Source organism: Streptomyces rubellus (assembly GCF_036323805.1).
Taxonomy (GTDB): Bacteria; Actinomycetota; Actinomycetes; order Streptomycetales; family Streptomycetaceae; genus Streptomyces.
Genome location: NZ_JAZDCX010000007.1, coordinates 111732 through 166482 on the forward strand (window position 1 = coordinate 111732; position 54751 = coordinate 166482).

The following is a 54751-nucleotide window of genomic DNA, read 5'->3' on the forward strand; positions in this document are numbered from 1 at the left end:
CGTGGCGGTGATCGGGGTGGTGTACGCGGTCACGGCCGGCTTCACCATCGCCGACCAGTGGGAGAACTACGCCGAGGCCAGGCAGGACGTCACCGAGGAGGCGTTCACCGTCGCCTCCGTCGCCGAGGGCGCCGCGGTGGCCGGGACCGGGGAGCGGCGTGAGATCACGGCGGCGGCGGTGGCGTACGGCCGCGCGGTGGTCGAGTGGTGGCCGGACGACCCCGGCGAGGCCGGGGACACCGCCCGCGAGGACCGGGCGGTGGAACGGCTGCACATGGCGGTGCGGTCGGTGCGCCCGGACACCGCGGCGGAGCGGGCGTACGTGGCCGAGGCCACCGGGCAGCTGATGCGGGTGGCCGTGCTGCGCGGCCACCGCCACCACGAGGCCGGTACCGCCCACCTGGAGGCGCCCATGTGGGTGGCGGTGGTGGTGGTCAGCGCGGTGACCCTGCTGTTCAGCCTGCTGTTCGGGCTGGAGCGGCCGTGGCTGCACTACGTCATGGTCGCGGGGGTGGCCCTGGTCGTCGCGGTCAACCTCTTCCTGGTGCTGCTGCTGGAGTACCCCCTCGTCGGGACGCTGGCCGTCACCTCCGAGAGCTTCCGCGAGCTGGCCCGGGAGCCGGCCCTCGGAGGCTGACCGGCTGCGGGCCGCGGGCCGACGGTCACCGGGCCGCCCGCGTCACGCCGCCGTCCGGCCGCGGCCCTCGTACGACAGCGCCCGGTCCAGGCACATCGCGGCGCTGACCAGCCCGAGGTGGGTGAAGGCCTGCGGGTAGTTGCCCAGGTTGCGGCCGGTGCCGTCCATCTCCTCGGCGTACAGCCCCAGATGGTTGGCGTAGGTGTGCATCTTCTCGAAGAACAGCTCGGCCTTCTCCGTCTGCCCGGCCATGGCCAGGCACTGGATGAACCAGTAGGAGCACATGCAGAAGGTGCCCTCGGTGCCGTTCAGCCCGTCCGAGGCCCCCTCGCCCGTGCGGTACCGGTAGACCAGGGAGTCCTCCACCAGGGTCTCCTCGATCGCGCGCAGCGTGGCCGTCCAGTGCGGGTCGACGGGGGAGACGAAGCCCACGATCGGCATCAGCAGACTCGCGGCGTCGAGGGTGAAGCTGCCCCGGTGCTGGACGAACGCCTTGCGCCTGTCGTTCCAGAACGCCCGGTGGATCTCGGTGTGGATCTCGTCGCGGACGTCCAGCCACTTCTCCAGCGGGGCCGGCAGCGAACGCCGCTGCGCGATGCGCAGCCCGCGGTCCAGGGCCACCCAGCACATCAGCCGCGCGTACAGGAACTCCTGACGCCCGCCCCGGGTCTCCCAGATGCCCTCGTCCGGCAGGCGCCAGTTGGCCGCGACCCACTCCAGCGAGTCGCGCAGATGGCCCCACAGCTGGTGGGACACCGGTTCCACCCGCTCGTCGTACAGGTCCGCCAGCATCAGGAACTCGCCGTAGATGTCGAGTTGGAGCTGGTTCCAGGCGCCGTTGCCGACCCGTACCGGGCTGGAGCCGCGGTAGCCCTCCAGATAGGACAGGATCTCCTCGTCGAGTTCGTGCCGGCCGTCGATGCCGTACATGATCTGCAGCCGGCCCGGCTCCTCGCTCTCCCGGTAGCGCTGCTCCACCCACCGCACGAATCCCCTGGCCTCCTCGTGGAAGCCCAGTCCCACCAGGGCGGCGGCGGTCAGCGAGCCGTCCCGGATCCAGGTGTAGCGGTAGTCCCAGTTGCGTTCGCCGCCGACCAGCTCCGGCAGCCCGAAGGTCGCCGCCGCGGCGATGGAGCCGTGCCGCACCGAGGTCAGCAGCTTCATCGCCAGCGCCGACCGCAGCACCTCCTCGCGCCAGCGCCCCGTGTAGGTGGAGGACCGCACCCAGTCGCGCCAGAACGCGCAGGTGTGCCGGAAGGCGCGCTCGGCCCACCGCGGGCCGGCCGCCGGGGTCGCGGTGCCCGGCGGCACGGCCTCCAGGACGAAGTCCGCCGTCTGGTCCGGCCCCAGCTCGAACTCGGCGACGACGTCGCCCGCGCCGCCCGTGCCGCTCGCGGCACCGCTCTCGATCCGGGTCGCCACGGGGGTCTGCAGCCGCAGCGCCGACTCCTCCCGGCCCTCGGGGACGAAGAACACCTCGCCCGGGCGCTGTTCGATCCGGTGCTCGATCCGCGCGTAGTCGAACCGCGGCCCGCAGCGCAGCGCGAAGCGGAAGCGGCCGCGTACGCCCTTCACCCGGCGGACGACCGCGTGGGTGTGCCGCATGGTGCCCACCGGCATGAAGTCCACCACCTCGCCGACCCCGTCGGGGGAGAGGAAGCGGGTCAGCAGGACGTTGGTGTCGGGCAGGTAGAGCTGCTTGAGCCGGGCGCCCTCGGTGGCCGGGCCGATGCGGAAACTGCCCCCGCGGGAGGAGTCCAGCAGCGCGCCGAACACGGTCGGCGAGTCGAAGTCCGGCAGGCACAGGTAGTCCAGTGAACCGTCGAGGGCCACCAGGGCCACGGTGTGCAGGTCCCCGATCAGCCCGTAGTCCTCGATCGGGCGGTATGCCATGGAGGTCTCCTTCGCTCCGGGCTCTGCGGGCTCCGCGGGTTCCGCGGGCCGTTCCGGGGAGGTCCGCGCGGGCCTTCGGAACGGCGGGTGCTCACAGGCCAGTGAGGGTGTGCAGGTACTCGCGGGCCTTCTTGGCGTAGGTCAGCGGGTGGGCCTTGGCCGGGTCCTGCTCGGCCTCGACGACCAGCCAGCCCCGGTATCCGGCGTCGGCCAGGGTGCGCAGGACGGGCCCGAAGTCGAGCATCCCGTCGCCCGGCACGGTGAAGATCCCGGCCAGCACGGCGTCGCGGAAACTGGGGTCCAGGCGCCGGCAGTCCTCCAGGACGTCGTGGCGCAGGTCCTTCAGATGGACGTGCCGGATCCGGTCGGCGTGGTCGCGGACCAGTTCCAGCGGATCGTCCCCGGACCAGGCGAGGTGGCCGGTGTCCAGCAGCAGGTGCACCAGTTCCGGGTCGGTGCCCGCGAGCAGCCGGTCCACCTCGGCCCGGGTCTGCACCCCGGTGCCCATGTGGTGGTGGTAGCACAGCAGCATGTCCTGGCCGGCCGCCATCCGGCCGAGCGTGTCCAGCCCCGTCAGCAGCCGGTGCCAGGCGTTGTCGTCGAAGACCGGTTTGTTGGCGACCAGGGCCACCTGCTGCTGGTGGACGGCCCCGGCGAGCTCCGCGACGACGACCCGGTCGCCGCCGGCCGCCTTGATGAAGTCCAGCTGCCGCCGGAAGGCGGCCACCGTGCGGTCCCACATGCCCTCGGCGGTGAAGTAGGTGCTGGACCAGGGCTCGGACACCCGCAGGCCCCGCAGCTCCAGCGCCTGCCGCAGGGTGCGCGGATCGGTGGGGTACTTGTGGCCGACGCTGCACCCCTCGAAGCCGGCGAGCGCCATCTCGCTGACGCACTGCTCGAAGGGGATGTCGTCGCCGACGGTGGGGAAGTCGTCGTTGGTCCAGCAGGTGGGCGTGATGCCGAAGGAGACCGCGTCCCGGTCGAACAGCGCGCCGTTCCGCCCGCGTACGGGGGCCGGGGAGGCCGGGGAGGCCGAGGTGGTCATGGCGGTCACCACACTCCGGGAGGCGCGTCGCCGAACTCCAGACCGTGCCGGGGGGCGATCCGGTGGGCGTCCGCCAGGTCGGTCTCCCCGGTGGGGGCGCTCCGGTTGTGCTCCGCCACCGCCTCACCGGCCTCGGTCAGGTACTTCTCGAAGCCCGCCGGGGCGAAGAGCAGCAGGATCCTGGCGTCGGTGTCCCCGGAGTTGCGGAAGGCGTGCAGGGTGCCCAGGGGCATGTTGACGAAGTCCCCGGGGCCGACGGGGAACTTCCGGTCCCGGTCCAGGACCTCCATCTCGCCCTCCAGCACGTAGAAGAACTCGTTCTCCCGGTGGTGTATGTGCGGCGGCGGTCCGGCGTGCGGGAGGATGACGGTCTCCACCACGGTGAGGGTGTCGCCGGTGTCCTCGCCGGTGGCCTTGAAGGTGTCCAGATCGCTGTAGACCCAGTAGGCGGGACCACCGCCGGCGGGCACGTGGGAGACCCGGACGTGCTGCTCGCTGTCCATCTCGTGCAGGCTCATGGCGTTCTCTCCTTCGGGGAGTCAGTGGTGCGAGGGGAATGCCTGGGACATCTCCTCGACCGTCACGATGAGGATCGGCCGGATCACCCCGCGCAGCAGATGGCCGCCGCGCGCGGTGCCGTCGGGGCAGCCCAGGACGACATGGCCGTGGACGTTGGGGCCGTCCTCCTGGGGGGTGATGTCCCCGATGAGGCTGAGCACCTCGGCCTGGTCGTACGGGAACGGGATGTGGTCGAAGCCCTTGGTCCCGATGTTGTAGAAGCCGATCTCGACCCCGTGGAAGCCGCCGATGGCGGCGAACGAGGCGGGGCCCAGCCCCTCGTGGCGGGCGAAGTCCGCCAGCCCCCGGACGACCTCCTCGCCCGGGTCGAAGACGACGGTGTAGTCCCGCTGCGGGCCGCTGTTCTGCAGGGTGGTGTGCATGACCGGTTGTCCTTGTCGGTGGGGACGGACGCGCCGGACGGACGGCGCCTTCCGGGGAGCTAGACGGCCCGGTGCCGGCCGGCCGTACGCAGCCCGCCGCCGGAGCGCCGCCGGTCCCCGTCACCGTCGGCGGACACCAGCTGCCGTCCGATGAACTCCCGGGCGTGGCGGGCGAGATCGGCCGAGTCGGTCCACAGGTCGCGCCAGATGCACAGGGCGTCGGTGAGTTCGGGGGCGAGGATCGCGGACGAGAACGACTCGAAGGTGATCGGCCCGGAGTACCCGATGCGGCCGAGCGCCCCGAAGAAGCCGTCGAAGTCCACGCTGCCGGTGCCGAGGTAGCCCCGGTGGCTCTCGCCGATGTGCACGTAGCCGAGCCGGTCCCCGCAGGTCAGCACCGGCTCGGCCATGCCGTCCTCCTCGATGTTCATGTGGTACGTGTCGAGGTGCACGGCACAGGTGCCCGGCCGGTCGATCTCGTCGAGGATCTCCAGGGCCTGCCGGGCGGTGTTGAGCAGGTTGGTCTCGTAGCGGTTGCACAGCTCCAGACCGATGCGCACCCCGCGTCCGGCGGCGTGGTCGGCGACCTGCCGCAGGGTCTCCACGCAGTTGGCGCGGCCCTGCGGGGTGGGCGCGTGGTCGTAGCGCCCGAGCTTGCTGTAGACGGTGCCGCACAGATGGTCGCCGCCGACCGCGGCGACGGTGTCGACCCCGCCGATCAGCCGCCGCAACCCGGCGGCGACGGTCGCCGGGTCGTGGCTGGTGATGTCGTTCGCGTCGGTGAGGAAGAGGTTGCCGGTCATGGCCAGCCCGTTGTCGGACAGGAGCTCCCGGGTCGCGGCGGTGTCGATGCGCCAGTCGTCGAGCAGCGGGATCTCGATCCGGTCGTAGCCGCGGGCCGCCGCGGACTCGATGGCGTAGCGGGCCGTCTCCCGGTTCCAGTCGCCGACCCAGACCAGGGCGTGGATGCCGATGGAGTTGTTCATGGCGGGAGTGCTCCCTCGGTGGGAACCGTGCGCCGGCCCGAGGGCCGCGCACAACGGACCGCCGCCGGGTACCGGAGGGCCGTCCGGGTAATCCGGAAGGGTGCGCTTTCACCCGATATGACCACCCGGGTTGCGGGAGGCGGCCGGACGGCGTATACCGGCCGCCCCCTTCGCGGGCAGGGGTCAGGCAGGGTCAGTCCTCCTTCGGCCTCGGGCCCGTCTGCTGGATCACCTCGAAGGTCCACACGGTGGAGTCGGTGGCCGCCGGGCCGGGCCGCCGCCCGCCCTCCGGACCGTCCGTACGGGGGGCGTTCCCGCCCTGGTGGGCGGACTTCATCGGCCCCTCCATCCACGCCTGGAAAGCCGCCTCGTCGCGCCAGCGGGTGTAGACCAGGTAGCGGTCGGTGCCCTCCAGCGGGCGGAGGAGTTCGAACCACTCGAAGCCGTCCGAGGACTCCACCACCCCGGCCCGGGAGGCGAACCGCTTCTCCAGGACTTCCCGCTGGTCGGCCGGGACGGTGAGGGCGTTGATCTTCACGATGCTCATGCCTCCATCCTGCCCTTCGCCGTCCGGTGCGGCCCGCGCGGCCCGACGCTCAGGTGACCATGGGGTGTCCCGCGTCTGACGTGACGGGGGTGCGTCATGGATGATGGGCCCGTCCGTGGCCCGCGCCGGCGTCCGCGCGCACGGACCTTCCGACCGGAGAGCGGGACCCCGGAGGCCAGGAGCACAGAACACAGGGACACCTGAGGACGGGGAACCGGAAAAACGAAAATGGGGGCAGTGGGGCGTGATTGACACTGACAGGCGCGCTGTGGCGGGGGTGCCGCGCCGGGGATCGTACGGCGGTACGGCACTGGTGGCGCTGTGGCTGCTGGCGCTGGCGCTGGCCGCGCGCCAGGCGGTCGCGGTGCTGGCCCGGCCACCGGAGGAGCGCTTCGCCGATCTCGCCGCGTGGACGGGCGAGCGGGGCGTCCTGGAGGTCAGCGGTCCGCTCTACGAGGGCGGGACGTTCACCGGGACGCCGTTCGCCGGGCTGGCGCTCAGACCCCTGACGAACGCCGCCGAGCAGGTGCTCGGCGTCGCGTGGACCCTCGGCACCCTGCTGCTCGTCGCCGCCCTCGGCGTGGTGGCGGTACGCGCCCTGCCCTGGGTGACCGGCCGGACCGCGCGGCTGGCCGCCGCGCCGGTGGCCATCAGCCTGCTGGTGCTGTCGGTGCCGGTGCGCAACACCTTCCATCTGGGCCAGACCAGCATCATCCCGGTGCTGCTGGCGCTCTGCGGCCTGCTGTACGCCGCCCGCACCCCGCGCGGCGCGGGCGCCGCCGTGGGCCTGGCCGCGGCGATCCAGCCCACCGTGCTGCTGTTCGCCCCGCTGCTGTGGCTGACCGGACGGCGCCGGGCGGCGGCCGTCGCCGGCGGGGTCTTCGCCGGGTGCACGGTGCTGGCCTGGGCCGCCATGCCGTCCGACTCCTGGACGTACTGGGTGCACCATGTCGCGGGGGCCGGGCTCGGCGCACCGGCCGACGGGCTCGCCAACCAGTCCCTGCACGGCCTGCTGCTGCGGCTCGGGCTGCGGGGCCCGCTGGAGATCGCGCTGTTCGCCGCCCTGGCCGCGGTGGTGGCGGTGGTGGCGCTGCGCCGGGCCGCCCGTTACGCGCTGGACGGCCAGCTCCTGCTGGCCGCCGCCCTCACCGGCTGCGCCGCGGTCGCCGTCTCGCCGGCCGCCTGGCAGCACCAGCAGCTGTGGATCCTGCTGGCCGCGGCCGGCCGGGTGGGCCGCCGCTCGGGCGACCGCCTGGTGTGGCCGGTCTTCCTGGTGCTGGTGATGACGCTCGACCCCGCCGCGCTGGTCCCCAACCTGCCCTTCCTCACCCCGTTCGGCGAGAACGCCCCGCTGCTCGCCGCCCTGCTGGCGGCCTGCGTCCTGCCGTTCGTCTCCCGCACCTCACCGCTGTGGGACCGCCCCGAGTACTCCGGACCGTTCAGCCGTCCCAACCTGATGCTGGAGCTGCTGCTCATCCGGGTCGGCTACTGGCTGTACTCCCTCGTCCGCTCCCTGGCGCCGGACGGGCGCGAGCTGGCCGAGTCGCACGGCCGGCAGATCCTCGCGATCGAGGAGGCCCTCCGGCTGGACGTCGAGCACTGGCTGAACCACGCCGTGGTGAAGGTGGGCTGGCTGGAGCAGAGCATGAACCTCTACTACACCAGCCTGCACTTCCTGGTGCCGATCTCCCTGCTCGCCGTGCTGTACGTACGCCGCCCGGTCACCTACCGCTGGGCCCGGACGTCCCTGTCGTTCGCCACCCTGCTGGGGCTGGTCGGCTTCTGGCTCTACCCGCTGGCGCCGCCGCGGCTGATGCCGGGCCTGGGCTACATCGACACCGCGCACGGCCCTCAGGACTTCGACGATCCCGACTTCGGCGTGCTGACCGGCATATCCAACCAGTACGCGGCGATGCCCTCGCTGCACGTCGGCTGGTCGCTGTGGTGCGCGGTGGTCGTCGTCCGCCTCACCCCCAACAGATGGCTGCGAGCGCTCGGCGTGCTCTACCCGGTGCTGACCACCCTGGTGGTGATGGGCACCGCCAACCACTACCTGCTGGACGCGGTGGGTGGTGCGGCGGTGGTCGCCGCGGGCCTGGGCATCGCGGCCCTGTGGCAGCGGCACGGTCCGGTCCGGCGGGCGGCGGCGGAGCCGGCGGCCGGACCGGCGGAACGCACGGACCGGCCGGAACCGGCGGGGCGGACGGTGCCGGCCGGCCGGACGGAGTCCCGGGAGGCCGGAGAGACCGGGGAGACGGCGGAACCGGTGGGCGCGGTGGCGGCCGGGCCGTCTCCGGAGGAGACCGCGGCGCCCCGGCCCTGACCCGGCCCGGCGCCACCGGGGGCACGCACGAGGGCCGCGGCCCGTCTCACCGGCGGGCCGCGGCCCTCGTGCCGTACGGAATGCGGAAGGCACCGGCCTCCGCGCCGCCGCACGGCCGTCTCACAGCCGCGTCAGCCGCTCGGCGGCGTCGCGGTACCGCCGCAGGGCGTTGCGCAGGTCCTCCGTCTCCGCCGTGGCCTCGTTGTCGCGCCAGGGGGCGCGCAGACCGTGGTGGCGCTCGGCGACGAGCGCGCTGATACGGCGGGAGAGCTCCTCGAACAGGGCGTCCGCCTCCTCGACCGAGCGCCGCGGCTCGTCGACGAAGCCGTTCACGGCCTGGTGCATGCGCCGGAGGAACTCCTCGCGCTCGGCGGGCGGCAGGAGTGCGGTGTCGTCCGGCCCGGAGCCGGAGTGCCCCGCGCCGTCGGCCCGGTGCTCCGTCCGGTGCTCGGTCCGGCGGTCCACCGGGTGGTGGGTCCGGTCGGTGCCGTCGGTGTGGTGGACGCGATGGGTACGGTCGGTGGTGGTCATGCCTTGCCCTTCGACGTGTCGTGGCGGTGCAGCATCCGGGAGGCGTGCAGCTTCTCGGTCAGCCGGCCGGAGCGCCGCGGCTCGCCGTCGTGGTGCCCCCGGCCGCCGGTCCCACCGGTTCCGTCGTGCCGGTCACGGCCGTCGTGGCCGTCGTGCCGGTCGCGGTGCCGGCCGCCGTCGTGCTCCTCCCGGCCGCGGCCGGTCCCGCCGTCGGCGGACTGCTGCGCCATCAGGTCCTCGTACAGGGCGCGGGCGTGCACCAGCGCCTCGCGCTGCCGCTCGGTGTCGGCCTGGCCCTCGCGTCCCAGCACGGCCACCGCGTGCATCTCGCGGTAGCCCTGGACGCGCTTGGGGTGGTGCACCGAGAGGGCGGAGACCTGCTCGTCGTACCCGTCGCCCGGGAAGCCGCGCGCCTCGGCCAGCCGGCTCAGCAGCCGGTCCGCCTCGGCGACCGCCTCGGCGGGCGCGTCGACGAACCGCTCCTGCACCGCGGCCCACTGGGCGGCGTACTGCTCGCGCTCCTGCGGCGTCAGCGGCTGCACGCGCAGGTCGCCGTGCCGCTCCAGCCGCTCCCGCAGCTCCTTCTCGGCGGCCTTGGTGTCGCCGTTGTGCTGGGCGACGGTCCGCTCGTACTCGGGGCCGAAGCGCCGCCGCACCGAGTGCGGCCCCTTGCGCCTGCTGCCCAGATACAGGGCGAGTACGAGGACGGCGACCGCCGCCACGATCAAAGTGATGATCCAACCTGTGGACATGGCTCGCCTTCCACGGGTGTCCCCTTGTACGGGCTGTCATCTGTCCGGATTGCCGTCCCTGTTCCCGGCAAACGAAGCGCTGGTGAAGGACACCGGGGCGTCGAACGCCGCCCGCCGGGTGGCCCGTCGCAGCGCCCGCAGCACCGCGGGGCCCAGGGTGAGGGTGAGCACCACCGTCAGCAGCGCGCGGGAGAGGTCCCAGCCCATCGAGGTGGCCAGCACGTAGGCGGCGAACCGCGCCAGGTTCTCCCCGACCGGATCGCCGGGCACGAAGGAGACCCCGGTGCCCAGCCCGGCGATGTACGGCCAGCCCTGGAGGTTCATCACCGTGCCGTACAGCACCGAGGCGGCGGCCCCGTACCCGGCCAGCATCACCGACTCGCCGCGGCCGCGCAGCCGGTGAGGGCCCGGCAGCAGGCCCGCGCCCATCGCCACCCAGCCCATCGACAGCATCTGGAACGGCAGCCACGGTCCGACCCCGCCGGTCAGCAGCGCGGAGGCGAACATCGACACGGCGCCCAGCACGAAACCGAACCCCGGTCCCAGGACCCGTCCGGAGAGGACCATCAGGAAGAACATCGGCTCAAGCCCCGCCGTACCGGCCCCCAGTGGCCGCAGCGCGGCACCCGCGGCGGCCAGCACCCCCAGCATCGCGACGGCCTTGGCGCCCAGCCCGGTGCCGGTGCCGTCGTCGCTGTCGGAGACGGCCGCCACCACCACGCCCAGCAGCAGCGGCAGCAGGGCCGCGAACAGCCAGGGCGCGTCGCGGGAGTGGGCCAGCCCGGAGGCGGAGTCGGCCAGCAGCGGCCACCCGAAGGCGGCGACGCCGACGGCCGACACGAGCAGGAGGGTCACGGCGGAACGCGGCCCGAGCCGTACGGCCCGCACCCGGCGGCCGGAGGCCCGGCCGGGGCGGCTCATCGGCGTGCCTCCGTCTTCCGCGATCCTTCCGGCCCTCCCAGGGCCGTCCGCACCTGTCCGACCGTGAGCCAGCGCTGCGGGGCGAGGATCTTGGCGGTCTGCGGGGCGAAGGCGGGGGAGGAGGTGACGACCTCGGCCGCCGGGCCGTCCGCCACCACCTCGCCGTCGGCCAGGACGACCACCCGGTCGGCGAGTTCGGCGGCCAGCTCGACGTCATGGGTGGCCAGCACGACGGCGTGGCCGTCCGCCGCCAGGGCGCGCAGCATCCCGGTCAGCCGCTCCTTGGCCGCGTAGTCCAGGCCGCGGGTCGGCTCGTCCAGGAGCAGCAGCGGCGGAGCGGCGGCCAGGACGACGGCCAGGGCGAGGGCGAGCCGCTGGCCCTCCGACAGGTCGCGCGGGTGCGCGGTGCCGGGCACGTCCGGCAGCAGGGCGGACACCAGGGCGCGGCAGGTGCCCGGTTCGGCGCCCGCGTCCCGGTCGGCGCCCGCGCACTCGGCGGCGACGGTGTCCGCGTACAGCAGGTCGCGCGGGTCCTGCGGGACGAGCCCGGCGTGGCGCAGCAGCTCGGAGGGCTTGGTGCGGTGCGGTGTCACCCCGCCCCCGGAGTCCCCGGAGCCGTCCGAGCCCCCGGAGCCGCCACTCAGCCGCACCCGGCCGCGGGCCGGTTCGTACAGCCCCACCAGGGCGCCCAGCAGGGTCGACTTGCCCGCGCCGTTGCGGCCCATCAGCGCGACCGTCTCGCCCGGCCGCACCGTCAGGTCCACCTTCCGCAGCGCCGGCACCCGGCCCCGGTGCACGGCGAGCGAGGAGACCTCGGCCAGCGGCCCGCCCCGCGCGGCGGCCGTGCCGGACACCGCGGGGGCGGCGGCACCGGGCGGGGCGAGCGGCGCCAGCCGCTCCCGCAGCCCGGCCGCCCGCCGGCGCGCGTCCCGCACCGACAGCGGCAGCGGGGACCAGCCGGCCAGCCGCCCCAGGGCGACGACCGGCGGGTGGACCGGGGAGAGCGCCATCACCTCGGCCGGCTCGCCGAGCACGGGCGCGGCGCCCGCCCCCGGCAGCAGCAGCACCCGGTCCGCGTACTGCACCACGCGCTCCAGCCGGTGCTCGGCCAGCAGCACGGTGGTGCCCAGGTCGTGGACCAGCCGCTGGAGCACGGCCAGCACCTCCTCGGCGGCGGCCGGGTCGAGCGCGGAGGTCGGCTCGTCCAGCACCAGCACCCCGGGATGGGCGGTGAGCACCGAGCCGATGGCGACCCGCTGCGTCTGCCCGCCGGAGAGGGTGGCGACGGGGCGGTCGCGCAGTTCGGCCAGCCCCAGCAGGTCCAGGGTCTCCTCGACCCGGCGGCGCATGGTGTCGGGGGGCAGGCCCAGGCACTCCATGCCGTAGGCGAGTTCGTCCTCGACGGTGTCGGTGACGAAGTGGGACCGCGGGTCCTGCCCGACCGTGCCGACCACGTCGGCCAGTTCACGCGGCCGGTGCTCCCGGGTGTCGCGCCCGGCCACGGTCACCCGGCCGTGCAGGGTGCCGCCGGTGAAGTGCGGCACCAGCCCGGAGACGGTCCCCAGCAAGGTGGACTTGCCGCTGCCGGACGGGCCGACGAGCAGCACCAGTTCGCCCTCCTCGACGGTGAGGTCCACCCCGTGCAGGGCGGGCGCGGCGGCGTCCTCGTAGGTGACGGAGACCTGGTCGAAACGGATCATGCGCAACTCGCCTCCTCCGCCCGCGGCGGCTTCCCGCTGCGACGGGGACCGGCCGCGGCGCCGGTGTCGGTTCGGGACTCGGTGTCGGCGGTGCCGGTACGGCCGCCGGACGCCCTGCCGGACGCGCCGGCGGGCGTGCTGCCGGAGGGCCCCGGCGGCACGGGCGCCACGAGGGCCGGGAGCAGCCCGGCCAGCACGGCGGCCGCGGGCCACAGCGGCAGCTCCGGCGCGGTCAGCGGGACCACCGGCGGGTGCAGCGCCGCCGGATCGGCGGCGCCCGCCCAGACCATGGCCGCGGCGACCACCGCGCCGGAGCCGGACACCAGCCAGGCGCGCGTCCCCCAGCGGTCGGGCCGGTACCGGCTGCGCACCGAGCGGCGTCCGCCCAGCCACAGTCCGCCGAGCGCGGCGGCCAGCCCGCCGAGCAGCACCGGCAGTCCGTACGCCCCGCCTTCGGCGGCCAGCAGCCCGTACACACCGGCGCACACGCCCAGCAGCCCCCCGACGGTGAGGACGGCGGTGGTGCGGCGCACGGCGGCCGGCACCCGCGCGGTACGGCCGTAGCCGCGCGCGTCCATCGCGGCGGCCAGCGCCACCGACCGCTCCAGCGCGCCCTCCAGCACCGGCAGGCCGATGCGCAGCAGCGCGCCGATCCCCCTGTCGTCCCGGCCGCGCAGCCGCCGGGCGGCGCGCAGCCGCCGGACGTCGGCGATCAGCTGGGGGGCGAACGTCATCGCCACCACCACCGCCATCCCCGCCTCGTACAGCGCGGCGGGCAGCGACTTCAGCAGCCGGGCGGGGCTGGCCAGGGCGTTGGCGGCGCCCAGGCACACCAGCAGGGTGGCCAGCCGCAGGGCGTCGTACAGGGCGAACGCCAGGCCCTCGGCCGTCACCCGGCCACCGATCCGCACCCCCTGTGCCCAGTCGGGCAGCGGCACCTCGGGGAGGGCGAACAGCACGGTGCTGCCGGGGATCGGGGAGCCCAGGACGGTGGCGAACACCAGCCGGACGGCCAGCACCAGTAGCGCGAGCTTGAGGAAGGCGTGGTAGCCGCGTGCCCAGGGGGCGTCGGTGCGGCGGGCGGCGACGACGTATCCGGTGACGGCGACCAGCAGCGCCAGCAGCAGCGGGTTGGTGGTCCGGGAGGCGGCCGCGGCCAGCCCGAGCGCCCACAGCCACCACGCGCCCGCGTGCAGGGCGCCCGCCCGGTCCGCCCGGGGGGCGCGCAGGGCGGTGCACACGGCGGAGAACACAGTGGTGGACGTGGCACCGAGCGCGGCGGTGCGGCGTACGGGAGCCGGGCGGCCGGTCATGACCGGCGCCGGCGGGCCTGCCAGACGGCGGCGGCACCGAGGACGGCCACCGCGGCGGCACCCGCGGCCAGCCCCGCGGCGGGACCGCCGGAGTCCTCGCCACCCCCGGCGGCCTCCTGCCCGCCGGCGCCCTCCCCGCCCTTGACCGGCGCGTCGTTTGCGACCTGCTCGCCGCAGCCCGTCCGCGGATAGCCCGCGATGGCGCACAGCAGCGACCCCGAGTCGTACCGCAGCGGCCTCAGCACGGCGGCCAGCGCGTCGGCGGCGGTGCCGTCCGCGGGGACGCGCGCGCAGGCGGTACGGCCCTTCGGCGGGGTCTCGCCCGAGGGGGCGTCGGCCGGGGTGCCGAAGTCGACGCTCAGCGCGATCCGCTTGGTGCCCGGCGCGGGGTCGGCGCGCCCGCAGATCGCCGCGAAGGAGGACTCGCCGCGTGGCCGGTCGACGTCGGCGGAGTCCTCGCCGACGGCGAACCGGAAGCCCAGTACCTCGCCGTCGACGGGCCGGAGCGTGCCCGGGCCCTGGGTGGCGTACGTCCACTGCCGTCCGTCGTGCTCCCAGAAGGACCAGTAGCGGTACCCCGCGGCGTGCGCGGGCGCCGCGCCGGCCGCCGCCAGGACGGCGGCGAGCAGCGCGCACAGCAGGACGGCGCCGGGCAGTGTGCGGCGCGGCGCGGTCACTTCGACCGCCTCCGGTTGCGTGCGCTCACCAGCAGCGCCACGACGGCGACCAGGACCGCGAAACCCGCCGCCGCGGCGACCGGGACGCCGCTGCCGTCCCCGTCCCCGCCGTCACCCCTCGTGCCCTTCCCGTCGTCCTTCCCGCCGCCCTCGGCCGCGCCGTCCTCCGCCGGGGCCGGACCGGTGGCGTTCAGGAGCTCGACCAGGTCGGTGCCGCCGAAGTCGCGCGGGTCGCCGCCGGTGGCATGGGCGGCCAGCACCAACTGGCCCAGGGCGGCCGGGCTGTCGCCGAACTTGTCCCACCGCGGGGCGTTCTCCGCCAGCCAGGCCAGGGACTTCTCCGCCGTGTCGTGGCGGCCGGCCGCGGCCAGGGCGAGTACGGCGTCGGCGGTGTTGCCGTAGTCCGGCTGCTCCTCGGCACCGGGCATGGCGGACAGCAGATGGCCGCCGTTCCGTGTCAGCACCCTCTCCAGATAGGCGGCGCCGCCCGCGGCGGCCTCGGCCGGGGTGGGCGTGCCGTCCGCACCGTCCGCGCCGCAGTCCGGAGGCTCGGCACCGGCCCCGCTCCCGTCGCCGTCCGGCTCGACGGTCAGGTCCCCGCCCAGCGCGGCCAGGACGGCGGCGGCGGTGGCGTCGTCGTTGGCGTACAGCCGGCCGTCCTCGGGCTGGAAGGCGAAGGCGCCGCGCTCGTCCGGCTCCGCCTCCTCGCAGCCGAGCCGGAAGCCCAGCAGGGCGTCGTAGGGCGAGTTGCGCTCCCCGGCCGAGAGCACCTTCGCCGGATCCTCGTCCGCCGCCACCAGGGCACCGATCACCACCGAGACGGAGTTGGCGTCGCTGGCGCCGCCGGGGTTGTAGCCCCAGCCGCCGTCGTCGTTCTGGACCAGCCGCAGCCACTCCACCGCCCTGGTCACCCGCTCCTCGTGGCCGCCGAGCGCGGCCAGCGCCTGCACGGCGACGGCCGTGGCGTTGGTGTCGGCGGTGGTCCCGGCCGTGCACGGCTCGGCGGGGTCGGGACGGTAGGAGGCGAAGGAACCGTCCTCGCACTGCTGCCCGGCCAGCCACTCCACCGCCTTCGCGGCAGGCTTCACCCCGGCCGTGTCCTGGGCCAGCAGGGCGACGGACTGGCGCCACACACCGTCGTACTGCGGGTCGCCCTTCCCGTACAGCGCGGCCGGCGGGTCCGGCTGCGCCGGGGCCGACGCGGACGGCGACTCGTCGGCGGCTGCTGCCGGGACCCCGGCGGCCGCCACGCAGAGCGCGGCGGGGACGGCCAGGGCCGCGGCGGTGCGGCGCAGGGACAGTGGCATGGCGGTGTGGTGCCTTTCTCGTGGGCGACAGGCCGGACGCAACCGGGCACGGAAGCCGGCCGCGCTCGCCGCACGGGGCACACCGGGCTCGGCTCCGCATTCCTCGACGGTGCCGGACCGGGGCCGCCGCCTCCACCCCGTGGCGGATGCGTCCGGCGGCTCCGGGAGCCTGCTCGTGCCCGGGCGGGTGCTCCGGCTCGTACGGCGGGACGGGATGTCCGCCGTGCTCACGGTTGCGGGTCAGCGCCGGATTCGCACCGGCTTCCCCCGTTCGGGCACATGACGTTCGTCGGGTCACTCTAACGGGCGGCCGCCCGGTTCCCCGGCGGCTGGGAGCGGGATCACACCCGGAACGCGCCCGGTCGCGTCCCGGGCCGGGGGCCGGGTGGCCTGTCCGCGAGGGCGCGTCCGCGGATGTCCGGACCGGTGGCCGGAAGGCGGCCGAAATGCGGATCGGCGCGCACAACGCCGCTTCCGTTCCCTTCTGTCCGGCGGTCCGGGCGGCGAATTCCCGGAAATTCACAGGTGGTTCATTGACGTCCGCGGTGCCGGTGCGGCACCCTCCGACGCCGGGTCCGACCGGTGTGCGGACGGCCGTGCCGCGGAGGTGTATGCGCAGGTGGCGGCGGACGGACAGGAAATGAGTCGGTTTTCGGCCAGAGTTTTCCGGTCCTGGTGCGGAATTCCTGTGGCAGGTGAGTGAAAACAAGCGGAAACTCCCCGCGCTTTCTTGACGTGATCATGTCTCGCGGATAGAAGTTCCTGCCGACCACGGGCGTGAGCGAGCAGCCACTGCTCACCCCCACGCACATGCCCACCGGAGGAAGAATGCCCAGACGTCCCACGGCCCGGCGGCGCCCGGGAGCGCCCGCCCTCGCCGCGCTGGCCACCGCGGCGCTGCTCGCCGCGGCACCCCCGGCGGGCGCCGCTCCGGCGGATCCCGCCGACCCGGCCCCGCGCGCCCCGGTGGGCCGGGCCTTCGACCGCGCCGCCGAGGAGTACCAGGTCCCACGGGACCTGCTGGTCGCGGTCGGCTACGGGGAGACCCGTCTCGACGGCCACCGCGGCGAGCCCAGCCACGCGAACGGCTACGGGGTGATGCACCTGACCGACAACCCCGCGCACCGCACCCTGGCGGAGGCCGCCGCACTGACCGGCGAACCCGAGGCCGAACTGCGCGAGGACACCGCGGCCAACGTCCGCGGCGCCGCCGCCGTACTGCGCTCCTACGCCGACGAACTGGACCTGGACGTCGCCGAACGCCGCGACGCGGACGCCTGGTACCCGGCGGTGGCCCGCTACGGCGGCGCCTCCGATCCCGGCACGGCCCGGCTGTACGCCGACACCGTCTACGAGTTCCTCTCCGCGGGCTTCAGCGCGCTCACCCCGGAGGGCGAACGGGTCACCGTGGGGCCGCGGGAGACCGAGCCCGAGCGGGGCCGCTACGCGGCGGTCCGCTCGGCCGCCGACCCCGCGCCCCCCGGCGCCCGCCCGGCGGACACCCCGCGCGCCTCGCGCACCCCGAACACCCCCGACACCACCGCCCTCCTCAGCGCCGACTACCCGCCCGCGCGCTGGGCGGCGGCCCACCCGGACAACTACGCCGCCGGCCGCTCGGCGCCGATCACCCATGTGGTCGTCCACGTCACCCAGGGCACGTACGCCGGGACCATCTCCTGGTTCCAGGACCCCGCGGCGGAGGTCAGCGCCCACTACGTGGTCCGCTCCTCCGACGGCGAGGTCACCCAGACGGTCCGCGACCGCGACACCGCCTGGCACGCCCGGTCGGGCAACCCCTACTCCATCGGCATCGAGCACGAGGGCTACGTCGACGACCCGGCGTGGTTCACCGACGCGATGTACCGCTCCTCGGCCGCGCTCACCCGCCATCTGACGGACCGTTACGACATCCCCCGGGACCGGACCCACATCGTCGGCCACCACGAGGTGCCCGGCAACACCCACACCGACCCCGGGCCCAACTGGGACTGGAACCGCTACATGCGGCTGGTCCGCGACGACGGCGCCGCCGCCCCCGTCCGGCTGAGCTTCCGCTCCTACGACACCCTGCGGTCCGGCTCCACCGGCGAACAGGTGCGGGCCGCCCAGCAGCTCCTGAACGACCACGGCTTCGACGCGGGAGAGGTGGACGGCGTCTTCGGCCCCGTCACCGCCGCCGCCGTGCGTGCCTTCCAGGACAACCGCGGGCTGGCCGCCGACGGCGTCGTCGGCTCCCGCACCTGGACGGCCCTGCTGTCGGCCGGTACCACGCCCGCCCTGCGGCAGGGTGCCTCCGGCCCGGCCGTCGAGCGGCTCCAGCGCGCGCTGACCGCCGCCCTCGGCCGCACCGTGGACATCGACGGCGCCTTCGGGCCGCTCACCGAGGCAGCCGTCCGCGACTACCAGCGCGGCCGCGGGCTGGTCACCGACGGCGTCGTCGGCTCCCGCACCTGGGAAGCCCTGCAAACGGGCAGGTGACCCCGCCTGTGCCCCGGCCGGCCCGCACCGCCGCACGGCGGTGCGGGCCGGCGCCGTTCCGGCGGCCCCGGCGTCGGCTCCCTTCTCCCCGACCCCGGTTACCCGTGAGTTCTTCACAGCCGACTCGTGACAGCTGTGACTGTTCCGCCCCCCGGCCCCGTGGAAGAGTCGGAACCAGTCGCCGCCGGTGCAGCCGGACGGACCGACCGGACCAGCCGACCGGACGAGACGGACGAAGGGGATGAGATGAGCAAGGGGTACGCCGTCTTCTGCGACGCGGACCGTCAGTTCTACGACGCCCCTCACCGCATCTCCGACGACAGCGGCCGCACCGGCGGCTACGAGGCCGCCCGCCGCCCCGTCCCCGCCGGCTGGCAGAGCCACCGCTCCGGTGACTGGCTGGCCTTCCGCCCGCTGGACGCGAAGCTCCCCTACCAGGGCTGGAAGATCCACGTCTCCGCCTGCCTGGACAACGCCGGGCGGATCGCGGAGAAGGTCTGGGACTACTGCGTGCCCCGCGGCATCGCCTTCAAGTTCGTGCCCAGCCGCTACCTGCTGCACAACCGCAACGCCAAGTACGCCGAGCGGGCCGGCAGCGGGAAGTTCGTCACGGTCTACCCGGCCGACGACGAGCAGTGCCGCACCATCGCCGAGGACCTGGCCGAGCTGCTGGCCGGCGAGCCCGGCCCGTACATCCTCAGCGACCTGCGCTGGGGGAACGGCCCGGTGTACCTGCGCTACGGCAGCTTCACCGAGCGGCACTGCTACGACGCGGACGGCGAGCTGCGGCCCGCCGTCGAGGACGCCGAGGGCCGGCTGGTGCCCGACCGCCGGGAGCCGTCCTTCCACGTACCGGGCTGGATCACCCTGCCCGACTTCCTCAAGCCGCATCTGGCGGCGCGCAACGCCACGAAGATCGGTTCCATCCCGTACCGCATCGAGAAGGCCCTGCACTTCTCCAACGGCGGCGGCGTCTACGTCGGCACCGACACCCGCACCGGCGAGAAGGTCGTCCTCAAGGAGGGCCGCCCGCACGCCGGCCTGGCCGCCGACGGAGCCGACGCGGTGACCCGGCTGCGGCGCGAGAAGGAGGTCCTGGAGCAGCTCTCCGGACTTCCCTGCACCCCCGAGGTGCGCGACTGGTTCAGCCTGGGCGACCACTGGTTCCTGGTGCTCCAGTACATCGAGGGCAAGCCGCTCAACGGCTTCTTCGCCCGCCGCCACCCGCTGATCGAGGCCGATCCGGGACCCGAGCGGCTCGCCGAGTACACCGGCTGGGCGCTGCGTGTGCACCGGCTGGTGGAGGAGGCCGTCGAGGCCATCCACGGGCGCGGCATCGTCTTCAACGACCTGCACCTGTTCAACATCATGGTCGCCGAGGACGAGTCCTCGGTGGTGCTGCTGGACTTCGAGGCCGCCGCCCACATCGACGAGGGCCGCCGCCAGACCGTCGCCAACCCCGGCTTCGTCGCCCCGGCCGACCGCAGGGGCTTCGACGTCGACCGCTACGCGCTGGCCTGTCTGCGCATCGCCCTCTTCCTCCCGCTCACCAGCCTGTTCGCGGTGGACCGGGGCAAGGCCGCGCATCTGGCCCGGATCGCGGCCCGGGAGTTCCCGGTACCGCGCGAGTTCCTCGACGAGGCCGTCGAGGAGATAACCCGGGGGTGGCCGGGCCCGGAGTCCGTCGCGACCGGTCCGGGCGGTACGGCCGGGGAAGCGGTCCAGGAGGGGACGGCGGGCGCCGCCGGGGGCGGCCCCGGGAAGGGCTATCTGCCCGTGCACCCCGCCGACTGGCCGCGCAGCCGCGACTCGATGGTCCGCGCCGTGCTCGCCTCGGCCACCCCCGAGCGCACCGACCGGCTGTTCCCCGGCGACATCGCCCAGTTCGCCCCCGGCGGCGGCGTCTGCCTCGCCCACGGCGCGGCCGGCGTGCTCTACACACTGTCCGAGACCGGTGCCGAGCGGCCCGCGGAGGCCGAGGAGTGGCTGCTGCGGCAGACCGAGCAGCCGGCCTCCGGCACCCCGCTGGGCTTCTACGACGGGCTGTCCGGCGTCGCCTGGGCCCTGGAGCGGTTCGGGCACCCCGACCGCGCCCTGAAACTCGCCGAGACGGTCGTCGGCCAGCCCTGGGCCGACATCGCCCCCGACCTGCACAGCGGCCTGGCCGGCATCGGCCTGGCCCTGGACTCCCTGGCCGCCGCCACCGGCGAGAGCGCCCTGCACGACGCGGCCCTGCGCTGCGCCCGGCTCGTCGCCGACAAGGCCGAACGGAGCGGACCGCGGAAACTGCCCGTCACCAAGGGCTCCCCCCGCGCCGGACTGCTGTACGGCTCGGCCGGCCAGGCCCTGCTCTTCCTGCGGCTGTACGAGCGCACCGGAGACAGCGCACTGCTGGACCTCGCCGCCGACGCGCTCCGCCGCGACCTGGACTGCTGCGTCACGGGCATCGGCGGCGGACTCCAGGTGGACGAGGGCTGGCGCACCATGCCCTACCTGGGCGCCGGCAGCGTCGGCATCGGCATGGTGCTGGACGACTACGCCGCCCACCGCACCGACGAGCGGTTCGAACAGGCGCGGCGCGACATCGTCAGGGCCGCCCAGGCGAAGTTCTACGCCCAGCCCGCCCTGTTCCGCGGCGCGGCCGGCATGGTCCTGCACCTGGCCCGCACCACGGTCGGGGGCCCCGGCACCCAGGACGCCGACCTGCGCCGCCAGATCGACTCGATGACCTGGGGGGCCGTTCCCTACCGAGGACAACTGGCCTTCCCCGGCGAGCAGATGATGCGTCTGTCGATGGACCTGGCGACCGGGACCGCCGGATGCCTGCTCGCCCTGGGCGCCGCGCTGCACGACACGCCCGCGCGGCTGCCCTTCCTCCCGCCGCTTCGGCGGCCCCAGAGCCGGCCCTCCGCGAGGGGGGCCGTGAAAGAAAATCCCGTCCCCACGGAATGAAAGGAAAGAAAAATGAACCTTCTCGACCTGCAGACCATGGAGACCCCCGCCGAGGACGAGTTCACCGGTGGCGGCAGCCGCGCCAGCCTGCTGCTGTGCGGCGACAGCTCCCTGAGCGTCACCACCTGCGACTGACCTCTCGGGGCACGCGGTGACGACACCGCGACCGTGAGACGGTAGCGCGCGGTCCCGGGCGGTCACAACGCCCGGGGCCGCGTCGCCGTATCCGGAGGTTACCCCCTGCCCGGCCCCCCGTACCCTGCGGGCGCGGCAGCACCGCGCCGCTTCCGGAGGCGAGGACCCACCGCCCATGGCAACCCAGCCCACCGACCGCGGAACCGGCGGCGCGCCGGAGCGGCCCCCGCACAGCGGCCCGCCCGAGGACCGGCCCGGGAGCCCGCCGGCACACACCGGCCGGGACGCCGACCGCCTCCTGCTGGGCGCGCTCCGCCACAGCGCTGGCCGCACCACGGCGATCTTCCTGCTGAGCTGTGCCTCCGCGGCGGCGGCCATCGCCCTGCCCGCCGTACTCGGCCGCACCCTCGACCTGGCGCTGGACTCCGGCGGCGACCCGGACCGGGCCGCCGCTCTGCCCCGCTGGCTGGCGCTGTGCGCGCTGCTGGTCGCCGCCGAGGTGCTGTGCGACGCGGCGACCGCCTACCTCACCGGGGTCACCGGCGCCCGCTCCACCGCCTGGCTGCGCCGCCGCGGCCTGGGCCATCTGCTGTCCGTGGGCCCCCACCGGGCGGCCCGCTTCACCCCCGGCGACCTGGTGACCCGGCTGGCGGGCAACGCCGCCGAGGCCGGCCACGCCCCCGCCACCGCCGCCGGCGCGTTCGCCGCCCTGGTCACCCCGCTCGGCGCCCTGGTGGCCCTGCTGCTCATCGACCCCTGGCTGGCCGCGGCCTTCTGCGCGGGCGTGCCCCTGCTGGTCCTGCTGCTGCGCGCCTTCGCCCGCAGCTCCTCCGAGAGCGTCTCGCGCTACCAGCGCGTCCAGGGCCGGATCGCGGCCCGGCTGGTCGAGGCGCTCGCGGGCGCCCGTACGGTGGCCGCGGCCGGCACCGCCGGGCGCGAACGCGCCCGCGTCCTGGCTCCGCTGCCCGAACTGAGCGGCCAGGGACGGCGGATGTGGCAGGTGTACGGACGGGCCGTCGTCGGCAGCGGCGTACTGGTGCCCCTGCTGACGGCCGCCGTCCTGGCGGTGGGCGGCGTCCGGCTGGCCGCCGGGGCGGTGAGCGTCGGCGAACTGCTGGCCGCGTCCCGCTACGCGTCCCTGGCCGCCGGGATCGGCGGCATCACCACCCAGCTCAGCGCCCTGGTGCGCAGCCGCGCCGCCGCCCGCCGCGCCACCGAACTGCTGGCGGTGCCCCCGGTGGAGCACGGCGGCCGGTCGTTGCCGCCGGACGGCACCGGACGGCTGGAACTGCGCGGCGTCACCGCCGTGCGCGGCGGGCGGACGGTGCTGCGGGACGTGGACCTGACCGTCCCGGGCGGCACCACACTGGCCGTGGTGGGCGCCTCCGGGTCGGGCAAGTCCACCCTGGCCGCGCTCGCCGGGCGGCTGGCCGATCCCGACGAGGGCGAGGTGCTGCTGGACGGGGTCCCGCTGACCGGCCTCGACCCCGGGGTGCTGCGCCGGGAGGTCGGCTACGCCTTCGAGCGGCCCGCGCTGTTCGGCGCGACCGTCGGCGAGGCCATCGGCTTCGGCCCGCGCGAGGTGGACGACCGCGCCGTGGCACGGGCCGCGAAGGCGGCCAGCGCGGACGTCTTCGTGAGCCGGCTGCCCGCCGGATACGGCACCGCGCTGGCGGAAGCGCCGCTGTCGGGCGGCGAGTTCCAGCGCCTCGGCCTGGCCCGGGCGTTCGCCCACGCGGGCCGGCTGCTGATCCTGGACGACGCCACCTCCAGCCTGGACAGCGTCACCGAGCTCCAGGTCGGCCGGGCGCTGACCCGCGAGGTGCGGGCGGGCACCCGGCTGCTCGTCGCGCACCGGGTCTCCTCCGCGGCCCGCGCCGATCTGGTGGCCTGGCTGGCGGACGGCCGGGTGCGGGCCGTGGGCCCGCACGAGGCGCTGTGGGAGATCCCCGAGTACCGGGCGGTGTTCGCCGCCGGGGAGTTCGCCGCCGCGGACGCGGACTCGGACGGCGGACCGGAACCGGACACCCCTGATACGGCGGACACGGCTGATACGGCGGACACCGCGTCCGGCACGGTGGCGGCCGGGGAGGGAGCCCGGTGAGCCGCACCGAACCGGGCCCGGCCCGCCGGCTGACCCCGCACGCGGTCCGTTTCCTGCGCGGCAGGAAACGGGTGCTGGCGCTGCTGGGCGCCTGGTCGCTGCTGGAGTCCGCGCAGACCTTCCTGTTCGGCTACGGGGTGGCCCAGTCCCTGGACCGCGGCTTCCTGGCCGGCCGGACCGGCACCGGGCTGCTCTGGCTGGCCGTGGCCGCCGTGGCGACCTTCGCCGGCGGGCTGGCCACCCGGGGGGTCTTCCGCGCCCTGGCCGACCTCGTCGAACCGCTGCGGGACGGGCTGCTGCGCCGGGTGGTGACCCGCGCCCTGCGCGAGGCGGCGGCGGACCCGGCCCGGGCGGACAGCTCGGCCGTCTCCCGCCTCACCCACCAGACCGAACTGGCCCGGGACAGCTTCGCGGGACTGGTGCTGGTGCTGCGCTCCTTCGTCTTCACCGCCGCCGGGGCGCTGGCCGGACTGGCCTCCCTCGCCCCGCTGCTGCTGGTGGTCGTGGTGCCGCCGCTGGTGCTGGGCCTGCTGCTGTTCACCGCCACCCTGGTGCCGATGGCGGCCCGGCAGCGGGACTTCCTCACCGCCGACGAGGCGCTGGCCACCCGGTACGGGGCCGTCGCCGCCGGACTGCGGGACGTGGTGGCGTGCGGCGCCGAGCGGCGTACGGCCGCGGAGGCGGACGGGCTGGTCGACACCGAGGTCGGCGCCGCCCGCTCGCTCGCCCGCTGGGCCGCGGCCCGCACCCTGGCGCTGGGGGTGGCCGGGCAGCTGCCGGTCGTCCTGCTGCTGGTCGCCTCCCCGTGGCTGCTGGACCGGGGAGTCACGGCGGGCGCGCTGCTGGGCGCGCTGACCTATCTGACCCAGTCGCTGCTGCCCGCCCTGCACACCCTGATGAGCGCCCTGGGCACCGCGGGCACCCGGCTGCTGGTGATCCTGGACCGGCTGGTCGGTCCCGGAGACGCCGGAGACGCCGGAGACGCCGCAGAGCCCGCGGCCGGGAAGGCGCCCCCGCCCGCGCCCGTTCCCGCCGCCCGCCGGGAGTCCGGCTCCCGGGTGGAGCTGCGCTCGGTCACCTTCGCCTACGGCCCCGGCGCCCAGCCGGTGCTCCGCGATGTCGACCTGGTGGTCGAGCCCGGCGAGCACCTGGTGGTCGTGGGTCCCAGCGGCATCGGCAAGTCCACGCTGGCCGCCCTCGTCGCGGGCCTGCTCGCGCCGGACGGGGGCGAGGTGCTGGTGGACGGCGAGCCGGCCCGGCGGCTGCGCGGTCTGGAGGCCGGGGAGCTGGCGCGGCGGCGGGTGCTGATACCGCAGCAGGCGTACGTCTTCACGGGCACCCTCCGCGACAACCTGTGCTACCTGTGCCCGCCGGAGCCGGAGGTGTCCGGGGAGGCCGTGGCCGCCTCGGTGGCCGCGGTCGGGCTCGGACCGCTGGTGGACCGGCTGGGCGGACTGGACGCGGTGATCGACCCGGCGGCGCTCTCCCAGGGGGAGCGGCAGCTCGTCGCCCTCGGCCGGGCCCATCTGTCGCCGGCCCCGCTGGTGCTGCTGGACGAGGCCACCTGCCATCTGGACCCGGTGGCCGAGGCCCGGGCCGAGCGGGCGTTCGCCGCCAGGCCCGGCACCGTGGTGGTGATCGCCCACCGGATCAGCTCGGCGCACCGGGCCGACCGGGTGCTGGTGATGGACGGCGCCCGGGCCACCGCCGGGAGTCACCGGGAACTGCTGGCGGGCTCCGCCCTCTACCGCGACCTCGTCGGCCGGTGGCACGCCGGACGCGACGCCGGACGTGACGGTGGCCGCGGCTGTGGGCGGGACCTGCCGGAAGGCCGTGCCCGGTCCGGGCCGCCGCCCGCGGTCCCGCTGTCCGGCGGCGGTGCCGCACCGGTCTGATGCCGCGCCCGCGCCGCCGGACCTCCGCGTGGTGGGTGTCCCCCGCTACACCCAGCCCGCGCCCTGGGAGATCCTTATGGCGTCGACGCGGTTGCGCGCCCCGGTCTTCCGCGTGATGGCGGACATGTAGTTGCGTATGGTCCCGCACGACAGGTGCAGCCGGCCGGCTATCTCGGAGACCGTCGCGCCTCTGGCGGCCAGGGACAGCACGCTCAACTCCCGTGCGGTGAGCGGCATGTCCGCCGCGCGCAGCAGATCATGGGCCAGGGATTCGTCCACATAGCGGCGGCTGGCGGCCACATTCCGGATGCCCTCCACTAATTTCCGCGGAGTGGCGTCCTTGTTCACGAAACCGAGGGCATGGGCGTCATAGGCGCGGCGCAGCACCCCGGGTCTTCCCGGGGTGGCCAGAACCAATAGGCCGCAATCTGCCTTTGGCATATGCCGACACAGCTCGGCGAGGCTGCCCCCCTCCGGTCCCTCCGGGCCCTCCGGGCCGTCCAGGTCGACGACGCACACGTCCGCCCGCAGGGACCGGAGTCGACCGGGGGCGTTCGACCAGGGGATGTCCCTGACCTCCATGTCGGGTGCCTTGTTGAGTAACGCTGCCAGGCCGGATCTCAACAGGCTGAAGTGGTGCACCAGCAGTACCTGAATCACGGTCGGCTCCTCCAGTGCCCTGTCCGGGCGACGTTTGTCGAACACCCGTCAACAGATACCTGCAACGGTCCCCTGATAACGCAGACTTTCGGCCAGTACCGGCGAGTATTCGAGAGCACTGGAAGCTGTTCGGGGGCGTACATCCGGCCTGTGCGAATTATCGGCGTGCGCCGCCGCGCACCGTTATGTCGATCAACCGGCACGCCGTTTCGATATCACTGCGTACCTGTTCGCCCGAGGCCCGCCCGGAAAGCCAGCCGATCAGTGCCGAGTGCCAGGTGTGCTCGATCACCCGGACCGCCGGAAGCCGTTCCGCCCCGGACTCCTCCGGGCCGCCCCGCGTTCCCAGGGCGTCCAGGATGATGGCCGTGGTGAGCCGGGAGACCGCGTCGACCTCCGCCCCGGCCGAACGGTCCGCGAACGTGAACGCGCGCACCATGGCCTCCGCCAGTCGCGGCTCCCGCTGAAGGGCGCGGAAGGCGCGCAGCAGCGTGCCGGCGACCCGGGCCGAGGGCTCCGGTTCCCGCGGCGGGTGCCGGTGCAGCGTCCGGTGGAGCCGCTCCAACTGGTCGTGCATGGTGGCGACCAGCAGATGGATCTTGGAGGGGAAGTGGCGGTAGAGCGTGCCGAGGGCGACGCCGGACGCCTCGGCGACCTCCCGCATCTGCACCGCCTCGAAGCCGCCGCGCCGGGCCAGGGCCGCGGTGGCGTCCAGGATGCGGCGGCGGCGCGCCTCCTGGCGCTCGGTGCGCCGCGGGGTGGCGGGGGAGTGCGCGAGGGGGCGTGCCGCCGGCCGTTCTGCCATCTTCCCGTCCGTCCTGCCTGCCGGGGGCCCGTCCGTCCCCTCCGGCCGCACGGGCCGGGCGCGGGGCGGTGCCGTGGTGGGAATCACCCGGGCCGCCCGGCCCAGACTCCCTACCGGCCGGTAATCTTGCGGGTCGGGGCCGTACGGGCCGCCGGACCGGGTGCGACCGGAATGCGAACGGGACGCGGCCGGGCCATCCTTGAAACTTGTTCCAGATTAACGCGAGCGGTTACGCTCCCGCGGAAGTTCGCCGCGAGATCTTCGCAGAAGGGGGCCGTGAGTGACGGCAGAGGCCACCAGGGACGCCGCGCCCGGTCCCCTGGCGGGCACGGCCGCCGACGGCGGCCGACCGCTGCGGATCGCACTGCTCACCTACAAGGGGAACCCGTTCTGCGGCGGCCAGGGCGTCTACGTACGGCACCTGTCGCGGGAACTGGCCCGGCTCGGCCACCGCGTCGAGGTGGTCGGCGCCCAGCCCTACCCCGTCCTCGACGCCCCCGGGGCGGACGGTGCGGAGGACTGGGCGGGAGAGGCCGCCCTCACCAGGCTCCCCAGCCTCGACCTCTACCGCCAGCCCGACCCCTTCCGCACCCCGCGGCTGGGGGAGTACCGCGACTGGATCGACGTGCTGGAGGTCGCCACCATGCGGACCGGCGGCTTCCCCGAGCCGCTGACCTTCTCGCTGCGCGCCCGCCGCCTGCTGGCCGCCCGGCGCGGCGACTTCGACGTCGTCCACGACAACCAGACCCTCGGCTACGGGCTGCTGGGCCTGGAACGGCTCGGCCTCCCCCTGGTCACCACCGTCCACCACCCCATCACCGTGGACCGGCGGCTGGAGCTGGCCGCCGCCGCGGACTGGCGGAAACGGGCCTCGGTGCGCCGCTGGTACGGCTTCACCCGGATGCAGAAGCGGGTCGCCCGGCGGCTGCCGCGGATCCTGACCGTCTCCGGCTCCTCCCGCCGGGAGATCACCGAGCACCTCGGAGTGCGTCCCGAGCGCGTCCACGTCGTGCACATCGGCGCCGACACCCGGCTGTTCTCCCCCGACCCGGCCGTCCCGGAGATCCCCGGCCGCATCGTCACCACCTCCAGCGCGGACGTCCCCCTCAAGGGGCTGGTCCACCTGGTGGAGGCACTGGCCAAGGTCCGCACCGAGCACCCGGACGCGCATCTGGTCGTGGTGGGCGGACGGCCCGGGAAGGGCCCGGTGGCCGACGCCCTGGAGCGCTACGGGCTCGGCGGCGCGGTCGAGTTCGTCAAGGGCATAAGCGACCGCGAGCTGGCCGACCTGGTGCGCGGCGCCCAGGTCGCCTGCGTCCCCTCCCTCTACGAGGGCTTCTCGCTGCCCGCCGCCGAGGCCATGGCCACCGGCACCCCGCTGGTCGCCACCACCGGGGGCGCCATCCCCGAGGTCGCCGGCCCCGACGGCGAGACCTGTCTGGCCGTGCCCCCGGCCGACGCCGGGGCGCTGGCCGCCGCGCTGGGGCGCCTGCTGGGCGACACGGCCCTGCGGGCGCGGCTGGGCGCGGCCGGACGGGAGCGGGTGCTGCGCCGCTTCACCTGGGAGCAGGCCGCCCGCGGCACGGTGGAGCACTACCGCACCGCGATCGAGAGGGCGGCCGGGCGGGCCGGACACGACGAGAACGGGAGCGCGGCGGCCCGCCGCGCTCCCGCCGTCGGCTAGCGCCGTGACCGGCAAGGCGCGCCGGGAGGCCCTCGCCGTCCGGCCGGGACCGCCCCGCCGGACGACGGGGGACCGGACGGACGGCCGCCCCCGCGCCCGGAAACGTCCCGGGCCGCCGGACCCGGGGGAAGGCCGCGGGCCGGCGGACCCTCCCGGCCACGGCACCGGTTCCCTCCCGCACATCACCGAGGAAGGCAGACCAGTTCAGTGCTGACCGTGGACTTCTCCCGCTTCCCGCTCGCCCCCGGCGACCGGGTCCTGGACCTGGGGTGCGGCGCCGGCCGCCACGCCTTCGAGTGCTACCGGCGCGGCGCGCGCGTGGTCGCGCTGGACCGCAACGGCGAGGAGATCCGCGAGGTCGCCAAGTGGTTCGCCGCCATGCGGGAGGCCGGTGAGGCGCCGGCGGGCGCCGAGGCCACCGCGCTGGAGGGCGACGCCCTCGCGCTGCCCTTCGAGGACGACAGCTTCGACGCGGTGATCGTCTCCGAGGTGATGGAGCACATCCCCGACGACAAGGGCGTCCTGGCCGAGCTGGTGCGGGTGCTGCGCCCCGGCGGCCGGATCGCGGTGACCGTGCCGCGCTACGGCCCGGAGAAGGTCTGCTGGACGCTGTCCGACGCGTACCACGAGGTCGAGGGCGGCCACATCCGCATCTACCGCGCCGACGAACTGCTGGCGAGGATCCGCGAGGTGGGCCTGGAACCGTACGGGACACACCACGCCCACGCCCTGCACTCCCCGTACTGGTGGCTCAAGTGCGCCTTCGGGGTGAACCGGGACGGGGACGAGGCCGCGTTGCCGGTGCGCGCGTACCACAAGCTGCTGGTCTGGGACATCATGAGGAAACCCCTGGTCACCCGGCTCGCCGAACGGGCGCTCGATCCCGTCATGGGCAAGAGCTTCGTGGCGTACGCCACCAAGCCGCACCTGCCGGCCGCTCCGGTCCCCGGCGGGCGGGCCGCCCCGGAGACCGGTACGGAGCGGGCGTGACGAGCCCGGACCGCACCGAGCGGCTCGTCCTGCCGGGCGTGCTCACCGCCGAGCAGGCCGCGCGGACCGTCGCGGGCATCGCCGCCGTCCAGCGCCCCGACGGCGCGATCCCGTGGTTCCGCGGCCACCACCTCGACCCCTGGGACCACGTCGAGGCCGCCATGGCGCTGGACACGGCCGGCGAACACGGACGCGCCGAGGCCGCCTACCGCTGGCTGGCCGAGCACCAGAACCCGGACGGCTCCTGGTACGCCGCCTACGCCGACGGCGATGCCGCGCGTCCCACCGACCCGGGCCGGGAGAGCAACTTCTGCGCGTACGTCGCCGTCGGGGTGTGGCACCACTACCTCGCCACGGGCGACGAGGCCTTCGTGGAGCGGATGTGGCCGGTGGTCGTCGCGGCGATCGGCTTCGTCCTGGACCTCCAGCAGCCCGGCGGCCAGATCGGCTGGAAGCGGGACGCCGACGGCACCGCCTCCCCCGACGCCCTGCTGACCGGCTGCTCCTCCGTCCACCAGGCGCTGCGCTGCGCGCTGGCCCTGGCCGGGCACCGCGAGGAGCCGCAGCCCGCCTGGGAGCTGGCGCTGGGCCGGCTGGGCCACGCGGTACGCCGCCATCCCGAGCGCTTCCTGGACAAGAGCCGCTACTCGATGGACTGGTACTACCCGGTCCTCGGCGGAGTGCTGACCGGGCCCGAGGCCAAGGAGCGGATCGAGTCCGGCTGGGACCGCTTCGTCGTCCCCGGCCTGGGGGTGCGCTGCGTACTGCCCAACCCCTGGGTGACCGGCGGCGAGAGCGCCGAACTCGCCCTCGCCCTGTGGGTGATGGGCGAGTCCGACCGGGCGCTGGAGATCCTGCGGTGGATGCAGCACCTGCGCAACGCGGACGGCATGTACTGGACCGGCTACGTCTTCGCGGACGACGCCTTCTGGCCCGAGGAGCTGACCGCCTGGACGGCGGGCTCGCTGCTGCTGGCCGTCGCCGCGCTGGGCGGCGACGAGGCCACGGTGGCGGTCTTCGGCGGGGAGCGGCTGCCGGTGGGACTCGAGCCGGACTGCTGCTGAACCGCGTCCCGCTTTCCCCACGGCAGGCCGGAGCGGCGCCCGGTGACCGCCCGTCAGTAGCGGCGGACCCGGGCTGCCAGCAGATGACCGATGAACAGGTAGACCACGGCCGCGATGCCGTAGTTGATCAGCACCTGGAACCAGCCGGGCTCCAGGTCGAACAGGTCGTACGACCAGCCCGCCAGCCAGCGGGCGGCGTCGTGGACGAACACGACCAGGTCGTTGCCCGGGTTGGCGTCCAGCACGTAGAGCAGGATCCAGAGGCCGATGATGGCCGCCATGATGTCCGCGACGACCCGGATCACCAAGGCGGCCGTACTGCCTCCGCTGCGTCGGACAGTAGTGGCCATGTGCTCCGGATTGCCGCTCCGTACGCGCGCAAACCCGATCCGTCCGGGACGGGGGCCTGTTGGGACGCCCGAGCTGAGACGGTGCGGGAGGTGCCCCCGGTGCGGCGGCCCTTCCGCCCGGATCCCCCGCCGCGCCGGTCGTCGCGGCACCCCGGCCCGGACCACGCGAGACGCCCGGCCGGGTCTCCCCGGCCGGGCGTCTCGCGAGCCCCTGGCCACAGCAGGCTGATCACCCGTGCTGCGACGCCCCCTGGAATCCGCCGAGTCGGGCGGGACCGGCGGAGCGCTGCCGCGGCGGGACCGGCCGGTCAGCCGCGCTGGATGCCCGAGGTGTCCTGCAGGACGCCGCGGCGGCCGTCCTGGGTCTGGGCGACCAGCGCCTGGCCGCGCTGTTCCACCGCCAGGTACCAGGTGCCCGGCGCCAGTTCGGCGATCTGGCTGTGCGAACCGTCCTCGCTGTACAGCGGCCGGGCCACCGGCACGGCGAACCAGAAGGGCTGGAAGCCCGGGTCGGCCGGGGCGCCGGCCGCCGGACCGGGAGCCGGCTGCTGCTGCTGTGCGGGCTGGCCGCCGTACGGCTGGTGACCGACCGGCTGTCCCTGCTGACCGGGCTGCATCGGCTGGCCGGGCTGCGGACCGCCGGGATAGCCGTAGCCGCCCGGCTGGGGACCGCCCGGGTAGCCGTAGCCGCCCGGCTGCGGACCCGTGCCGTAGGGGTTCGGGGCCTGCGGGGAGGGCGCCGGCAGCAGCGGGGCCTTCAGCGCGGGGACGGTGTTGCCCAGGATGGCGAACGCCGCCATGAGCAGCCCCCCGATGAGCGTCAGCCAGGCGCCGACCCCCAGTTCCAGGTTCCGGTTGAGGTTCGCGTCCTCCGGGTCCGGCAGGACGGTGGAGAACATCGACCACAGTGCCGCCCAGCCCGTGAACACGGCCAGCGCGGTGCCCCACTGTTCGAGGCCGAGCCCGGCCACCTTGCGGTCGCCGGGCAGCACCCGTCCGGCGACGAGCAGCCCGGCGGCGATCAGCGCGGCGAGGGTCACGGTCGGCAGCAGCGGAAAGAGCGCCGGCTCCCAGCTGTTGACCGTGCAGTTCTCGGAGCAGTTCTCCGAGGCCTTGAAGAAGGCGAAGAACGAGGCGATGAACAGCAGCACCGCTGCTCCGATTACCGCACCATCGCTTCGGGTGAGCGAGCGGATGTTCACGTGAGGTCCTTAGTCGGTCTCGTCATGGTCTGGTCAGCACGGGGGCGGGCCCTATCGTACGGAAGGACGCCCGGCCGGGTCCGGCGGGTCCGCGTTGTCCGTTCCGGCGTGCGGGCGGCTCCCCGAGCCGCGCAGGAAGGCCGTGACACCGTCGGCCAGGCCCTCGGCCGCGCGCTGCCGCCAGGACGGGTCGGTCACCAGCCGGGAGTCGCGCGGATCGCGCATGTTGCCGCACTCCAGGAACACCTTGGGCACCCGGGAGAGGTTGAGGCCGCCCAGGTCGCCGCGGGTGACCAGACCGGTCTCGGCCACGGCGGGCCCCAGATAGCCGGCGGGGCCGGTGCCGGTGGCCGCCGCGAAGGCGTCGACCAGTTCCTCGCCCAGCAGCCGGGACGGGCCGGTGATCCCCGTGGTGTCGGCGTCGCCCTTCTGCACCCGGGCCGGGACGATGACATGGAAGCCCCGGTTGCCGTCCCCGGAACCGTCGGCGTGCACGGAGACCGCGGCGTCGGCGTCCACGGCGTTGCCCCGCGCGGCGCGTTCGTCGATGCACGGCCCGTACGGGCGGTCACCGTCGTGGGTGAGCACCACCCTGGCGCCCCGCTCCGCCAGGATGTCCCGGGCCCGGCGCGAGACGTCGAGGGTGAAGGCCGCCTCCGCGTAACCGGAGTCGGTGGCCGTGCCGGTGGTGTCGCACTCCTTGCGGCCCGTGCCGATGTCCACCCGGCGGGCGATCTCGCGGGTGTGCTCGCGGTTGCCGGGATTGTGCCCGGGATCGATCACCACCACCGTGCCCCGCAACGCCCCGCCGTTCCCGCCGTTCCCGTCCGGCTCCCCTGATTCCGAGGGGCGGGCCGTGGGCGCCGTCGGCGGTGAGGCCTCCGCGGTGCCCGGGGCGGGTGCGCCGGGCACCCGCGCGGAGCCCTCCTGCTGTTCCTGCCGTACCGACCGCCACGCCGACCAGCCCGCCAGACAGACGGTCAGTACGAGTGCCAGGACTGCCAGGACGGCAAGAACGGTGAACGGGCGGCGGCCGGGGGACATGACCGGAGATCGTAGCGGTGCGGACGGGCCGGTGCCGTCAGATGCCCGGGCCCGTACGCCGCAGGACGCGCAGCGAACGGAACGCGGAGACCTCGGTGAAGGCGCCCGACTCCAGCGCGCGGCGGTAGACGCGGTACGGCGCCTGCCCGCCGTCGGCCGGATCCGGGAACACGTCGTGGATCACCAGCAGTCCGCCCTCGGCCAGCCGCGGGGCCCAGCCCTCGTAGTCGGCCCGCGCGTGCTCGTCGGTGTGACCGCCGTCGACGAAGACCAGCCCCAGCCGCCCGCCCCACAGCGCGGCGATCCGCGGCGAGCGGCCGACCAGCGCCACCACGTGCTCCTCCAGCCCGGCGGCGTGCAGGGCGCGGCGGAAGAAGGGGAGAGTGTCCATCAGGCCGACGTGCGGGTCGACCAGTTCGGGATCGTGGTAATCCCAGCCCGGCTGCTGCTCCTCGCTGCCCCGGTGGTGGTCGACGGTCAGCACGGTCACGTCCCCGTCCGCCCGGCGGGCGGCGTCGGCCAGCAGGATGGTGGAGCGCCCGCAGTAGGTGCCGATCTCCAGCAGCGGCAGCCCCAGGCGCGCAGCCTCGACGGCGGCGGCGTACAGCGCCAGCCCCTCGTCGGCGGGCATGAACCCCTTCGCGGCCTCGAAGGCGGCGAGGACCCCGGGTGCCGGCCGCGCGGCGCTCTCCATCGGTGGTCCCTTCCCTCGACCGGCCCGGGGGCGGCCTGGTCCGGCCCGGTGCCGGGGCCCATGCTGCCCTACGCCCCGCCGGCGGGGGCGGCGGGGGCGGCGGAGCCGCCGGGCACCCGGGGCGTGTCCGAAAAGCCATCGCCCGGGGCGGCCCGGCACCCGCGGGCCGCCATACTGTTCATCCGGCTACCGGCCGGCGCGTCGGACAGGGGCCTTCTGACGCCCGGGGACACCGGCCGGAGCGCGTTCTCACCGTCCGCCACCGTGCACCGCGGCAGCCAAGGAGCGAGCCTCCCATGCCCATCGACCCAGCCAAGGCCCTCGCAGCCGACCCCGTCACGACCGAGCTCGTCTGGGACCACCGGGACGTACAGCTCTACCACCTGGGGATCGGCGCGGGCGTGCCCGCCACGGATCCGCTCGAACTGCGCTACACCCTGGAGCGCGGACTGCGCGTCCTGCCCGGTTTCGCCACCGTCGCGGGCGGCCGGCCCGCCCTGCTGGACGGGCTGTACGCGCCCGGCGTCGACGTCGAGCCGGCCGCCGTCTCGCACCGCGAGCAGTCCCTGACCCTGCACCGGCCGGTCCCGGTGAACGGCAGGGCGGTGCGGACCTCGCGGATCACCGCCGTCCACGACCGGGACGAGGACGCCGTCGTCGTGCTGAGGTCCGAGGTCGCCGACGGCGACGGACCGATGTGGAGCTGCACCGCCGGGCTGCTGGTGCGGGGCGGGGGCGGTCTCGACGGCGGCCGGGGCGCGGGCCGCATCAGACGGCCCGGGCGCGGCCCGGCGCGCGCGCCGGAGCGGGAGCCGGACCTGGAACTCGTCCGGCCGGTCCAGGAGAACCAGGCCCTGCTGTACCGCCTGTGCGGCGACCACAACCCGCCGCACACCGACCCCGAGTACGTCCGGGACGCGGGCCACGGCCGGCCGCCCCTGCACGCCCTGTGCGTCTACGGGATGGCGCTGAAGGCGGCCGTGGACGCCGCGCTGGGCGGGGAGGTGGAGCGGGTGCTCGGCTGCCGGGCGCGTTTCGCCGGGGCCGTCTTCCCCGGCGAGACCCTGCGCGTACGGCTGTGGCGGGGCGAGGGGCGGCTGACGGCGGCGGTCACCGCCGTCGAGCGGGACGACGCCCCGGTGCTGGCCGACACCGTCGTCCACCACGCGTAGGACCGCGACCGGAGCGGGTCCACCGGCTCGCGGCCCGCCCCGGTGCCCGGCGGCCCGGGCAGCCGGAGGCCCCGGGCGCCGGAGGAGGCGACGACACCCGGGGCCGGGGACGGACGGATCGGCGGTCAGCCTTCCGGGCCGTCCCGCTCCGGCGACGCGGGGCGGCGGTGGCGGCCCTGGGCGGGCACCCTCATCTCCTCCTCGACGGCGGCCCGGCCCCGGTGTCTGCCCCGGGACTCGGCGTCGTCGGTGCTCGTCTCGGTGCTCGTCTCGGTCTCGGTCTGGGACATCGCGAACTACTCCGTGGACAAGGTGGACACGTGACTCTTCCTCCGTACCCGACCGAATCGTAGTAGTTCTACGATCTTCGTTCCCCGTCGACCCGCTCCAACACCCTTTCCAGCGGAGCCTGTTGGAGCGGCACCGGGGTGTACGGCGCCGGCCGGGCGGTGAGCGGGTCGGCCGTTTCCGCCACGGCGGGCGACAGCCGCGGCGCGGCCCCCGCCCCGCCCCCTCCTTTCTCCGCCGTCCGCTCCGCCGCCTCGTGCCCGGCCCCGGCGGGCGGTCCCGGCCGCGGAACGAACGCGAGCCCCGGACCGGAGGGCCGCTCCCCGGACTCCGGGCGGGGCGGCGCGATCCGGGCCAGCCCGCACGGCACGTGGGGGGTGGCGTACGGCAGCCGCAACTCGCCGTCCGCCGTCCACAGCCCCGCCCCGCGCAGCCAGCCGCGCGGGGCGGGCAGATGCCGCAGCCGCCGCTGCGAGGGCCGCCACACGGCCACCCATGTCCCGTTCGGCCCGTCCACCCGCAGCGCCACCGCGCAGTCCTCCGGCACCAGCGCCTGGCCGGGCTGGAGGGCGAAGGGCGTCAGCGAGACCCCCTGCGGGCGCAGCGCCCGGGGGAAGCGCACCGGCCGGTGGCTGCCGAGCACCCCCCAGCCCAGCAGCGTCTCGCCCGGTGCGTCGGACCGCACCAGCACCAGCCCGCTGTCGGGATCGGCCAGCAGCAGCCGGTCGTCGCTGTCCTCGGTGATCCGCAGCAGCGGGGACACCTCGCCGCCGCGCCCCAGATCGACGGTGACGGTCTTGGTGCGGCCGTCGGCGCCGGTGCGGTCCAGGGCGAGCAGCCGCCCCTCGCGGTCCAGCCAGCCACCGCCCGAGCAGCGGCCGGACACCATGGCGACCCGCTCCGGGCCGCCGTCCCCGCCGTGCACCCGCCACACCGCCGTGGTGTCCCCGCCGGGGTGGGCGGGGGAGAGGGCGTAGACGGCCGCCCCGCCCGGGACGGGCGGCAGCAGCGTCAGCCGCTCGCACTCCACCTCGCCGAGAGGGACCTCGCCGGTGTCCGGGCCGGTGGGGTAGAGCAGTGCCATCCGGTGCCTGCCGTCCCGGCCGGGACGGCAGATCAGCACCCGCCCGTCGGGCAGCGGCAGCACCTGGGTGCCGGGCTCCTCCGGCCGCGGCCCCGGCAGCGGCACCGCGTACGGCTCGGGACCGTCCAGCGTCCAGCGCTCGGGCACCCAGCCCCGGCCCGTGCCGGTGGCCGCCAGCCGGGCCGCGTAGGAGCCGTCCGCGGCGATCGTGAAGCCGGTGTACCCCGTCCTCTCGCCGCCACCTCGGACGGCGTCGACGGCACAGACAGTCATCGAACAATCACCTCCGATCACGGAGGGTAGTTTTCGTTTCCCGTCGGCGGACAGTGAGAGGCGTACGCCTTCACACATACGGGGGACTGTGGGCGGTTATGGGCGACATGGCGGCCCATGGTGTGCTTCGCCCCGGGCCCCGGGGTGCCCCGCCCGGAGCCGGTCCCGGTCCGGCCCGGACCCCGCACCCGTGCCGGTCCGGCGGGCCCGGCACGGCGGGCCGGACGGAAGGTAACCTCTCCCCCGTGCCTGCACTCGCCGATGTCATCGCCGCCCTGGACGACCTGTGGCCGCCCGCCTGGGCCGAGCAGTGGGACGCGGTCGGAACCGTCTGCGGGGATCCCGGGGCCCCGGTGGACCGGGTGCTGATCGCCGTCGACCCGGTGCGGGAGACCGCCGAGGAGGCGGTGACGCTCGGCGCCGGGCTGCTGCTCACCCACCACCCCCTCTACCTGCGCGGCACCACCACGGTCTACGGCGGCACCGCCAAGGGCCGCGTCGTGCACACCCTGGTCCGCGCCGGTGTCGCCCTGCACACTGCGCACACCAACGCCGACCGCGCCGACCCCGGGGTCTCCGACGCCCTCGCCGGGGCCGTCGGACTGCGGGTGGTGGCGCCGCTGGTGCCCGACCCCGCCGACCCGGCCGGCCGCCGCGGGCTGGGCCGGATCTGCGAACTGGACGTGCCCGAGCCGCTGGAGAGCCTCACCCGGCGGGTGGCCGCCGCCCTGCCCGCCACCGCGCAGGGCGTACGGGCGGCCGGCGACCCCGGACGCGTGATCCGCACGGTCGCCGTCTGCGGCGGCTCCGGCGACAGCCTCTTCGAGGCGGTGCGGGCGGCCGGCGTCGACGCGTACCTCACCGCCGACCTGCGGCACCACCCGGCCTCCGAGGCCGTGCAGCACGGTCTCTCCACCGGGGGGCCCGCGCTGCTGGACGCCGCGCACTGGGCCACCGAATGGCCCTGGTGCGAGCAGGCCGCCGCCCAGCTCGACGCGGTGTCGCAGCGGCACGGCTGGGGACTGCGCGTCCACGTCTCCCGCACGGTCACCGACCCCTGGACCAGCCACGCGGCGTCCGCCCCCGCGGGCGGCCCCGCACCCACCACCCACACAGGAGCCCCCAACTGAACGCCGAGTCCGCCGACCAGATCCGCCTCCTCGACGTCCAGGCCCTCGACGTGCGGCTCACCCAGCTCGCCCACCGGCGCGCGAACCTGCCGGAGCACGCCGAGATCGAGAGCCTGACCGCCGACCTCGCCCAGGTGCGCGACCTGCTGGTCGCCGCGCAGACCGAGGAGAGCGACACCGCCCGCGAACAGACCAAGGCGGAACAGGACGTCGACCAGGTGCGCAAGCGCGCCGCCCGCGACCAGCAGCGGCTGGACTCCGGCGCGGTGACCTCGCCCAGGGACCTGGAGAACCTGCAGAAGGAGATCGTCTCGCTCGCGAAGCGCCAGAGCGATCTGGAGGACGTCGTCCTGGAGATCATGGAGCGCCGCGAGTCCGCGCAGGAGCGCGCCGCGGAACTGGCGCGGCGGGTGGAGTCCGTCCAGGCCAGGACCGACGAGGCGGTGGCGCGGCGCGACGCGGCCCTGGCGGGGATCGACGCCGAGACCGCCGCGGTGACCAGGGAGCGCCAGGCGGTGGCGGCCACCATCCCGGAGGCGCTCCTCAAGCTCTACGACAAGCTCCGCGAGCAGCAGGGCGGCGTCGGCGCGGCCCGGCTCTACCAGCGGCGCTGCGAGGGCTGCCGGCTGGAACTGAACATCACCGAGCTGAACGAGATCCGCCAGGCCCCGGCGGACGAGGTGGTGCGCTGCGAGAACTGCCGCCGCATCCTGGTCCGCACCCCCGAGTCGGGTCTGTGATGTCCGGCTCCACCACCTCACCGATGTCCCTCGTCGTCGAGGCGGACGGCGGCTCGCGCGGCAACCCGGGCCCGGCCGGCTACGGGGCGGTCGTGCGCGACGCGGCCACCGGCCGGGTGCTGGCGGAGACCGCGGAGTACATCGGCACCGCCACCAACAACGTCGCCGAGTACCGCGGGCTGATCGCCGGGCTGCGCGCGGCCCGCGCCCTGGACCCGGCGGCGACGGTACGGGTCCGGATGGACTCCAAGCTGGTCGTCGAGCAGATGTCGGGCCGCTGGAAGATCAAGCACCCCGGCATGCGGCCGCTGGCGGCGGAGGCGCGGTCCGTCCTCCCGCCGGAGGCGGTCAGCTACGAGTGGATCCCGCGCGAGCGGAACAAGCACGCCGACCGGCTGGCGAACGAGGCGATGGACGCGGGCCGGCGCGGCGAGAAGTGGCGGCCGTCCGCCTCGGCGGCGGAACTCACCGCCCGGGAGGACCTTCCCACCGTCACCCCGCCCGCCCCGTCCGTCCCGCCGGCCACGGCCGAGAGCTCCGCCGGGGCGCGGGCCGCCGCCCGTGCCGCCGTACGGCAGGCGCGCGGCCGGCAGCCGGAGCAGCCGGAGCTCCCGGGGGCGCCGGAGGGGGAGACGGACCCCACCGCCGTCGCCGCCGCACCGGAGCCGGCCCGGGGCGCGGCCCCGGGCTGGGGGCCCGACCTGGGCACCCCCACCACCTTCGTCCTGCTGCGGCACGGCGAGACGGCGCTCACCCCGTTCAAGCGCTTCTCCGGCAGCGGCGGCACCGATCCCGAGCTGTCGCCGACCGGGCTCGGGCAGGCCGAGGCCGCCGCCGCCGCGCTCGCGGCCCGCGGGACGGTCCAGGACGTGGTCGCCTCGCCGCTGACCCGCTGCCGCCAGACCGCCGAGGCGGTCGCCGCGCGGCTCGGTCTGAAGGCGGAGACCGACGAGGACCTGCGCGAGGTGGACTTCGGCGCCTGGGAGGGGCTGACCTTCGCCGAGGTGCGCGAGCGGTACCCGCGGGACCTGGCCGCCTGGCTGGCCGACCCGGACGCCGCCCCCACCGGCGGCGAGTCCTTCGCCGCCGTCACCCGCCGCGTCGAGCGGGCCCGCGACCGGCTCCTGGAGCGGTACCGGGGCCGGACGGTGCTGCTGGTCACCCACGTCACACCGGTCAAGATCCTGGTGCGGCTGGCCCTGGGCGCCCCGCCCGAGTCGCTGTTCCGGATGGAGCTGTCGCCCGCGGCCCTGTCCGCGGTGGCGTACTACGCGGACGGCAACGCCTCGGTGCGGCTGTTCAACGACACGGCCCACCTGCGCTGAACCCCGCGCCGGCTCCTGCCCGGCCGCCCGGGCGGCGGCCCGTCACCCGCCGCCCGGGCCGCCGCCCCGGCTGCCCCGCCCGGCCTCGGCGCCGAGCCGGGCGGCGTCCCGGGCCAGCCGCTCGATCCGGGGCCAGTCCCGCTCCCGCAGCGCGTCCGGCGGCAGCATCCAGCTCCCGCCGACGCAGCCGACGTTCGGCAGGGCGAGATAGCTCCGGGCCGAGGCGGCGTCGACGCCGCCCGTCGGGCAGAACCGGGCCCGGGGCAGCGGCGCGGCCAGCGCCTGGAGGTACTCCGGCCCGCCCGCCGCCCGGGCCGGGAAGAACTTCATCTCCGTCACCCCGCGCTCCAGCAGGGCCATGACCTCGGAGGCGGTCGAGGCACCCGGCAGGAACGGCACCCCGGCCGACTCCAGCGCCGTCAGCAGCCGGTCCGTGCCGCCCGGGCTCACCAGGAAGCGGGCCCCGGCGTCCACCGCCGCCCTCGCCTGCTCCGGGGTGAGCACCGTGCCCGCGCCCACCACCGCCCCGGGGACCTCCGCCGCCACCCGGGCGACCGCCGCCACCGCGTCCGGTGTCCGCAGGGTGATCTCGACCGCGGTCAGCCCGCCCGCCACCAGTGCCCGCGCCAGCGGCACGGCGTCACCGGGCCCGAGCCCGTCGCCCGTGCCGCCGTCCGCCCCGTCGCCGAGGGCGACGACCGGCAGGACGGGCCCCAGGGCGAGCACGGAGGACGGCCCGGACTGCCCGGCGGACTGCTCCACGGATGCCTCGGCGCGCATGGCGCCATCCTGCCGGTGCCCGTCACCTGCCGCAACGCCGGTTGCGCCCGGCGCAACGGGACGCGGCGCCGCGCCCGGCGGCGCTCACACCTCGGTGACCACCACGTCCAGCCGCCACGGGGTGCCGCCCCTGGCCGGGGGTGCGGCCTCCACCGTGTACCCCAGGGCGCGCAGCGCCCCGGCCAGTTCCGCCGGACCGCCCGGCTCCTCGCCCGCCGTCAGCAACGAGCGCACGATCCGCCCCTTGGTGGCCTTGTTGAAGTGGCTCACCACCGACCGCTTCTCCACCCCGCCGACGATCCTGGACTGGAGCACCCGCACGGTCGCGGTGCGCTCGGCGAGGGCGCCCTTCGGCTTCCACAGCGCGCCGTACGCCGCCGACCGCAGGTCCAGCACCGGGCCGTCGCCCGCCGCCTCGGGCAGCACCGACTCCAGCGGCCCGCGCCAGTGCCGGGCCAGACTCCCCAGACCCGGCAGTTTCACCCCGCCCGAGCAGCGGTAGGGCGGAACCGGGTCGCCGGTGCGCACCGCGCCCCACAGCCCCGAGAACACCAGCAGCCACCGCCCGGCGCGCTCCCGCGCCGCCGGGTACAGCGTGGCCAGGCCCAGCGCGTCGTAGAGCACCCCGGTGTAGAGCTCGCCCGCGGGCAGCACCGGGGCCGTGCGCAGCGCGGCGTTCCGGGCCACCTCGCCGCGCAGCCCCTCGCTCAGCCCGAGCACCTCCCGCGCTTTCTCCCCGTCGCCGGAGCACAGCTCCACCAGTTCGTCCAGCACCGCCTCCCGCGCCGCCGTCAGCCCCGGCAGCGACAGCGCGCCCAGGTCCAGCGGGGGACCGTCGGCCCCGGTGGCCTTGCCCTCCGACGGCGGCAGCAGTACGAGCACGGTCTCTCTCCTCAGCAGCGGGTCCGCGGTCCGCGGAACAACCGGTTCCGGCGCCCCGGCAGGGTATGCCGCCGCGACGGCCCGGCTCCAGCCGGGTGCCGGGCGAGGCATCGAACACCGGTCGCGCGGTACCCGGGCCGGCGTGAACCTCCTTCCGCACCGCCGCAGGCCCCGCGCGGAGTCGTCCCGCACACCGCTGTGGACCTGGCCCACCGCGGGCGGCGTCACCGCCCTGCTCGCCGCGATCCTGCTGGAACAGGTCAGGCCCCGGGCCGGTACCGGTCCGGCCAGCCTGTGGCCGGGCGACTCCGACGCAGCCTCGGCCATGCTCCAGGTGGTGGCCACCAGCTCGGTCACGGTGGCCGCCCTGACGTTCAGCGTCACCGTGGTGACGCTGCAACTGGCCTCCCAGCAGTTCTCCCCGCGGCTGCTGCGGCGGTACGCCCGCGACCGGGTGCTCAAGGCCGTCCTGACGGTCCTGCTGTCCACCCTGGTGTTCGCGCTGACGACCCTGTCCTTCATGAATTCGGACGAGGGACTGCCCACCGTCGCGCTGCTCACCGCGTCCGCGCTCGGTGTCACGTCACTGGCCGCCGTACTGGGCTTCCTCAACCACATCATCCGCCAGCTGCGGGTGGACTCCATGATGCTCGCCGCCCACGACGAGACCGGCGAGGCGATCCGGAAGCTCCACACCGGCCGGAACGAGCCGCCCCCGCCGTCCCCGGACGACCTGGACGTGGAGCTGGATCCCGCGCGCGGCGCCGCGGTGCACGGGGGCAGCAGCGGATTCGTGCGGTTGATCGACATCGGTGCGCTCGTGGCCTGCGCGCGCCGGAGCGATGCCGTGGTACGGCTCGACGTCCGGCCGGGCGACCTGGTCGTCACGGGGAACCCGATCGCCACCGTCTGGGCGCGCGATCCCGCCGCGGGCGTCCCCGACCCGGACGCCGACGGTCTGGCCGAGAAGATCGACGACGCCCTCGAACGCGGCTACGAGCGGACCATGGAGCAGGACATCGCCTTCGGTTTCCGCCAACTGGAGGACATCGCGGTCAAGGCGATGTCGCCGGGGATCAACGACCCGGTGACCGCGTGCACGGCCGCGGGGCACCTGGCCGACCTGCTGGTGCGGCTGGCCGGTCGCCGTCTGGGGCCGGTCCTGCACCTGGACGAGGACGGGACCGGGCGGCTGGTCGTGCCCGATCGCGACCTGCGGTACTACCTCGACCTGGCCTGCGGGCAACTGCGGCGCTTCGCCGCCGCCGAGCCCACCGTCCTGGCGGCACTGCTGCGCATGCTGCGCGATCTGGCGGCCGCCGTGCACGGCACGCGGGACGAGCGGGACGCCGCGGAGGTGCGGCGGGCGGCCGACCTGGTCCGGGACACGCTGGACTCCTCCGTCGGCGCCGAGGACGCCGGGCAGGTCCACGATCTGCACCGGCGGGTCCTGGCGGCACTGGCGGGGCGCACGGCCGAGGCGTACGCGGACCGCAGCGGCGAGACCCGGTCGGTGTAGCGGCCGGAAGCGGGGCGGGGGAGGCATACGGGTCTCCCGGAGGGGCACCCGCCCGCCGAAAGAAATGACCGACAAGTCCCCTTTACGGGATTCTCGTCCCGGCGTGAGGGGACGACGACCCGCCGCGGCCGTCCGGCGGGCCCCGGGCGGCCGGGGAAGCGAGGGACACATGGCCAGGGAACGCAGGGAGCCGGAGGACCGCGACGAGAAGCTGCGGGAGGTCGCCCGGGAGCGCGCCCGCCACCTGTCCGGGGAGACGGCCAAGGGCCGCACCGACCCGGGGGCCGCCGGGCGGCGCACCCACGAGGAGACCACCCGCGACACCAGCCCCCGGCAGCGGGACACCGGGAACGTCCGGGGCACCGAGGGCATGCCGCGTTCCGGCGCGGACCTCGGGGACCGGAGCACCGGCGGCGAGGCCGCCCGGGAGGCCATCGGAGCCGATCCGGCCGAGTCCGGCGGCGAGGTGGCGGACCGCAGCACCGGCGAGTCCACCCGCCGGGAGACGCTCGGCGACGAGGGCCGGTGACGAACCGCCGGGGCACCGCGACGCGGGAGCCCCGGCGGACGCGGAAGGCGCCCGGAACCCGCGCGGCGGGCCCCGGGCGCCGCTCCGTCCCACCGCTCAGCCCGCGGGCACGCCCCGTACCCCGGCCGCCCGCCGCAGCGCGGCGACCGCGGCGTGCGGGTCGTCCGCGCAGAACCGCAGCACCCGCGCCCGCTCCCGCCCGCCCAGCGGCCGTACGACCGGCACCGGACCGGTCAGCTCCACGGTCACCGTGGTCCGCCCGCCGACGGCCAGGTCCAGCACACCGTCCCCGGAGACGGTGAGCAGCCGGCTCCCCGTGGGGAAGCGGTGCTCCACCCGGGCGGCGGCCACCCGTCCCGCCGGGACACGGACGTCGACCAGCGCCCCGTACCGCACCCGCAGCGAACCGTCCGCGCCCACCACATGCGGACGCACCACACAGGCGGCGTGCAGCTCCAGCACCAGCAGCACCCCCCACACGTCCAGCACCAGCACCACCGCGTGCACCACCGGCCAGGGGATCAGCACCGCCAGCGCCACCGTCTCCACCACGGACACGAACAGCAGCCCGTACATCAGCGGCGCCTGCCCGGCCGCGTACGGCACGGCCGTCCCGCCCGCGCCGGTCCCGTGCGGACGCCGTACCGCCCAGCGGACCAGGCTCGCCGCCAGCCGCAGCTCGTGCGCGGCCAGCCGCCGCACCGGCTCCGGTACGTTCTCCCGGACGGCCGCGCGCACCGCCGCCCGGCCGTCCGCGCCCCGGCGGCGCGCCCGCCGCCAGGCGCGTGCCAGCACCGCGGCCTCCGCCGCCAGTACGCACCCCACCGCGGCCTCCGCCGCCACCAGCAGCGGCCCCGGCACCCGCACCCCGGCCACCAGGCAGACCACCAGCGTCAGTTCGGCCGCCGCCACCACCGCCGCCACGGCCACCACGGCCCACCGGGTCCGCCGCTTCTGCCCCGCCCGGCTCACCGGGCACGCTCCGCCAGCAGCCGGACCGCCTGCCGCACCGCCGCCGCCTGTGCCGGGGCGAGGTCGTCGAACAGCGCCCCGGCGAAACCGGCGGCGGTCCCCTCCCCGCCGGAGGGACCGGGCGCGCCGGAGAACTCCGGGGGGATGTCCCCGATCGCCGCCAGCACCTCGTCCGGCAGGTTGTCGGCCACCGCCCGGGCCGCGTCCGCCACCCGCGGGTCGTCCACCTCGGCGTCCGCCAGCTCGTCCAGCAGCGCGTACACCTCGTACGCGCGGGCCGACGCCGCCGGGTCACCGCCCAGGGAGCCGAGCGCCGCGAACAGCCTGGCGCGCTCCGCGGGCGGCATGGCCGTGTCCAGCAGGGCCAGCAGCTCCCGGTCCCGGGCCGCCATCGCCGGCTCGGGGCCGGGCAGCTCCGCCCCGGCCCGGGACAGCTCGCCGAAGAGCGCCGTCAGCTCGGCCGACACCGGTCCCTCGGCGGGCAGCTCACCGCGTTCGGCGAGCCGCAGCAGCTCCCGCACCCGGCGCCGCCGTTCGCGCAGCGCCGCCTCCTGCCGGGCCAGGTCGGCGTCCAGCCCGGCCAGCACCTCGGCCAGTTCGCGCCCGGTCCCGCCGTCCGGGAGCCCGTCGTCGGCCAGGACGTCGCGCACCTCGTCCAGACTCAGCCCCAGTTCGGTCAGCCGCCGCACCCGCGCCAGCGCCACGGCGTCGCGCAGCCCGTACTCCCGGTAACCGTTCGCGCGCCGCGCGGGCTCGGGCAGCAGCCCCAGATGGTGGTAGTGCCGCACGGTGCGGGTGGTGACGCCCGCCAGCGCGGCCAGCTCGCCGATCCTCATGGGAGCGAGTCAACACATTGACGCCACGACAAGGTCAAGCGCGTCCCGCGTCCCGCAACCACCGGCCGCGCCGCCGGCCGGACCCCGGTGTGCCCGGGTGCCCTCAGCCGATCTCCCGCGCCAGCAGCTCGGCGGTCTCCGCGACCAGCGGGTAGTCCGGCTCCGCGGTCTCCTCCTCCTTGGCGGTGAGCACGGCCAGCACCACCGGTTTTCCGTCCGGCGTCCAGGCCACGCCCACGTCGTTGTTGCTGCCGTACCGGCCCGCGCCCGTCTTGTCCGCGCTGGTCCAGTCGGCGGGCAGCCCGGCGCCGAAGCTCCGGCCGTTGGTCTCGTTCTCCCGCAGCCAGCCCGTCAGCCGCCTGCGGTCCAGCTCGTCGAGCGCCCCGCCGGTGATCAGCCGCCGGTAGGTCTGCGCGACGGCGCGCGGGCTGGTGGTGTCCGTCACGCGGCCGGGTTCGGCCGAGTTCAGCTCGGTCTCCCACCGGTCCAGCCGGGTGACCTGGTCGCCGATCGAGCGGCAGAAGCGGGTGACGGCCTGCGGCCCGCCGAGCTCGCGCAGCAGGAGGTTCCCGGCGGTGTTGTCGCTGCGGCACACGGTGGCCTCGCACAGCTCGGCGACGGTCATGCCCTTCGTCAGGTTCTCGGGCCGGCCGGTGTCGGGGGAGTGGGCCACCAGGTCCGCCTCGGTGTACCGGACGCGCCGGCCGAGGAACGCCTCGTCGCGGTCCCGCAGCACGGCCGCGACGGCGAGCGGCTTCCACACCGAGCAGATCGCGAAGCGCTCGTCCGCGCGGTGCAGCACGGTGGTGCCGGTGGCCGGATTGAGCGCGAAGACGCCCAGCCGGGCGGAGTGCGCGCGCTCCAGCGCGTGCAGCCGTCCGGTGACGGACCTCTCCGGGGGCCGCGGGGGACGTGACGGCGAGGCGGGAGGACGCTCGGTCTCGTTCCCTTTCGCGGGCGAGCAGGCGGCCAGCACCGCCGCGGCACCGAGGGTGAACACGGCGCGGCGGGTCGGACGGACCGGTCGGGAATCCACGATCTCTTCCTCTTCTTCCGAGGGCTGCCGGGAAGCTGCCGGGACCCGCCTGACCGTTCGGACAGTGGGTACCACCGAGTAGGACAGTACATTCCGGTGTCTGGTTCACTCTGTAATTGTCAAAGTAGCTGTCATTTCCCCGTCCCGCGCACGCCCCGCCCCGCGCCGTCCCCGCACACGCCCGCCACCCGCCCCGCCGGAGGCCGGAGGGAGCCGTTCCGGCAGGTAGCATGGGCGGTACGGCAGACGAGCCGGGCGGGCGGTCGCGACGGGTTCCCTCCAAGGGGCCCGCCGAGGAACGTCCGGGCTCCACAGGGCAGGGTGGTGGGTAACGCCCACCCGGGGTGACCCGCGGGAAAGTGCCACAGAAAACAGACCGCCGGGGGCCTCACCGCCCCCGGTAAGGGTGAAACGGTGGTGTAAGAGACCACCAGCGCCCAGGGTGACCTGGGCGGCTCGGTAAACCCCACCCGGAGCAAGGTCAAGAGGGGCCGCCGTCCCGGACGGGACGACGACCCTGCGCGGACGTTCGAGGGCGGCCCGCCCGAGTCCGCGGGTAGACCGCACGAGGCCGGTGGTGACACCGGTCCCAGATGGATGGCCGCCTCCCGGCGGGCCGCGAGGCCCACCGGAGACAGAACCCGGCGTACAGCCCGACTCGTCTGCCGCCACCCGCCTCGCTCCCCGGCCCGGCCCCGCGCCGTCCCGCCCGGAACGGCGGGCTCCGGTGGACCCGGAAGGGCCTCAGCGGGCGGGCGGGGCGAACTCGGGCCGGTCGAGCACGCGCAGCCAGCTCCCGTCGGGCTGGCGGCGGACGACCTGCGCCCGCGCGCCCGCCCCGTCCTCCGGCGGGGTGGCGGTGAGGGCGATGTCACCGCTGACCAGGGTGGGCAGTGGTTCCTCCGGCTCGAAGCGGGGACGGTCGGCCAGCACCTTCTCCCACAACGCGCGGATCGCCTCCCGGCCCACCGTCCGTTCGCCGGGCGGATGGGCCAGCACCGCGTCCTCCTCGTAGAGCGCGGCCACCCCGGCCGCGTCACCGGCGTTGGAGCGTTCGACGAACAAGCGGGTGATGTCCTCGGGCCGCATGGCCTTCTCGTACTCCGGCTCGTACTCCGGCACGGCTTCCTCCTGACGTCGGGCTTCCGGCGCTTCCCAGCGTGGTCGTCCCCGATCGAGAAGTCCAACAGATGCTTCTGCTGGGAACTAGAATTACCGGTCATGGAGCTGAGGCAACTGGAGTACTTCGTCGCGGTCGCCGAGGAGCGGAACTTCACCAGGGCGGCCGAGCGGGTGCACATCAGCCAGTCCGGCGTCAGCGCCCAGATCCGCCGACTGGAACGGGAGCTCGGGGCCGAGTTGTTCGACCGGTCGGCCCGCACCGTCACCCTCACCGCCGCGGGAGAGGCCGCGCTCGGCCACGCCCGCACCGTGCTCGCCGCCGCCGAAGCGGCCGGCCGGGCGGTGGACGAGGTGGCCGGCCTGGTCCGGGGACGGCTCACCGTCGGGATGGTCGCCGGCTGTACGCTCACGCCGCTGTTCGACACCCTCGCCGCGTTCCACCGGGCGCACCCCGGTGTGGAGCTCTCACTCCTGGAGGACAACTCCGACCGGCTCGTCGCGCAGGTGCGCGACGGCGCCCTCGATCTGGCCCTCATCGGAGCCGCGGACGCCGCCCCCGACGGGCTGGAGGCGCTGACCGTCGTCAGCGAGCGGCTCGTCGCGGCGGTACCGGCCGGACACCCCCTGGCGGAACGGCGGCGCGTCACCCTGCGCGATCTGGTCGCCCACCCGATCGTGTGCATGCCGCCCGGCACCGGCCTGCGCACGGTGCTCGACCGGGCCTGCGCCGCACAGCACCTCCGGCCCGCCGTCGCCTTGCAGGCCGGTGCCGCGGACGCCATGGCCGACCTCGCCGCCCGCGGGCTCGGCGTCGCCGTCCTGAGCGAGTCGATGGCCGCGCACTACCGTGACCGGCTCACCGCCCGCCTCATCGACGACGTCCGGACGCACGCCCTGCTCACCCTGGTCTGGCGAAGTACGCGAAGCCCCGCGACGAGTGAACTGCTCGCGCACTGCCGACGGACGTTCGCCGGGGCTGGCCCTGCCTGACGGGAGCACTGCCGGTGGGACCCGGCGGTAGCCGGGCCGGGCGGATTCGGCGGTGCGGCCTGCGGGGCGCCGCAGCAGGTGGCCGTCCGGCGCGAGTACGCCGCTCCGACCGTGCCCCTGTCGGATCATGACGGGCGCGTACAGGTGGCCGTGCTCCACCTCAGAGTTCCTGACGCGATCCTCAGCCGGTCCGCTTGATCAGTCGGCGCCAGCAGATCATGGCGGGGGCGAGGCTGACGAGGGCGTCGTGGATCTCGGGGCGGCGTTCCCGGCGCACGGCGAGGTGACGGAACTGCTGCAGCGGAGCAAGGGTCTGTTCGACGACGGCCAATGAACCGTGCGCTCCGCCAATAAGAGACTTGACGTACCTTACAGGCGCCCACTACTCTCACTTTAGATACGAAAAGTTCCTTATCGCGGGCGTGACTTCATACGCGCTTGCGGTGGTCGCGACGGCCGGAGACGGCGGGTCCGAATGCTCGGATCAGCCGGTGACCAGGGGGAGGAAGATGGTGTCGACGATCTCGACGATGTCCGAGTCGGGCATGGCCCGCGACGTCATGAGCAATTCATGCCGGAAGAGATCCTCCGGCAGCCGGACGATGCGCCGGGTGAGTTTCGATGGGTCGATCTCGCCGCGATCGACCGCCCGTTCAACAATCTCCTCCATCGCGGAACGTTGGCCGGCCGACAGGGAGGAACGCAGGTCCTCGATGCTCGTGCCGGTCGCGCGGTAGAGGTCGCCGAGCTGAGCGATCAGGGCCGAGGCAAGGGCGACGCGGCGTTCGTTGACCTGCCGCAGCAGCGCGATGACGTCGTCGCGCAGACTACCGGTGTCGGGAACGGTGATCGGGTCCCGCTCGGCGACGTGCAGCAGTGCCGCCTGCACCAGTTCGGCTTTGCTCGTCCAACGGCGGTAGACGACCGACTTGCTCGTCCCCGCCCGCTCGGCGACGCTCTCCGGGCTGAGCAACTCGTAACCGCGGTCGGTCAGCTCTGCCCAGGCCGCGTCGAGCAGTGCGCCTTCGAGCGCGGCGCCGCGCCGACGTCTCGCGGTTGTGCGCTCCATCGCGAACCCCTCCCCTTACTGCTCACGCGCTCTCATGCCGTCAGGCAAACAAGATACTTCCAGTTTTTTACTCAGGGCGGAAAGGCGGGATCCACCCCGAGGAGAGGACCACCTGCTCCGGCCGCCCGCTGACACAACCATCCGCAGAGGAAGAGACCACACCATGCGCATCCTTGTTTCCGGAGCCGGCATAGCCGGCCTCGCCGCCGGTATCAACCTCGGCGCCACCGGCAACGACGTCACCATCGTCGAACGTGCCAACCACCTGCGAGTCAACGGTTCACCCATCGATGTGCGCGGCGACGCCCTCGACGTGGCCCGCTCGATGGGCGTCCTCGGCCAGGTGCACGCCCGCCGCGTCACCATGACCGAGCGATCCCAGTTCATCGACGCTCATGGCACCGTGGTCGCCGAACTGCCCGTCAGTGAAATCAACGACTCCGAACACGACATCGAGATTCCCCGCGAGGACCTCGCACACATCCTGCACGAGGCACTGATCCCCACGACGCCGCTGGTGTTCGGAGAATCCATCGCCGAGCTCCATGACGACGGCGCCGGCGTCGACGTCACCTTCGCCTCCGGCCGGCAGGACCGCTTCGATCTGGTCATCGGGGCCGACGGAATGCACTCGCTGACCCGCCGGCTTACCTTCGGGCCCGAGAGTGACTACCTCAAGCACCTCGGCTTCTACGTCGCCCTCACCGACCTGCCCGCCGCCCGGCAGAACGGCGACCGCACCAGCCCGTTCCTCAACTGGCCCGGCCACATGATCGGCATCGCCCGCTACAACGACACCGCACTCGGCGTGCTGAGCTTCCGCTCCGACTGGATCGATTACGACTACCACGACCTCGACGCGCAGAAGCAGATCCTGCTCGACGCCTTCGCCGGCCACGACGAATGGCGCGTACCCGAGATTCTCGATGCCGTGCGCAACGATCCGGAGCTGTACTTCGACTCCGTCAGCCAAATTCACATGTCGACCTGGCACAGGGGCCGCGTCGTACTCGTCGGTGACGCCGCACACTGCACCTCCAACCTGTCCGGCCGCGGCGCCTCCCTGGCCATCACCGGTACCTGGCTATTGGCCCAGGCGCTGCACAACCACCCAGCAGACCTTGAAGCGGCCTTCGAAGAGTACGAGAACAACCAGCGTCCCTACGTCACGCGTGCACAGGACAGCGTCGGACCCGGCGGCGACCTGATCATGCCCGCCACTCAGGAGGCGCTGGACGCCCGTAACGAACGACTCCGGGCCATGACCCGAGGCTGAGCCGGCGTATCCACAGTGCGACAATGCCACCGCCCGATTCGTCAACGCGAGCCGATACCCCTTCTCTGCGCCCGTCACCTTGGCACCGAGCGTTTTCGCGCGACCGCCGGCGCCGGATCTGGAGCCTGTCCGGCGGATCATGCTGCCAAGGTGTCCTGGTGAGTTACAGCATCTACGTTCAGCGGTTCGTGCGGGGCGATGCGGCTCCTATGAACGATGAATTGGGGCAGATGCTCTTGGCGCCCTACGTCGTCACCAGGGAGCCGGAGCGCGGGTTCGTCCGCATTCGGGCGAGCGACGGCGGCGAGGCTGACGTCTACATGGGCCCGGGCAGCGTCATGGTCGACCGCTTCGCCTGGGGCGGTGTTCTCGACATCGTCGCCGAGCTGGCCGAACGCCTGGAGGCTGTGGTCCTCCTGCGGGAAGGGGTGGCCATCCTGGGGCCGTGGAGGACCACGTACACCTGCCGGTGGAGTTGCGGGCCGACGCCGTCGTCGTCGAGCTCAGCGGCACGGCCGTCCAGGGCGTTATCGAGGCCGTGTGACGGCAGCCTCTGCCCTGTCGGTCATGTGCGGAGCCAGAGCCGGATCGCGGCGACGGTCGGCAGATCCCGCCACGGGACACCGGTGCGGATCCAGAACAGGATTCCGTTGATCACCGTCCGGTGGTCGTTCCAGCGCCCGCCCCGGCGACCGGACTTCGGCAGATGCGGGGCGAGCCGCGCCCACTCGTCGTCTGTCAGATCACCCCGCCCCACGAGCGGAACAATGGTCCAGGAGCCAGGGGATCACATGATCCGCCGGACAGGCCCTGGGTAGCGCGGTCCTCGCCGACGGTTCCACCTGACGAGTCTTCGTTCTCCGCGGCCCCGCGGCCGGGAATGTCCGCGCCCGGTCCGGCGTCCCGTCGCGCGGGGGCGTAGCTCCGGCGGGCTCCGGCGGCCCGGTCAGTCGGGCAGCGGGAGGTCGGCGAGCATGACGGCGTAGAGCGGGGAGTCGGCGAAGGGCTGCTCCTCGCCGATCTTCCGGTAGCCCCAGGACTCGTACAGCGCCTGCACCTTGGGATGGGTGACGTCCACCAGCAGGACGGCCAGGTCCTCGTCCCGGTCCGCGAGCAGCGAGTGGTGCAGCAGCCGGGAGGCGCCGGTCTTGCGCCAGCGCGGACGGACCATCAGTTCCGAGACGGCGAAGGTGCCGGACGCCTCGGGCGCCGGATCCAGGTACTCCCGCCACCACTCGCGGCCGGGGGTGGAGGGGGCACCGTAGGCGAAGCCCACCGGCTCGTCGCCGTCGTAGCCGAGCACGCAGTGGAAGCCGGGATTGCCACCCCAGTGGTCCACGAACCAGGGGAAGCGCTGCACGAACTCGTCGTGCAGCTGGTCGGCGTAGGCGTCGGCGTGCACGTCCAGGAGGGTCTGCCGGATCTCCGGCAGGTCCTCGTGGGTGTAGCGGCGCAGGTCCAGATCGGCGGCGATCGTCATGCGGTGGTCCATTCGGTGCGGTGTCGGTCGGCCCACTCCCGGGCGACGGCGGAGTCGGGGGCGAGGGTGATCAGGTCGCGGTGGAAGTCACCGAGGCGGGAGCGCATCCTGCCGGGAAGGGGGTCGCCCTCTATCAGTTCGAAGGCCGTCTCGGCGGTGGCACACGCCTGCTCGACCTCGTGCTGGTGGAGCTGGGCCATGGCGAGCTGCACCATGCCCATGGCCCGGTTGCGGCGGAACCAGGCGGGGGTGGCGGCCAGGTCCTTGTGGGAGGCGGCCTCGGCCTTGGCCGGATCGCCGAGGCGGTCGTGGATCATCGTGGTGAGCCCGTGCAACTCGCCGGGGCCGTAGAAGACGGTCCAGCTCGGCCGGGGTTCGTTCGGGGATGCCTTGTCCAGGGCCTCCCAGGCATAGCCGAGGGAGCGCAGGGCGGCCTGCCGGTCGCCCAGGTAGGCGTGGCCGACTGCGGTACGGGCGTGGGCGAGCGAGGCGAGCCGCGGGAGCCCCGGCGGGTGTCAGATGCCCAGGGAGGCCATCTCGATGGCGGTGCGGTAGGACGCCGCCGCGTTCACCACACAGATCCGGTAGGTCCGGTTCTGGGAGACCGCCTGGAAGTACTCCTTGAGCTGCTTGGCGTACTTGAGCAGGTAGCTCACCCCGGGGATGAACCCCGGCGGCCGGGGCACCAGGGCGAACGCCTCGGAGCACCGCAGGATGCTGTCGGTGGCCTGCGACAGGACGTCGGCCACCGCGGGGTTCATGTTCCAGTTCGCGGCCAGCTGGGGAGTCCAGATCGCGCCCGCGAGCTCGCGGAGCTGCTCCTGCTCCTCCGGCGTCAGGTCGGCCGCCGCCCCGGCCCGGAGCGCGGTGGCCTCCGCGGCGGTCCGGTGGGCCGGGTCCCGGTCCGCTTTGGTGGTGCCGGCCGCGCCGGCGGTACCGGTGGCGAGTACGGATCCGGCGGCGACCAGCGCCACCGCGGACAGTAAGCGGGATGTCCTGTTGCGCATCTGTTCCCTCCCTGGTCGGGCGCGCGTCCGGTGCGACCGCGCCGGACGGACGCTGGCATGCCGCGTGGACCGAGGTCAACGGGCCCGGCCGCCGGGCGGCGCGGGGTGTCCGGTTGCGGACGGGGGCGCCCGGGGACATCCGAGAGCACCGATCCGCCGGGCGGCCTCGCCGCCGCGGTGGACGTTCAGGTGCGGCTCGGGCCGGGTCCGTGCCCGTCTGGTCCGGCGCGGCACCGCCCCTTCGGCCCCTCTGCCCCCGTTGAGCATCCGGGCCGCCGGACGCGTATCACCTGCCGTGGGGGCAGGGAAAACAGGAGGTGGGTGGGGTATGCCCCGTCCCGACACGGACTCGCCGTCCGGCGGCCGGATCGTCGAGCCGACCGAGGTGCTGCCCGGGCAGGACCGCTCCTGGATGGAGGAGCTGCGACTGTTCCGCCACGAGGACGGGCCGCCGGACGGCGAGCCCGATGGCCCGGCGGACGGCGGCCCGCCCCTGGGCGCACCGGGCACCGACGGATCCCCGCAGGCCGGCCCGCGCCGCCGGGCCGGACGGGGCCGGCCGGCGCGCGGCGGACGGGGCAGAGGGGGCAGACGGGGTGCGGCACGTGTCCGCCGTCCCGCCCGCCTGCCGCGCCCCGCCGTCCTGGCGCCGGCCGCGGCCGGCGCCGGTGCTCTCCTGACCGCCGTGCTGGCGGCCTCCGGCGCGCTGACGCCCGCCCCGCCGGACCGGGGCCCCGGCCTGCCTCCCGCGCCGTCCGTCGCTCCGTCCCTCGCGCCCCCGCCGCCGGAGGGCGCTCCGTCCTTCGCCCCGCGGGACCGGGACCCCGGCGTCCTGCGGCAGGGGGACAGCGGCCCGGCGGTGGCGGAACTCCAGCGGAGGCTGTCGCGGGTCCCGGACGTCTACCCCGGCGGCGCCGTCGACGGCCGCTACGGCGAGGCGCTCGCCCGGGCGGTCGCACGCTTCCAGGAGTGGTACGGCATCCGCGGCGACGAGGAGGGCGTCTACGGCGACGACACCCGGCGCGACCTGGAGGCACGCACCTGAGGGCGGCACCGGCGGCGCGCCGTTCCGCTAGTCTCCCGTCCTTCCGACACCGGGAGGACGGGAAATGAACGGCACCGACAGCACCGGCGGCACCGACGAGGTCTGGGAGGTCGTCGAGCGGCTCACCGCCCGGCTGGAGGCGCACAGCACGCTCCCCGCCGAGCAGCGCCGCATCCTCCAGATCCTCAAGATCACCGAGGAGGCGGGCGAGGTGGCCGAGGCCGTGATCGGTGCCACCGGCCAGAATCCCCGCAAGGGCCACTCCCACACCTGGGACGACGTCCGGGCCGAGGTGTGCGACGTGATCGTCACGGCCATGGTGGCGCTCGCCCGGCTCACCCCGGAGGCCCGGCGGGTGTTCGCCGCGCACCTGGCGAAGGTCGCCGCCCGCGACCTCCCGCCGGCCGGCTGAACGGGAGCGGCGGCGACGGCCGGGGCGGGGGCACGCCCCGCCCCGGGTCAGCCCCCGTCCGCGGTGCCCCGGCGGCGGGCGGCGTCCACCGCCTCCGCCACCACCTCGTCCACCAGGGCGGCGAGCTCCTCCGGGCGCTCCTCGGGCAACAGGT

The 54751-nt window shown here is 75.0% G+C and carries 52 protein-coding genes, 1 other RNA gene, 2 pseudogenes and 1 riboswitch (2 of these 56 only partly in view); of the genes and pseudogenes, 21 read left to right on the top strand and 34 right to left on the bottom strand.

Annotated features, from left to right (window positions below; all coding sequences use genetic code 11):
• Positions 1 to 637: the 3' portion of a bestrophin-like domain gene (locus V1L54_RS10415; RefSeq protein ID WP_330117636.1), read on the top strand. The gene continues 155 nt to the left of window position 1, outside the view; 637 of the gene's 792 nt are visible here — the last part of the coding sequence; its start codon lies off the left edge, out of view; it ends in the stop codon at positions 635 to 637.
• 42 nt (positions 638 to 679) lie between these two features.
• Here the strand turns inward: V1L54_RS10415 and V1L54_RS10420 are convergent, their stop codons facing one another.
• From V1L54_RS10420 to V1L54_RS10445, 6 genes are all read right to left on the bottom strand, one after another.
• The gene (locus V1L54_RS10420) at positions 680 to 2530 is read right to left on the bottom strand and encodes a glycoside hydrolase family 15 protein (RefSeq protein ID WP_330117637.1); all 1851 of its coding nucleotides are present in this window, start codon (positions 2528 to 2530) and stop codon (positions 680 to 682) included.
• 91 nt (positions 2531 to 2621) lie between these two features.
• Positions 2622 to 3575, bottom strand: a complete 954-nt coding sequence (iolE, locus tag V1L54_RS10425) for a myo-inosose-2 dehydratase (protein WP_330117638.1) — start codon at positions 3573 to 3575, stop codon at positions 2622 to 2624.
• A gap of 5 nt (positions 3576 to 3580) precedes the next feature.
• Complete coding sequence (locus V1L54_RS10430; RefSeq protein ID WP_330117639.1) at positions 3581 to 4093, bottom strand: cupin domain-containing protein; 513 nt, start codon at positions 4091 to 4093, stop codon at positions 3581 to 3583.
• A gap of 21 nt (positions 4094 to 4114) precedes the next feature.
• Positions 4115 to 4516, bottom strand: a complete 402-nt coding sequence (locus V1L54_RS10435; RefSeq protein ID WP_330117640.1) for a PPC domain-containing DNA-binding protein — start codon at positions 4514 to 4516, stop codon at positions 4115 to 4117.
• A gap of 59 nt (positions 4517 to 4575) precedes the next feature.
• Positions 4576 to 5502: a sugar phosphate isomerase/epimerase family protein gene (locus V1L54_RS10440; protein ID WP_330117641.1), complete on the bottom strand. Its 927-nt coding sequence runs from the start codon at positions 5500 to 5502 to the stop codon at positions 4576 to 4578.
• A gap of 193 nt (positions 5503 to 5695) precedes the next feature.
• Positions 5696 to 6049 (bottom strand): antibiotic biosynthesis monooxygenase family protein, encoded by a 354-nt coding sequence (locus V1L54_RS10445; protein ID WP_330117642.1) that lies wholly within the window; start codon positions 6047 to 6049, stop codon positions 5696 to 5698.
• A gap of 244 nt (positions 6050 to 6293) precedes the next feature.
• Between V1L54_RS10445 and V1L54_RS10450 the strand changes: the two genes are divergently transcribed.
• A complete protein-coding gene (locus tag V1L54_RS10450) occupies positions 6294 to 8372 on the top strand; it encodes a bifunctional glycosyltransferase 87/phosphatase PAP2 family protein (RefSeq protein WP_443076575.1) in 2079 nt (692 codons plus the stop codon).
• A 120-nt stretch (positions 8373 to 8492) separates the two neighbouring features.
• On the opposite strand, the gene V1L54_RS10455 is transcribed toward V1L54_RS10450, so the two are convergent.
• The 7 genes from V1L54_RS10455 to V1L54_RS10485 are packed head-to-tail and all read right to left on the bottom strand — an operon-like array spanning position 8493 to position 15567.
• Positions 8493 to 8903: a hypothetical protein gene (locus V1L54_RS10455; RefSeq protein WP_330117643.1), complete on the bottom strand. Its 411-nt coding sequence runs from the start codon at positions 8901 to 8903 to the stop codon at positions 8493 to 8495.
• Positions 8900 to 9655 (bottom strand): hypothetical protein, encoded by a 756-nt coding sequence (locus V1L54_RS10460; protein ID WP_330117644.1) that lies wholly within the window; start codon positions 9653 to 9655, stop codon positions 8900 to 8902. Before V1L54_RS10460 ends, V1L54_RS10455 begins: the two co-directional genes overlap by 4 nt.
• Before the next feature lie 36 nt (positions 9656 to 9691).
• On the bottom strand, positions 9692 to 10576 hold the full coding sequence (locus V1L54_RS10465) for an ECF transporter S component (protein WP_330117645.1): 885 nt from the start codon (positions 10574 to 10576) through the stop codon (positions 9692 to 9694).
• On the bottom strand, positions 10573 to 12276 hold the full coding sequence (locus V1L54_RS10470) for an ABC transporter ATP-binding protein (protein ID WP_330117646.1): 1704 nt from the start codon (positions 12274 to 12276) through the stop codon (positions 10573 to 10575). Before V1L54_RS10470 ends, V1L54_RS10465 begins: the two co-directional genes overlap by 4 nt.
• Positions 12273 to 13589, bottom strand: a complete 1317-nt coding sequence (locus V1L54_RS10475) for an energy-coupling factor transporter transmembrane component T (RefSeq protein ID WP_330117647.1) — start codon at positions 13587 to 13589, stop codon at positions 12273 to 12275. The genes V1L54_RS10470 and V1L54_RS10475 overlap by 4 nt, the downstream gene beginning before the upstream one ends.
• Positions 13586 to 14266: an SCO2322 family protein gene (locus tag V1L54_RS10480; RefSeq protein WP_330117648.1), complete on the bottom strand. Its 681-nt coding sequence runs from the start codon at positions 14264 to 14266 to the stop codon at positions 13586 to 13588. The genes V1L54_RS10475 and V1L54_RS10480 overlap by 4 nt, the downstream gene beginning before the upstream one ends.
• A complete protein-coding gene (locus V1L54_RS10485) occupies positions 14263 to 15567 on the bottom strand; it encodes an SCO2321 family membrane protein (protein ID WP_330117784.1) in 1305 nt (434 codons plus the stop codon). Before V1L54_RS10485 ends, V1L54_RS10480 begins: the two co-directional genes overlap by 4 nt.
• A gap of 191 nt (positions 15568 to 15758) precedes the next feature.
• Positions 15759 to 15841: riboswitch (cobalamin riboswitch) on the bottom strand.
• 560 nt (positions 15842 to 16401) lie between these two features.
• On the opposite strand from V1L54_RS10485, the gene V1L54_RS10490 reads away from it, so the two are divergent.
• The 5 genes from V1L54_RS10490 to V1L54_RS10510 all read left to right on the top strand — a co-directional run bounded on the left by V1L54_RS10490 (position 16402) and on the right by V1L54_RS10510 (position 25137).
• The gene (locus V1L54_RS10490; protein ID WP_330117649.1) at positions 16402 to 18051 is read left to right on the top strand and encodes a peptidoglycan recognition protein family protein; all 1650 of its coding nucleotides are present in this window, start codon (positions 16402 to 16404) and stop codon (positions 18049 to 18051) included.
• A gap of 246 nt (positions 18052 to 18297) precedes the next feature.
• Complete coding sequence (lanKC, locus tag V1L54_RS10495) at positions 18298 to 21003, top strand: class III lanthionine synthetase LanKC (RefSeq protein WP_330117650.1); 2706 nt, start codon at positions 18298 to 18300, stop codon at positions 21001 to 21003.
• 12 nt (positions 21004 to 21015) lie between these two features.
• On the top strand, positions 21016 to 21138 hold the full coding sequence (locus V1L54_RS10500; RefSeq protein WP_330117651.1) for a SapB/AmfS family lanthipeptide: 123 nt from the start codon (positions 21016 to 21018) through the stop codon (positions 21136 to 21138).
• A 175-nt stretch (positions 21139 to 21313) separates the two neighbouring features.
• Positions 21314 to 23242, top strand: coding sequence for an ABC transporter ATP-binding protein (locus V1L54_RS10505; RefSeq protein ID WP_330117652.1), 1929 nt, complete (start codon positions 21314 to 21316; stop codon positions 23240 to 23242).
• Entirely contained in the window at positions 23239 to 25137 is a 1899-nt protein-coding gene (locus V1L54_RS10510; protein WP_330117653.1) for an ATP-binding cassette domain-containing protein, read from the top strand. Before V1L54_RS10505 ends, V1L54_RS10510 begins: the two co-directional genes overlap by 4 nt.
• Positions 25138 to 25182: 45 nt before the next feature.
• Here V1L54_RS10510 and V1L54_RS10515 read toward each other — a convergent pair whose 3' ends face one another.
• On the bottom strand, positions 25183 to 25797 hold the full coding sequence (locus V1L54_RS10515; protein ID WP_330117654.1) for a LuxR C-terminal-related transcriptional regulator: 615 nt from the start codon (positions 25795 to 25797) through the stop codon (positions 25183 to 25185).
• Between the two features lie 157 nt (positions 25798 to 25954).
• A complete protein-coding gene (locus V1L54_RS10520; protein WP_330117655.1) occupies positions 25955 to 26602 on the bottom strand; it encodes a TetR/AcrR family transcriptional regulator in 648 nt (215 codons plus the stop codon).
• A 280-nt stretch (positions 26603 to 26882) separates the two neighbouring features.
• Here V1L54_RS10520 and V1L54_RS10525 point away from each other — a divergent pair, with 280 nt between their 5' ends.
• From V1L54_RS10525 to V1L54_RS10535, 3 genes are all read left to right on the top strand, one after another.
• Positions 26883 to 28286: a glycosyltransferase family 4 protein gene (locus tag V1L54_RS10525; RefSeq protein WP_330117656.1), complete on the top strand. Its 1404-nt coding sequence runs from the start codon at positions 26883 to 26885 to the stop codon at positions 28284 to 28286.
• Positions 28287 to 28493: 207 nt separating this feature from the next.
• Positions 28494 to 29276, top strand: coding sequence for a class I SAM-dependent methyltransferase (locus tag V1L54_RS10530; RefSeq protein ID WP_330117657.1), 783 nt, complete (start codon positions 28494 to 28496; stop codon positions 29274 to 29276).
• Entirely contained in the window at positions 29273 to 30340 is a 1068-nt protein-coding gene (locus tag V1L54_RS10535) for a prenyltransferase (RefSeq protein WP_330117658.1), read from the top strand. Before V1L54_RS10530 ends, V1L54_RS10535 begins: the two co-directional genes overlap by 4 nt.
• A gap of 53 nt (positions 30341 to 30393) precedes the next feature.
• Here the strand turns inward: V1L54_RS10535 and V1L54_RS10540 are convergent, their stop codons facing one another.
• The 4 genes from V1L54_RS10540 to V1L54_RS10555 form a co-directional block, all read right to left on the bottom strand.
• A complete protein-coding gene (locus V1L54_RS10540) occupies positions 30394 to 30690 on the bottom strand; it encodes a hypothetical protein (RefSeq protein ID WP_330117659.1) in 297 nt (98 codons plus the stop codon).
• A gap of 308 nt (positions 30691 to 30998) precedes the next feature.
• Positions 30999 to 31892, bottom strand: a complete 894-nt coding sequence (locus V1L54_RS10545) for a DUF5336 domain-containing protein (protein ID WP_330117660.1) — start codon at positions 31890 to 31892, stop codon at positions 30999 to 31001.
• Positions 31893 to 31943: 51 nt separating this feature from the next.
• Positions 31944 to 32936 (bottom strand): N-acetylmuramoyl-L-alanine amidase, encoded by a 993-nt coding sequence (locus V1L54_RS10550; RefSeq protein ID WP_330117661.1) that lies wholly within the window; start codon positions 32934 to 32936, stop codon positions 31944 to 31946.
• Between the two features lie 37 nt (positions 32937 to 32973).
• Complete coding sequence (locus tag V1L54_RS10555) at positions 32974 to 33630, bottom strand: class I SAM-dependent methyltransferase (protein ID WP_330117662.1); 657 nt, start codon at positions 33628 to 33630, stop codon at positions 32974 to 32976.
• A 296-nt stretch (positions 33631 to 33926) separates the two neighbouring features.
• On the opposite strand from V1L54_RS10555, the gene V1L54_RS10560 reads away from it, so the two are divergent.
• The gene (locus tag V1L54_RS10560; RefSeq protein WP_330117663.1) at positions 33927 to 34802 is read left to right on the top strand and encodes a MaoC/PaaZ C-terminal domain-containing protein; all 876 of its coding nucleotides are present in this window, start codon (positions 33927 to 33929) and stop codon (positions 34800 to 34802) included.
• Between the two features lie 125 nt (positions 34803 to 34927).
• Here the strand turns inward: V1L54_RS10560 and V1L54_RS10565 are convergent, their stop codons facing one another.
• Complete coding sequence (locus V1L54_RS10565; RefSeq protein ID WP_330117664.1) at positions 34928 to 35092, bottom strand: hypothetical protein; 165 nt, start codon at positions 35090 to 35092, stop codon at positions 34928 to 34930.
• 68 nt (positions 35093 to 35160) lie between these two features.
• Positions 35161 to 36447 (bottom strand): hypothetical protein, encoded by a 1287-nt coding sequence (locus V1L54_RS10570; RefSeq protein ID WP_330117665.1) that lies wholly within the window; start codon positions 36445 to 36447, stop codon positions 35161 to 35163.
• Positions 36448 to 36692: 245 nt separating this feature from the next.
• On the opposite strand from V1L54_RS10570, the gene V1L54_RS10575 reads away from it, so the two are divergent.
• From V1L54_RS10575 to V1L54_RS10585, 3 genes are read left to right on the top strand one after another with little or no spacing between them, the layout of a single operon-like run.
• The gene (locus tag V1L54_RS10575) at positions 36693 to 37577 is read left to right on the top strand and encodes a Nif3-like dinuclear metal center hexameric protein (RefSeq protein ID WP_330117666.1); all 885 of its coding nucleotides are present in this window, start codon (positions 36693 to 36695) and stop codon (positions 37575 to 37577) included.
• A complete protein-coding gene (locus V1L54_RS10580; protein WP_330117785.1) occupies positions 37574 to 38317 on the top strand; it encodes a zinc ribbon domain-containing protein in 744 nt (247 codons plus the stop codon). Before V1L54_RS10575 ends, V1L54_RS10580 begins: the two co-directional genes overlap by 4 nt.
• A complete protein-coding gene (locus V1L54_RS10585; protein ID WP_330117667.1) occupies positions 38317 to 39642 on the top strand; it encodes a bifunctional RNase H/acid phosphatase in 1326 nt (441 codons plus the stop codon). Before V1L54_RS10580 ends, V1L54_RS10585 begins: the two co-directional genes overlap by 1 nt.
• 42 nt (positions 39643 to 39684) lie before the next feature.
• Here the strand turns inward: V1L54_RS10585 and eda are convergent, their stop codons facing one another.
• Both eda and yaaA read right to left on the bottom strand, forming a co-directional pair.
• Entirely contained in the window at positions 39685 to 40422 is a 738-nt protein-coding gene (eda, locus tag V1L54_RS10590) for a bifunctional 4-hydroxy-2-oxoglutarate aldolase/2-dehydro-3-deoxy-phosphogluconate aldolase (protein WP_330117668.1), read from the bottom strand.
• A gap of 84 nt (positions 40423 to 40506) precedes the next feature.
• Positions 40507 to 41304, bottom strand: coding sequence for a peroxide stress protein YaaA (yaaA, locus tag V1L54_RS10595; RefSeq protein ID WP_330117669.1), 798 nt, complete (start codon positions 41302 to 41304; stop codon positions 40507 to 40509).
• Between the two features lie 142 nt (positions 41305 to 41446).
• Here yaaA and V1L54_RS10600 point away from each other — a divergent pair, with 142 nt between their 5' ends.
• Both V1L54_RS10600 and V1L54_RS10605 read left to right on the top strand, forming a co-directional pair.
• On the top strand, positions 41447 to 42823 hold the full coding sequence (locus V1L54_RS10600; RefSeq protein WP_330117670.1) for a DUF2254 domain-containing protein: 1377 nt from the start codon (positions 41447 to 41449) through the stop codon (positions 42821 to 42823).
• Between the two features lie 169 nt (positions 42824 to 42992).
• Entirely contained in the window at positions 42993 to 43352 is a 360-nt protein-coding gene (locus tag V1L54_RS10605; RefSeq protein WP_330117671.1) for a hypothetical protein, read from the top strand.
• A gap of 96 nt (positions 43353 to 43448) precedes the next feature.
• Here V1L54_RS10605 and V1L54_RS10610 read toward each other — a convergent pair whose 3' ends face one another.
• From V1L54_RS10610 to bla, 3 genes are all read right to left on the bottom strand, one after another.
• A complete protein-coding gene (locus V1L54_RS10610) occupies positions 43449 to 44324 on the bottom strand; it encodes a hypothetical protein (protein ID WP_330117672.1) in 876 nt (291 codons plus the stop codon).
• On the bottom strand, positions 44321 to 45160 hold the full coding sequence (locus V1L54_RS10615; RefSeq protein WP_330117673.1) for a MerR family transcriptional regulator: 840 nt from the start codon (positions 45158 to 45160) through the stop codon (positions 44321 to 44323). Before V1L54_RS10615 ends, V1L54_RS10610 begins: the two co-directional genes overlap by 4 nt.
• A 103-nt stretch (positions 45161 to 45263) precedes the next feature.
• On the bottom strand, positions 45264 to 46196 hold the full coding sequence (gene bla / locus V1L54_RS10620) for a class A beta-lactamase (RefSeq protein ID WP_330117674.1): 933 nt from the start codon (positions 46194 to 46196) through the stop codon (positions 45264 to 45266).
• A 247-nt stretch (positions 46197 to 46443) separates the two neighbouring features.
• Here bla and rnpB point away from each other — a divergent pair.
• An RNA gene (gene rnpB / locus V1L54_RS10625) (RNase P RNA component class A) lies at positions 46444 to 46861 on the top strand.
• Positions 46862 to 46940: 79 nt separating this feature from the next.
• Here rnpB and V1L54_RS10630 read toward each other — a convergent pair.
• Positions 46941 to 47285: a YybH family protein gene (locus V1L54_RS10630; protein ID WP_330117786.1), complete on the bottom strand. Its 345-nt coding sequence runs from the start codon at positions 47283 to 47285 to the stop codon at positions 46941 to 46943.
• 132 nt (positions 47286 to 47417) lie between these two features.
• On the opposite strand from V1L54_RS10630, the gene V1L54_RS10635 reads away from it, so the two are divergent.
• Positions 47418 to 48308: a LysR family transcriptional regulator gene (locus V1L54_RS10635; RefSeq protein WP_330117675.1), complete on the top strand. Its 891-nt coding sequence runs from the start codon at positions 47418 to 47420 to the stop codon at positions 48306 to 48308.
• Positions 48309 to 48489: 181 nt separating this feature from the next.
• On the opposite strand, the gene V1L54_RS10640 is transcribed toward V1L54_RS10635, so the two are convergent.
• Together V1L54_RS10640 and V1L54_RS10645 are read right to left on the bottom strand one after the other, a co-directional pair.
• A complete protein-coding gene (locus V1L54_RS10640; protein WP_330117676.1) occupies positions 48490 to 48639 on the bottom strand; it encodes a hypothetical protein in 150 nt (49 codons plus the stop codon).
• Positions 48640 to 48792: 153 nt separating this feature from the next.
• Entirely contained in the window at positions 48793 to 49377 is a 585-nt protein-coding gene (locus V1L54_RS10645) for a TetR/AcrR family transcriptional regulator (RefSeq protein WP_330117677.1), read from the bottom strand.
• A gap of 163 nt (positions 49378 to 49540) precedes the next feature.
• Here V1L54_RS10645 and V1L54_RS10650 point away from each other — a divergent pair, with 163 nt between their 5' ends.
• Positions 49541 to 50653, top strand: coding sequence for an FAD-dependent monooxygenase (locus V1L54_RS10650; RefSeq protein ID WP_330117678.1), 1113 nt, complete (start codon positions 49541 to 49543; stop codon positions 50651 to 50653).
• 601 nt (positions 50654 to 51254) lie between these two features.
• Here V1L54_RS10650 and V1L54_RS10655 read toward each other — a convergent pair.
• The 4 genes and pseudogenes from V1L54_RS10655 to V1L54_RS10670 all read right to left on the bottom strand — a co-directional run.
• A pseudogene (locus tag V1L54_RS10655) lies at positions 51255 to 51410 on the bottom strand (transposase); the annotation flags it as partial.
• 189 nt (positions 51411 to 51599) lie between these two features.
• Positions 51600 to 52133 (bottom strand): GNAT family N-acetyltransferase, encoded by a 534-nt coding sequence (locus tag V1L54_RS10660; RefSeq protein WP_330117679.1) that lies wholly within the window; start codon positions 52131 to 52133, stop codon positions 51600 to 51602.
• Positions 52130 to 52621, bottom strand: a pseudogene (locus V1L54_RS10665) (NsdA family TPR-like regulatory protein); the annotation flags it as partial. The pseudogene V1L54_RS10665 and the gene V1L54_RS10660, both read right to left, overlap by 4 nt.
• Positions 52622 to 52648: 27 nt before the next feature.
• Positions 52649 to 53140, bottom strand: a complete 492-nt coding sequence (locus tag V1L54_RS10670; RefSeq protein WP_330117681.1) for a hypothetical protein — start codon at positions 53138 to 53140, stop codon at positions 52649 to 52651.
• 328 nt (positions 53141 to 53468) lie between these two features.
• Between V1L54_RS10670 and V1L54_RS10675 the strand changes: the two genes are divergently transcribed.
• Positions 53469 to 54185 carry a peptidoglycan-binding domain-containing protein gene (locus tag V1L54_RS10675; protein WP_330117682.1) on the top strand — a complete coding sequence of 239 codons (717 nt, stop codon included), beginning with the start codon at positions 53469 to 53471 and terminating at the stop codon, positions 54183 to 54185.
• Between the two features lie 64 nt (positions 54186 to 54249).
• On the top strand, positions 54250 to 54597 hold the full coding sequence (locus tag V1L54_RS10680) for a MazG-like family protein (RefSeq protein WP_330117683.1): 348 nt from the start codon (positions 54250 to 54252) through the stop codon (positions 54595 to 54597).
• Positions 54598 to 54644: 47 nt separating this feature from the next.
• On the opposite strand, the gene V1L54_RS10685 is transcribed toward V1L54_RS10680, so the two are convergent.
• On the bottom strand, positions 54645 to 54751 hold the 3' end of the coding sequence (locus V1L54_RS10685) for an alpha/beta fold hydrolase (RefSeq protein WP_330117684.1). 841 nt of this gene lie beyond the right edge of the window; 107 of the gene's 948 nt are visible here — the last part of the coding sequence; its start codon lies off the right edge, out of view; it ends in the stop codon at positions 54645 to 54647.

Bases quoted from the DNA above. Each gene is read 5' to 3' on its own strand.
- V1L54_RS10505 (WP_330117652.1), top strand. From the start codon at position 21,314: ATGGCAACCCAGCCCACCGACCGCGGAACCGGCGGCGCGCCGGAGCGG.
- V1L54_RS10645 (WP_330117677.1), bottom strand. From the start codon at position 49,377: ATGGAGCGCACAACCGCGAGACGTCGGCGCGGCGCCGCGCTCGAAGGC.
- V1L54_RS10565 (WP_330117664.1), bottom strand. From the start codon at position 35,092: ATGTCCCAGACCGAGACCGAGACGAGCACCGAGACGAGCACCGACGAC.
- V1L54_RS10585 (WP_330117667.1), top strand. From the start codon at position 38,317: ATGTCCGGCTCCACCACCTCACCGATGTCCCTCGTCGTCGAGGCGGAC.
- V1L54_RS10520 (WP_330117655.1), bottom strand. From the start codon at position 26,602: ATGGCAGAACGGCCGGCGGCACGCCCCCTCGCGCACTCCCCCGCCACC.
- V1L54_RS10605 (WP_330117671.1), top strand. From the start codon at position 42,993: ATGGCCAGGGAACGCAGGGAGCCGGAGGACCGCGACGAGAAGCTGCGG.
- V1L54_RS10500 (WP_330117651.1), top strand. From the start codon at position 21,016: ATGAACCTTCTCGACCTGCAGACCATGGAGACCCCCGCCGAGGACGAG.
- V1L54_RS10560 (WP_330117663.1), top strand. From the start codon at position 33,927: ATGCCCATCGACCCAGCCAAGGCCCTCGCAGCCGACCCCGTCACGACC.
- V1L54_RS10555 (WP_330117662.1), bottom strand. From the start codon at position 33,630: ATGGAGAGCGCCGCGCGGCCGGCACCCGGGGTCCTCGCCGCCTTCGAG.
- V1L54_RS10550 (WP_330117661.1), bottom strand. From the start codon at position 32,936: ATGTCCCCCGGCCGCCGCCCGTTCACCGTTCTTGCCGTCCTGGCAGTC.
- V1L54_RS10455 (WP_330117643.1), bottom strand. From the start codon at position 8,903: ATGACCACCACCGACCGTACCCATCGCGTCCACCACACCGACGGCACC.
- V1L54_RS10660 (WP_330117679.1), bottom strand. From the start codon at position 52,133: ATGACGATCGCCGCCGATCTGGACCTGCGCCGCTACACCCACGAGGAC.
- V1L54_RS10440 (WP_330117641.1), bottom strand. From the start codon at position 5,502: ATGAACAACTCCATCGGCATCCACGCCCTGGTCTGGGTCGGCGACTGG.
- V1L54_RS10445 (WP_330117642.1), bottom strand. From the start codon at position 6,049: ATGAGCATCGTGAAGATCAACGCCCTCACCGTCCCGGCCGACCAGCGG.
- V1L54_RS10675 (WP_330117682.1), top strand. From the start codon at position 53,469: ATGCCCCGTCCCGACACGGACTCGCCGTCCGGCGGCCGGATCGTCGAG.
- V1L54_RS10630 (WP_330117786.1), bottom strand. From the start codon at position 47,285: ATGCGGCCCGAGGACATCACCCGCTTGTTCGTCGAACGCTCCAACGCC.
- iolE (WP_330117638.1), bottom strand. From the start codon at position 3,575: ATGACCACCTCGGCCTCCCCGGCCTCCCCGGCCCCCGTACGCGGGCGG.
- V1L54_RS10615 (WP_330117673.1), bottom strand. From the start codon at position 45,160: ATGAGGATCGGCGAGCTGGCCGCGCTGGCGGGCGTCACCACCCGCACC.
- V1L54_RS10670 (WP_330117681.1), bottom strand. From the start codon at position 53,140: ATGCGCAACAGGACATCCCGCTTACTGTCCGCGGTGGCGCTGGTCGCC.
- V1L54_RS10635 (WP_330117675.1), top strand. From the start codon at position 47,418: ATGGAGCTGAGGCAACTGGAGTACTTCGTCGCGGTCGCCGAGGAGCGG.
- V1L54_RS10650 (WP_330117678.1), top strand. From the start codon at position 49,541: ATGCGCATCCTTGTTTCCGGAGCCGGCATAGCCGGCCTCGCCGCCGGT.
- lanKC (WP_330117650.1), top strand. From the start codon at position 18,298: ATGAGCAAGGGGTACGCCGTCTTCTGCGACGCGGACCGTCAGTTCTAC.
- V1L54_RS10475 (WP_330117647.1), bottom strand. From the start codon at position 13,589: ATGACCGGCCGCCCGGCTCCCGTACGCCGCACCGCCGCGCTCGGTGCC.
- V1L54_RS10570 (WP_330117665.1), bottom strand. From the start codon at position 36,447: ATGACTGTCTGTGCCGTCGACGCCGTCCGAGGTGGCGGCGAGAGGACG.
- V1L54_RS10430 (WP_330117639.1), bottom strand. From the start codon at position 4,093: ATGAGCCTGCACGAGATGGACAGCGAGCAGCACGTCCGGGTCTCCCAC.
- V1L54_RS10490 (WP_330117649.1), top strand. From the start codon at position 16,402: ATGCCCAGACGTCCCACGGCCCGGCGGCGCCCGGGAGCGCCCGCCCTC.
- V1L54_RS10540 (WP_330117659.1), bottom strand. From the start codon at position 30,690: ATGGCCACTACTGTCCGACGCAGCGGAGGCAGTACGGCCGCCTTGGTG.
- V1L54_RS10470 (WP_330117646.1), bottom strand. From the start codon at position 12,276: ATGATCCGTTTCGACCAGGTCTCCGTCACCTACGAGGACGCCGCCGCG.
- V1L54_RS10420 (WP_330117637.1), bottom strand. From the start codon at position 2,530: ATGGCATACCGCCCGATCGAGGACTACGGGCTGATCGGGGACCTGCAC.
- V1L54_RS10465 (WP_330117645.1), bottom strand. From the start codon at position 10,576: ATGAGCCGCCCCGGCCGGGCCTCCGGCCGCCGGGTGCGGGCCGTACGG.
- V1L54_RS10435 (WP_330117640.1), bottom strand. From the start codon at position 4,516: ATGCACACCACCCTGCAGAACAGCGGCCCGCAGCGGGACTACACCGTC.
- V1L54_RS10680 (WP_330117683.1), top strand. From the start codon at position 54,250: ATGAACGGCACCGACAGCACCGGCGGCACCGACGAGGTCTGGGAGGTC.
- eda (WP_330117668.1), bottom strand. From the start codon at position 40,422: ATGCGCGCCGAGGCATCCGTGGAGCAGTCCGCCGGGCAGTCCGGGCCG.
- V1L54_RS10460 (WP_330117644.1), bottom strand. From the start codon at position 9,655: ATGTCCACAGGTTGGATCATCACTTTGATCGTGGCGGCGGTCGCCGTC.